The organism is Amycolatopsis sp. NPDC023774, assembly GCF_040639695.1.
Classification (GTDB): domain Bacteria; phylum Actinomycetota; class Actinomycetes; order Mycobacteriales; family Pseudonocardiaceae; genus Amycolatopsis.
Window position 1 is genome coordinate 45,644 of record NZ_JBFAAJ010000016.1, and the last position, 56,237, is coordinate 101,880.

Annotated in this window: 49 protein-coding genes and 2 pseudogenes (1 of these 51 cut by a window edge); 23 read left to right on the forward strand and 28 right to left on the reverse strand. The window is 70.5% G+C overall.

Annotation, left to right across the window (positions count from 1 at the left end):
* Positions 1 to 904: 904 nt before the first annotated feature.
* The 3 genes from AB0F91_RS28275 to AB0F91_RS28285 are packed head-to-tail and all read left to right on the forward strand — an operon-like array spanning position 905 to position 4,638.
* Positions 905 to 1,510: a sigma-70 family RNA polymerase sigma factor gene (locus tag AB0F91_RS28275; protein ID WP_360602182.1), complete on the forward strand. Its 606-nt coding sequence runs from the start codon at positions 905 to 907 to the stop codon at positions 1,508 to 1,510.
* The gene (locus AB0F91_RS28280) at positions 1,507 to 1,989 is read left to right on the forward strand and encodes a carboxypeptidase regulatory-like domain-containing protein (protein ID WP_360602184.1); all 483 of its coding nucleotides are present in this window, start codon (positions 1,507 to 1,509) and stop codon (positions 1,987 to 1,989) included. Before AB0F91_RS28275 ends, AB0F91_RS28280 begins: the two co-directional genes overlap by 4 nt.
* Before the next feature lie 57 nt (positions 1,990 to 2,046).
* A complete protein-coding gene (locus AB0F91_RS28285) occupies positions 2,047 to 4,638 on the forward strand; it encodes a CHAT domain-containing protein (protein WP_360602186.1) in 2,592 nt (863 codons plus the stop codon).
* Positions 4,639 to 4,642: 4 nt separating this feature from the next.
* Here the strand turns inward: AB0F91_RS28285 and AB0F91_RS28290 are convergent, their stop codons facing one another.
* Positions 4,643 to 5,371, reverse strand: coding sequence for a polysaccharide deacetylase family protein (locus AB0F91_RS28290; RefSeq protein WP_360602420.1), 729 nt, complete (start codon positions 5,369 to 5,371; stop codon positions 4,643 to 4,645).
* Between the two features lie 99 nt (positions 5,372 to 5,470).
* Positions 5,471 to 5,923, reverse strand: coding sequence for an SRPBCC family protein (locus tag AB0F91_RS28295; protein WP_360602188.1), 453 nt, complete (start codon positions 5,921 to 5,923; stop codon positions 5,471 to 5,473).
* A 72-nt stretch (positions 5,924 to 5,995) separates the two neighbouring features.
* Between AB0F91_RS28295 and AB0F91_RS28300 the strand changes: the two genes are divergently transcribed.
* On the forward strand, positions 5,996 to 7,957 hold the full coding sequence (locus tag AB0F91_RS28300; protein ID WP_360602190.1) for an FUSC family protein: 1,962 nt from the start codon (positions 5,996 to 5,998) through the stop codon (positions 7,955 to 7,957).
* Positions 7,958 to 7,964: 7 nt separating this feature from the next.
* Here AB0F91_RS28300 and AB0F91_RS28305 read toward each other — a convergent pair whose 3' ends face one another.
* From AB0F91_RS28305 to AB0F91_RS28320, 4 genes are all read right to left on the reverse strand, one after another.
* Positions 7,965 to 8,192 carry an antitoxin gene (locus AB0F91_RS28305; RefSeq protein ID WP_360602192.1) on the reverse strand — a complete coding sequence of 76 codons (228 nt, stop codon included), beginning with the start codon at positions 8,190 to 8,192 and terminating at the stop codon, positions 7,965 to 7,967.
* A gap of 81 nt (positions 8,193 to 8,273) precedes the next feature.
* Complete coding sequence (locus tag AB0F91_RS28310) at positions 8,274 to 9,251, reverse strand: prephenate dehydrogenase (RefSeq protein WP_360602194.1); 978 nt, start codon at positions 9,249 to 9,251, stop codon at positions 8,274 to 8,276.
* Positions 9,252 to 9,273: 22 nt separating this feature from the next.
* On the reverse strand, positions 9,274 to 11,271 hold the full coding sequence (locus AB0F91_RS28315) for an NADPH-dependent 2,4-dienoyl-CoA reductase (RefSeq protein ID WP_360602196.1): 1,998 nt from the start codon (positions 11,269 to 11,271) through the stop codon (positions 9,274 to 9,276).
* Positions 11,268 to 11,831, reverse strand: coding sequence for a PadR family transcriptional regulator (locus tag AB0F91_RS28320; protein WP_360602198.1), 564 nt, complete (start codon positions 11,829 to 11,831; stop codon positions 11,268 to 11,270). Before AB0F91_RS28320 ends, AB0F91_RS28315 begins: the two co-directional genes overlap by 4 nt.
* 103 nt (positions 11,832 to 11,934) lie before the next feature.
* Between AB0F91_RS28320 and AB0F91_RS28325 the strand changes: the two genes are divergently transcribed.
* Positions 11,935 to 12,873, forward strand: coding sequence for a patatin family protein (locus AB0F91_RS28325; protein WP_360602200.1), 939 nt, complete (start codon positions 11,935 to 11,937; stop codon positions 12,871 to 12,873).
* 3 nt (positions 12,874 to 12,876) lie between these two features.
* Here AB0F91_RS28325 and AB0F91_RS28330 read toward each other — a convergent pair whose 3' ends face one another.
* From AB0F91_RS28330 to AB0F91_RS28345, 4 genes are all read right to left on the reverse strand, one after another.
* Positions 12,877 to 13,260, reverse strand: a complete 384-nt coding sequence (locus AB0F91_RS28330) for a hypothetical protein (protein WP_360602202.1) — start codon at positions 13,258 to 13,260, stop codon at positions 12,877 to 12,879.
* A gap of 4 nt (positions 13,261 to 13,264) precedes the next feature.
* On the reverse strand, positions 13,265 to 13,735 hold the full coding sequence (locus AB0F91_RS28335; RefSeq protein WP_360602204.1) for a hypothetical protein: 471 nt from the start codon (positions 13,733 to 13,735) through the stop codon (positions 13,265 to 13,267).
* A gap of 119 nt (positions 13,736 to 13,854) precedes the next feature.
* Positions 13,855 to 14,703: an SAM-dependent methyltransferase gene (locus AB0F91_RS28340; protein ID WP_360602206.1), complete on the reverse strand. Its 849-nt coding sequence runs from the start codon at positions 14,701 to 14,703 to the stop codon at positions 13,855 to 13,857.
* 56 nt (positions 14,704 to 14,759) lie between these two features.
* Positions 14,760 to 15,233 (reverse strand): MarR family transcriptional regulator, encoded by a 474-nt coding sequence (locus tag AB0F91_RS28345; protein ID WP_360602208.1) that lies wholly within the window; start codon positions 15,231 to 15,233, stop codon positions 14,760 to 14,762.
* Between the two features lie 167 nt (positions 15,234 to 15,400).
* Between AB0F91_RS28345 and AB0F91_RS28350 the strand changes: the two genes are divergently transcribed.
* Both AB0F91_RS28350 and AB0F91_RS28355 read left to right on the forward strand, forming a co-directional pair.
* On the forward strand, positions 15,401 to 16,366 hold the full coding sequence (locus AB0F91_RS28350; protein WP_360602210.1) for an alpha/beta hydrolase: 966 nt from the start codon (positions 15,401 to 15,403) through the stop codon (positions 16,364 to 16,366).
* A gap of 155 nt (positions 16,367 to 16,521) precedes the next feature.
* The gene (locus tag AB0F91_RS28355; RefSeq protein WP_360602212.1) at positions 16,522 to 17,796 is read left to right on the forward strand and encodes an alpha/beta hydrolase-fold protein; all 1,275 of its coding nucleotides are present in this window, start codon (positions 16,522 to 16,524) and stop codon (positions 17,794 to 17,796) included.
* Here the strand turns inward: AB0F91_RS28355 and AB0F91_RS28360 are convergent.
* Positions 17,730 to 18,662, reverse strand: coding sequence for a hypothetical protein (locus tag AB0F91_RS28360; protein WP_360602214.1), 933 nt, complete (start codon positions 18,660 to 18,662; stop codon positions 17,730 to 17,732). The two genes, AB0F91_RS28355 and AB0F91_RS28360, sit on opposite strands and share 67 nt — an antisense overlap.
* A gap of 186 nt (positions 18,663 to 18,848) precedes the next feature.
* Between AB0F91_RS28360 and AB0F91_RS28365 the strand changes: the two genes are divergently transcribed.
* Positions 18,849 to 19,436: a DUF4383 domain-containing protein gene (locus AB0F91_RS28365; protein ID WP_360602216.1), complete on the forward strand. Its 588-nt coding sequence runs from the start codon at positions 18,849 to 18,851 to the stop codon at positions 19,434 to 19,436.
* A gap of 135 nt (positions 19,437 to 19,571) precedes the next feature.
* Here the strand turns inward: AB0F91_RS28365 and AB0F91_RS28370 are convergent, their stop codons facing one another.
* The 3 genes from AB0F91_RS28370 to AB0F91_RS28380 form a co-directional block, all read right to left on the reverse strand.
* Positions 19,572 to 20,525, reverse strand: coding sequence for an SCO0930 family lipoprotein (locus tag AB0F91_RS28370; RefSeq protein WP_360602218.1), 954 nt, complete (start codon positions 20,523 to 20,525; stop codon positions 19,572 to 19,574).
* Between the two features lie 127 nt (positions 20,526 to 20,652).
* Entirely contained in the window at positions 20,653 to 22,008 is a 1,356-nt protein-coding gene (pcaB, locus tag AB0F91_RS28375) for a 3-carboxy-cis,cis-muconate cycloisomerase (RefSeq protein WP_360602220.1), read from the reverse strand.
* A 63-nt stretch (positions 22,009 to 22,071) separates the two neighbouring features.
* On the reverse strand, positions 22,072 to 22,608 hold the full coding sequence (locus tag AB0F91_RS28380) for a DinB family protein (protein WP_360602222.1): 537 nt from the start codon (positions 22,606 to 22,608) through the stop codon (positions 22,072 to 22,074).
* 160 nt (positions 22,609 to 22,768) lie between these two features.
* Here AB0F91_RS28380 and AB0F91_RS28385 point away from each other — a divergent pair, with 160 nt between their 5' ends.
* Positions 22,769 to 22,918, forward strand: a complete 150-nt coding sequence (locus AB0F91_RS28385; protein ID WP_360602224.1) for a hypothetical protein — start codon at positions 22,769 to 22,771, stop codon at positions 22,916 to 22,918.
* 293 nt (positions 22,919 to 23,211) lie between these two features.
* Here the strand turns inward: AB0F91_RS28385 and AB0F91_RS28390 are convergent, their stop codons facing one another.
* Together AB0F91_RS28390 and AB0F91_RS28395 are read right to left on the reverse strand one after the other, a co-directional pair.
* Positions 23,212 to 24,771: an AMP-binding protein gene (locus tag AB0F91_RS28390; RefSeq protein ID WP_360602226.1), complete on the reverse strand. Its 1,560-nt coding sequence runs from the start codon at positions 24,769 to 24,771 to the stop codon at positions 23,212 to 23,214.
* Positions 24,772 to 24,796: 25 nt separating this feature from the next.
* Positions 24,797 to 25,996, reverse strand: coding sequence for an acyl-CoA dehydrogenase family protein (locus AB0F91_RS28395; protein WP_360602228.1), 1,200 nt, complete (start codon positions 25,994 to 25,996; stop codon positions 24,797 to 24,799).
* Positions 25,997 to 26,100: 104 nt separating this feature from the next.
* On the opposite strand from AB0F91_RS28395, the gene AB0F91_RS28400 reads away from it, so the two are divergent.
* The 4 genes from AB0F91_RS28400 (at position 26,101) to AB0F91_RS28415 (ending at position 29,613) form a co-directional block, all read left to right on the forward strand.
* Complete coding sequence (locus AB0F91_RS28400) at positions 26,101 to 27,138, forward strand: acyl-CoA dehydrogenase family protein (protein ID WP_360602230.1); 1,038 nt, start codon at positions 26,101 to 26,103, stop codon at positions 27,136 to 27,138.
* A 63-nt stretch (positions 27,139 to 27,201) separates the two neighbouring features.
* On the forward strand, positions 27,202 to 27,918 hold the full coding sequence (locus AB0F91_RS28405; RefSeq protein ID WP_360602232.1) for a hypothetical protein: 717 nt from the start codon (positions 27,202 to 27,204) through the stop codon (positions 27,916 to 27,918).
* 95 nt (positions 27,919 to 28,013) lie between these two features.
* Positions 28,014 to 28,769, forward strand: a complete 756-nt coding sequence (locus AB0F91_RS28410) for an alpha/beta fold hydrolase (protein WP_360602234.1) — start codon at positions 28,014 to 28,016, stop codon at positions 28,767 to 28,769.
* A 91-nt stretch (positions 28,770 to 28,860) separates the two neighbouring features.
* Positions 28,861 to 29,613: a maleylpyruvate isomerase N-terminal domain-containing protein gene (locus AB0F91_RS28415; RefSeq protein ID WP_360602236.1), complete on the forward strand. Its 753-nt coding sequence runs from the start codon at positions 28,861 to 28,863 to the stop codon at positions 29,611 to 29,613.
* Here AB0F91_RS28415 and AB0F91_RS28420 read toward each other — a convergent pair.
* From AB0F91_RS28420 to AB0F91_RS28445, 6 genes are read right to left on the reverse strand one after another with little or no spacing between them, the layout of a single operon-like run.
* A complete protein-coding gene (locus AB0F91_RS28420; RefSeq protein WP_360602238.1) occupies positions 29,592 to 31,055 on the reverse strand; it encodes a UbiD family decarboxylase in 1,464 nt (487 codons plus the stop codon). The two genes, AB0F91_RS28415 and AB0F91_RS28420, sit on opposite strands and share 22 nt — an antisense overlap.
* Positions 31,052 to 31,837, reverse strand: coding sequence for an alpha/beta fold hydrolase (locus AB0F91_RS28425; RefSeq protein ID WP_360602240.1), 786 nt, complete (start codon positions 31,835 to 31,837; stop codon positions 31,052 to 31,054). Before AB0F91_RS28425 ends, AB0F91_RS28420 begins: the two co-directional genes overlap by 4 nt.
* The gene (locus AB0F91_RS28430; RefSeq protein ID WP_360602242.1) at positions 31,834 to 32,313 is read right to left on the reverse strand and encodes a (2Fe-2S)-binding protein; all 480 of its coding nucleotides are present in this window, start codon (positions 32,311 to 32,313) and stop codon (positions 31,834 to 31,836) included. Before AB0F91_RS28430 ends, AB0F91_RS28425 begins: the two co-directional genes overlap by 4 nt.
* A complete protein-coding gene (locus AB0F91_RS28435) occupies positions 32,310 to 34,628 on the reverse strand; it encodes a xanthine dehydrogenase family protein molybdopterin-binding subunit (RefSeq protein WP_360602244.1) in 2,319 nt (772 codons plus the stop codon). The genes AB0F91_RS28430 and AB0F91_RS28435 overlap by 4 nt, the downstream gene beginning before the upstream one ends.
* Complete coding sequence (locus tag AB0F91_RS28440) at positions 34,585 to 35,469, reverse strand: FAD binding domain-containing protein (RefSeq protein ID WP_360602246.1); 885 nt, start codon at positions 35,467 to 35,469, stop codon at positions 34,585 to 34,587. The genes AB0F91_RS28435 and AB0F91_RS28440 overlap by 44 nt, the downstream gene beginning before the upstream one ends.
* Complete coding sequence (locus AB0F91_RS28445; protein ID WP_360602248.1) at positions 35,466 to 36,068, reverse strand: SRPBCC domain-containing protein; 603 nt, start codon at positions 36,066 to 36,068, stop codon at positions 35,466 to 35,468. Before AB0F91_RS28445 ends, AB0F91_RS28440 begins: the two co-directional genes overlap by 4 nt.
* Before the next feature lie 115 nt (positions 36,069 to 36,183).
* On the opposite strand from AB0F91_RS28445, the gene AB0F91_RS28450 reads away from it, so the two are divergent.
* The 3 genes from AB0F91_RS28450 (at position 36,184) to AB0F91_RS28460 (ending at position 39,792) form a co-directional block, all read left to right on the forward strand.
* Positions 36,184 to 36,954, forward strand: a complete 771-nt coding sequence (locus tag AB0F91_RS28450) for an IclR family transcriptional regulator (protein ID WP_360602250.1) — start codon at positions 36,184 to 36,186, stop codon at positions 36,952 to 36,954.
* Between the two features lie 169 nt (positions 36,955 to 37,123).
* Positions 37,124 to 38,449 (forward strand): MFS transporter, encoded by a 1,326-nt coding sequence (locus tag AB0F91_RS28455; protein ID WP_360602252.1) that lies wholly within the window; start codon positions 37,124 to 37,126, stop codon positions 38,447 to 38,449.
* Between the two features lie 32 nt (positions 38,450 to 38,481).
* The gene (locus tag AB0F91_RS28460) at positions 38,482 to 39,792 is read left to right on the forward strand and encodes an MFS transporter (RefSeq protein WP_360602254.1); all 1,311 of its coding nucleotides are present in this window, start codon (positions 38,482 to 38,484) and stop codon (positions 39,790 to 39,792) included.
* An 88-nt stretch (positions 39,793 to 39,880) separates the two neighbouring features.
* Here the strand turns inward: AB0F91_RS28460 and AB0F91_RS28465 are convergent, their stop codons facing one another.
* Positions 39,881 to 40,399 carry a methyltransferase domain-containing protein gene (locus AB0F91_RS28465; RefSeq protein ID WP_360602256.1) on the reverse strand — a complete coding sequence of 173 codons (519 nt, stop codon included), beginning with the start codon at positions 40,397 to 40,399 and terminating at the stop codon, positions 39,881 to 39,883.
* A 144-nt stretch (positions 40,400 to 40,543) separates the two neighbouring features.
* Here AB0F91_RS28465 and AB0F91_RS28470 point away from each other — a divergent pair, with 144 nt between their 5' ends.
* Positions 40,544 to 41,002 carry a hypothetical protein gene (locus AB0F91_RS28470; RefSeq protein WP_360602258.1) on the forward strand — a complete coding sequence of 153 codons (459 nt, stop codon included), beginning with the start codon at positions 40,544 to 40,546 and terminating at the stop codon, positions 41,000 to 41,002.
* Positions 41,003 to 41,348: 346 nt separating this feature from the next.
* Here the strand turns inward: AB0F91_RS28470 and AB0F91_RS28475 are convergent, their stop codons facing one another.
* From AB0F91_RS28475 to lanKC, 4 genes and pseudogenes are all read right to left on the reverse strand, one after another.
* Positions 41,349 to 43,064: an ABC transporter ATP-binding protein gene (locus tag AB0F91_RS28475; protein WP_360602260.1), complete on the reverse strand. Its 1,716-nt coding sequence runs from the start codon at positions 43,062 to 43,064 to the stop codon at positions 41,349 to 41,351.
* Positions 43,065 to 43,375: 311 nt separating this feature from the next.
* Positions 43,376 to 44,890, reverse strand: coding sequence for an ABC transporter ATP-binding protein (locus AB0F91_RS28480; protein ID WP_360602262.1), 1,515 nt, complete (start codon positions 44,888 to 44,890; stop codon positions 43,376 to 43,378).
* A gap of 849 nt (positions 44,891 to 45,739) precedes the next feature.
* On the reverse strand, positions 45,740 to 45,886 hold the full coding sequence (locus AB0F91_RS28485; RefSeq protein WP_360602263.1) for a SapB/AmfS family lanthipeptide: 147 nt from the start codon (positions 45,884 to 45,886) through the stop codon (positions 45,740 to 45,742).
* 33 nt (positions 45,887 to 45,919) lie between these two features.
* A pseudogene (lanKC, locus tag AB0F91_RS28490) lies at positions 45,920 to 48,467 on the reverse strand (class III lanthionine synthetase LanKC).
* Between the two features lie 430 nt (positions 48,468 to 48,897).
* Between lanKC and AB0F91_RS28495 the strand changes: the two are divergent.
* The 4 genes and pseudogenes from AB0F91_RS28495 to AB0F91_RS28510 all read left to right on the forward strand — a co-directional run bounded on the left by AB0F91_RS28495 (position 48,898) and on the right by AB0F91_RS28510 (position 50,855).
* Positions 48,898 to 49,263 (forward strand): hypothetical protein, encoded by a 366-nt coding sequence (locus AB0F91_RS28495; protein WP_360602264.1) that lies wholly within the window; start codon positions 48,898 to 48,900, stop codon positions 49,261 to 49,263.
* Between the two features lie 22 nt (positions 49,264 to 49,285).
* Entirely contained in the window at positions 49,286 to 49,657 is a 372-nt protein-coding gene (locus tag AB0F91_RS28500) for a hypothetical protein (protein WP_360602422.1), read from the forward strand.
* 142 nt (positions 49,658 to 49,799) lie between these two features.
* Positions 49,800 to 50,180 (forward strand): annotated as a pseudogene (locus AB0F91_RS28505) (trypsin-like serine protease); the annotation flags it as partial.
* A 294-nt stretch (positions 50,181 to 50,474) separates the two neighbouring features.
* A complete protein-coding gene (locus tag AB0F91_RS28510; RefSeq protein ID WP_360602266.1) occupies positions 50,475 to 50,855 on the forward strand; it encodes a DUF427 domain-containing protein in 381 nt (126 codons plus the stop codon).
* Positions 50,856 to 50,912: 57 nt separating this feature from the next.
* Here the strand turns inward: AB0F91_RS28510 and AB0F91_RS28515 are convergent, their stop codons facing one another.
* The gene (locus AB0F91_RS28515; protein ID WP_360602268.1) at positions 50,913 to 54,290 is read right to left on the reverse strand and encodes a phosphodiester glycosidase family protein; all 3,378 of its coding nucleotides are present in this window, start codon (positions 54,288 to 54,290) and stop codon (positions 50,913 to 50,915) included.
* A gap of 290 nt (positions 54,291 to 54,580) precedes the next feature.
* Here AB0F91_RS28515 and AB0F91_RS28520 point away from each other — a divergent pair, with 290 nt between their 5' ends.
* Positions 54,581 to 55,327, forward strand: coding sequence for an SDR family oxidoreductase (locus AB0F91_RS28520; RefSeq protein ID WP_360602270.1), 747 nt, complete (start codon positions 54,581 to 54,583; stop codon positions 55,325 to 55,327).
* A 41-nt stretch (positions 55,328 to 55,368) separates the two neighbouring features.
* Positions 55,369 to 56,237, forward strand: partial view of an SDR family oxidoreductase gene (locus tag AB0F91_RS28525; RefSeq protein ID WP_360602272.1) — the 5' portion only. It continues 22 nt past the right edge of the window; the window shows 869 of its 891 coding nt (coding positions 1-869); the start codon lies at positions 55,369 to 55,371; its stop codon lies beyond the right edge, outside the window.

The following is a 56,237-nucleotide window of genomic DNA, read 5'->3' on the forward strand; positions in this document are numbered from 1 at the left end:
GTGGACGGATTCGTCAGGTCGGGTCTGGACCGCGGGGCTGTGGTCGGGCATGCCCGGTGGGCTTGTCGAGAGGGGGCGGTCGTGGACGGATTCGTCAGGTCGGGTCTGGACCGCGGGGCTGTGGTCGGGCATGCCCGGTGGGCTTGTCGAGAGGGGGCGGTCGTGGACGGATTCGTGAGGTCGGGTCTGGACCGCGGGGCTGTGGTCGGGCATGCCCGGTGGGCTTGTCGAGAGGGGGCGACCGTGGATCGATTCGTGAGGTCGGAACTGGACAGCGGGGACGCTCCGGCACGCCGGCTCGGCTTGCCGAGAAGGGGGGCGATCGTGGACGGATTCGTCAAGTCGGGGCTGGAGCGCGGGGCTGTGGTCGGGCATGCCCGGTGGGCTTGTCGAGAGGGGGCGACCGTGGATCGATTCGTGAGGTCGGAACCGGACCGCGAGGACGTGGCCCGGTACGCCGGCTCGGCTTGCCGAGAAGTGACGATGGTGGACGGATTCATCAGGGCGGATCCGGACCGCGGGGATGTGGCTCGGCATGCCAGCCCGGCCCGCCGAGACCGGACGACCGAGGACCGACTCACCAGGTCAGAACTGGACCGCGGGGACGTGGTCCGGCACGCCAGGTTGGCTTGCCGAGAGGGGCGATCGTGGACCGGCTCACCAGGTCGGCCCGCACACGAACGGACCACGGAGAACCCGACCGATCCACCGATCCACCGCACCGCGACACAGCACCGCGACACAGCACCGATCCACAAACGACCCACCACGCCAGCCCACCACCCGAGTAAGTGACCCGATGTATCCCAGCCCTTCCTGCCTGCTCCTTCCCCGAGAAGGACCCCGAGACAGACTCACGACACCGACGCCGAACCCCACGCGCCTCGCGAGTGAGGCAGATACGGTGACCGACGTGCAAACCACCGAGGTAGACCCGCCATGGGAAGGCCTGACCGGCGTCGACCTGCACGCTGCCTGCATGGAGGCGGCGCGGGCCGGTGACCGGCGGGCGATGGCGAAGCTCGTCGACGAGCTGACGCCGCTCGTCTGGCACGTCGCGCGCGCGAACGGGCTGAACCGCCAGGTCGCCGAGGACGTCGTGCAGACCGTGTGGCTCGCTCTGTTCAGCCAGCTGGACAAGCTGCGCGATCCGCGGGCGCTGGCCGCCTGGCTGATCACCACGGCGAGACGGGAAGCAGCCCACCCCTACGGGCGCCGCGTCCAGCCGGTTCCGTTGAGCGACGAGGTCGCCGAGAAGCTCGAAAGCACCCATCCTGCGCCCGAGGACGAAGCCGTGCGCGCCGACAACGACCGGCGGGTCTGGCGCGCCTTCCTCCGGCTGCCCACGCGCTGCCAGGAACTGCTCCGTCTCACCGTTCTCGCCGGCCGCGCCGAATACCAGGCGGTCGCCGAAGCCATGCGGATGCCGCGCGGCAGCATCGGACCCACCAGGGGTCGTTGCCTCGACACGATGCGCGATCTCCTCGCAGGAGAAGGGGGTGGCCGATGAACGACATCGGCGTGCCGGGAAGTGGCAGCGCTCTGCCTGACGACGAGACGCTGCTGGCCGACCTGGGCCGTTTCCTCGACGAACTGGACCCGCCGCCGGAAGATTTGGTGCAGCGGGTCCAGTTCGCGCTCGAACTGGAGAACCTCGACGTCGAGGTCGCGCGGTGGGAGCGTGCCGGCGAGCTCGCCGGCGTCCGCAGCACGGCCACGGGCACGATCACGTTCACGGTCAGCGACCTGACCGTGATGATCAACCTCACTCGAATCGGCAAGCTGCACCGGATCGACGGCTGGCTCGCGCCGGCCGGCGAGTACGAGGTGGAGGTGCGCGTCGCCGACAAAGGCACCTTCTCCACCGTCGCCGACGAGGGCGGCCGGTTCGTGCTCGAGAACGTGCCGTGCGGGACCACGCAGATCCTGGTGCACCTCGGTGAGGGACCGCACCGCCGGACGGTCGTGACTCCCACCGTCGTGCTGTAGATCTAGAACCCGGACGGGCGTTACGGCGGGTCACGTGAATGTGCTCAGATAGAGCGCGTGTCCGCCCCGTCGTCTTTTCCCGATCGAGTGATCGCGGAGGCGTCGGACTTGTACGCGCGGGGCCGAGCCGCCTCGTTCGACCAGCGGCCCGCGCTCGCCGTGCGCTTGTTCCGGCGAGCGCTGAACCGCGTCTCGCGTGGTGACGCTGCGGCCTCGCTGGAGATCCAAGTCCGGGTACTCATCAGCCTGGGCGCGGCGGAAGCCGAGGTGACGTCGACCGAGTCCGGCCTCGCGCGCCTGGCGGAGGCGGAGGCGGCTCGGCAGCGCCTGCCCGTGGGCAAGACCCGTGCCGAGCTCGGGTTGATCGTCAACCTCCAGCGGGCTGTCGTCGTGATGCGCGCGGGCCGGTTCGCGGACGCGCTCGTGCTCTACGACAGCGTGATGCCGCAGCTCGAAGCCGGTGACCGGCTGCTGTTCCTGCGGACGCTCAACAACCGCGCGCTTGTGCACATGGCGTTGAACCACCCGGCCGCGGCGCAGGCGGACCTGGTGCGCGCGCTCGAGTTGTCGCTCGTGCTCGGCCAGCCGCGGCTCGAGGGCAAGATCCGGCAGAACCTCGGCGATCACGCGCAGTTGCTCGGGGACGTCCCGCAGGCGCTGTTCCACTACGAACAGGCCGCCCGGATCTTCGTCGACTTCTTCGAGGAAGAGTCACCCGGTTCGCTGGCAGTGGTGCGGCTCGACCAGGCTCGGGCGCTGCTCACCGCGGGTCTTGGTGAGGAAGCGGCGCGCCACCTCGACGAGGCGCTGCCGCAGCTGCGCGCGAACGGGTCGGGCCAGCACATCGCCGAGGCCGAAGTCGCCCGCGCCGCCGCCGCGCTGCTGGAAGGCGACTTCGCGCTGGCGCGCAAGTTCGCGTCCGATGCGAGGCGCCGGTTCCTGCGCCGCGGCAACACGACGTGGGCTGAGATCGCCGGCCTCGCCCGGTTCCGCGCCGACGCCCACAAGATCCTCAGCACCCGCGACGCCCGGTCGACCCCGCGGCTGCCCGCCGAGCTCGTGGCCCTGGCCGAACGCCTGTCCGCGTTGGGGGTCCGGGACGAGGCGGCTGTGGCGCGGTTGCTCGCCGTGCGGCTCCTGTTGCGGCGCGAGGAGTTCGACGAGGCGGCGAAAGTGCTGGCCGGCGTGCCGAAGCCGCGCGAGACGGCGCCGATCGACCACCGGATGCTGTTCCGGTTGTGCCGCGCGGAGCTGGCCGTGGCCACGGGCCGGCCGCGGTCCGCGCTCGCGCAGGCGCGCGCAGGCCTTCGCGAGCTGGGCATGATCCGCGACCGCATGGGCGGGCTCGACCTGGTGTGCGGCACGGCCGTGCACGGCGAAGAGCTGGGCCGCCTCGCGATGCGGCTCGTGCTGCGCCGCGCCCGCAACAACGCCGCGGGCGCCCGCCGGATGTTCGCGTGGCTGGAGCGCACGCGCGCGCAGGTCTACCGCTACGAGCCGCTGCCGGTGATCGAGGATCCCGTGCTGTCCAAGCACATCACGGAGATGCGGCACCTGCAGCGCACGATCCAGCGCGCCCGGGTCGAGGGCGAGCCCGTGAAGGCGCTGGAGCAGCGCTATTCCGCGCTGCAACAGGAAGCGAGCCGGCTCGGCTGGTACACGAGCCCGTGGGGCCGGCCGCGCCCGGTCGCCACGCCGGACGAGGTCGTGGAGCAGCTCGGCGACCGCGTGCTCGTGAGCCTGGTGCCGTACAACGGGCAGCTGTACTCGGTGGTCGTCGACCGCGGGTCGTTCCGGCTGCTGAAGCTCGGGCCGTACCAGGACATCGTGGAGACGGCGAAGCAGCTGCACGCCGACCTCGACGCGTTGGCGCCCGACCACCTGCCCCCGATGCTCGCCGAGACGGTGGCGGCCTCCGCCGTCCGGCGCGCGGACAAGCTCGACGCGCTGATCTCCGCGTCTCTGGTCAAGACGCTCGACGATCGCGAGCTCGTGATCGTCCCGATCGGGCAGCTGTACGCGATGCCGTGGGGTGCGCTGCCGTCGCTGCGTGGTCACGCGGTGTCCATCGCGCCGTCGGCCACCGCGTGGATCACCGCCAAACGCGCCACCGACGCCGGCGCCGTGCTGCTCGCCGGCGGTCCCGGCGTGCCCGGCGCGGTCGGCGAGGTGAGCAAGCTCCGCTCGGTCTACCCGGACGCCCGCCTCGTCGACGGGTCCGGCGCCACCAGCTCCGCCGTCCTCGCCGCCCTCGACGGCACCCGCCTGGCCCACCTCGTCGCCCACGGCGCCCACGAGCCCGCCAACGCGTTGTTCTCCCGTCTGGAACTCGTCGACGGCCCGCTGTTCGCCCACGAGACTTCGCGCCTGGTGAACCCGCCCGAACGCGTCGTCCTCGCGGCCTGCGAACTGGCCATGAGCCACATCCGTCCCGGCGAAGAAGCCCTCGGCTTCGCCGGCACGCTGCTGGCCAGTGGCTCCCGCACGGTCATCGGCGCCGTCGCCCGCGTGGGCGATCGCGCGGCGGCAGACACGATGGCCGACCTGCACCGGCGGCTGGCCGACGGCGTGTCACCCGCGTTGGCTCTCGCGGAGGCCATCGCCGTGGACCCGCTGCGGCGGCCGTTCGTCTGCCTCGGCGCGGGCTGAAGTACTAGCCCAGGAAGTCGGCCAGTGGCACCGGCGTCAGGCCGTCCTTCTTCGCCTGCGCCAGAAAGGCTTCGTAGTCTTCCTTGAAGGTCTTGCGGAAGTGCATCAGCACGATGTCGCCGGGGCGGAGCTTGTCGCCGACCTGGAACTGGACGTGGCCGTCGTTCACCGCAGCGGACCACAACACGGCAACCCGCATGCCGCACAGCTGGGCGGCGTGCAGGGTGTTCTGGTCGTAGTTGCCGAACGGCGGTCGGAACAGCACGGGGCGCACACCGAGCTCGCGCTGGAAGTCGTCGGCGTCGTCGCAGATCTCCTTTTGCTGGTAGGCCAGCGGTTTGCCCTTGAGGTTCGGGTGGTCGACGGTGTGGTCGCCCAGCGTCGCCCCCGTCGAGTCCAAAATGGACTTGAAGTAGGCCTCGTGACCCTTGACGTAGCGCTGGTTCAGGAACAGCACGGGATGCCCGCCGGACTGCTGGATCAGGCCGGGCGCCGAGGGATCCTTGACGGCGCCGTCGTCCATGGTGATGAACACGTACGGCTTGGTGGTGGTGATCCGGCGGACCACACCGACCTTGCCGTCGGTGATGGCGGGGGCCTTCTGCTGCACCGTGCCGAACGGGTACGGCCCGGACGCAGCCGCCGGGTGCGCAGCGCCGGGCGCGGGGTTCGCCTGGCTGGGGGGCGGCGCGACAACCGGTGCCGGCGCGGAACAAGCCGCCACCACGAACAACCCGGTCACCACAGCACCCAGCTTCGTCACGCGTTTCACACGAGGGGAGACGTCGAGACGGCGGCCGGAGTTGAACCGTTGTGGCCCAACGCACCCGGGTCAGCGCCCGGAGTCGGCCGCTTTCACCAGTTGTGCCGAAAGGATCCGGATCGCACCGCGCAATGCGGCGGCGGCGAAAGCTCCGGTTCCGGGCACGGACTCGGTGAACGAACCCGTCCAGCGCAGGTCCGTGCCGCCCGCGGTGTTCGGGGTGAAGAACACCTCGGCGCGGTAGTCGCGCACCGGCCCGGAGCCGTCGAACGTGTAGACGTGGCGCCGGTCGGGCTCGTACTCCAACGTCTTCTCCCGCAGCAGCACCGGCCACAGTCCCACTTCGCGGACGGCGCCGACGCCGTTGGGATCGTCGTCACCCCGCCGCGCCCAGCGCGCCTGCACGATCAGCGGCCGGCCCCACGTCGACCACAACGGACCCTCGGTTTCCAGGCGGAACAGGACTTCCGGCGGCGCCGTGCTGATGCGGTTGACCTCGAACGAGTACGTGCGGCCCGGCATCGTCGGCCCCTTCCGTCTTGTTGACAGGGTGATAATTAACCCAAGACGCTCAGCGTAGGTCAAGATGGGTGCGTGAGCCGCCCCGACTTCGCCGCGCCGCACTGGCTGGTCCAGCTCCTCCGCTCGAAACCGGTCCCGGTCCCGTGGGACATGGTCGCCCGCGCGGTCGTCGCGCTCGCCACGCCGCTGGCCGTCGCCTACGCGGCCGGCGACATCGGCGTGGGCGCCCTGGTCTCCACCGGCGCGCTGCCCGCCGTGTTGTCCGAGGCCGCCGGGCCGTACCGCTACCGCGCCCGCCGGCTGGGCGGCGCGACGCTCGCGGCCGCCGCCGGCTACCTCGTCGGCCTGCTCACAGGCGGGATGCCGGCGTGGTCGATCCCGGCGATCGTGGTGATCGCGGCCGTCTCCGCGCTGATCAGCGCGGCCGGCAGCAACGCGTCGGTGGCGGCGCTGCAGATGTTCGTCTTCTGCGTGCTCGGCACGGCGCAGCACGCGACGGGCCTGAAGGTCGAAGAGCTGTTCGGGTACTTCTGCCTCGGCGCGGCCTGGAGCCTGTTCGTGGCGTTGGTGACGTGGACGGTCCGCGGCACGAGCCCCGAACGCACCGCCGTCGCGCAGGTCTACATCGAACTCGCCGCGATGCTGTCGGCCACCGACGAGCCGACGTCGCGCGTGGCCCGCAACCAGCTCACCGCGGCCATGAGCACCGCGTACGACCGTCTGCTCACCGCGCGCTCGTGGCTCTCGGGCCGCGACGCCGCGTACCGCCAGTTGCTGAACCTCTTGTCCGCCACCACGCCGGCCGTCGAGGCGTCCGTCGCGATGGTCAACGCGGGGCACCGGCCGCCGCCCGAGGTCATCGACTACCTCACGCGCGTGGCCGCGTCGGTGCTCGCGACCCAGCCGCTGCCCGCGCCGCCGCCGGTCCCCGAGGACGATCTCGACCCGGTGGAGTCCGCGCTCTACGCCGGCCTCGCGCGCATCGAGAAGGGCGACGATCGCCAGCGCCGCAAACCCGCCTCGGCGTGGCAGCGGTTCCACGAATGGCTCGGTTCGCTCGCTTCGGGCCCCTACACCTGGCTGGCCGCGCTGCGGCTCACGGTGTGCGTGGCGGTGGCCGAGGTCGTGGCTCTGCTGGTGCCGTTCGAACGCTCGTACTGGATCACGCTCACGGTCGGCGTGGTCCTGAAACCCGACTTCGGCTCGGTGTTCGGCCGCGCGCTGCTGCGCGGCATGGGCACGATCGCGGGCGTCGCCATCGGTGCGATCGTGCTCGCGATCGGCGCGCGCGGCTGGGTGCTGGTGGTGCTGATCGCCCTGTTCGCGGGCGGCGCCGCGATCGGGAAGGTGCGCAACTACGGCATGCTCGGCACCTTCGTGACGCCGCTGATCATCCTGCAGATGGACCTCGCCCAGACGGGCAGCTGGTCGGTCGTCCTCGCGCGGTTGCTGGACACCGTCACCGGCTGCGTGATCGTGCTGCTGATCGGCTACCTGCTCTGGCCCGGCTCCCGTCGCCCCCGGGTCGGCGGCCGGCTGGCGGACAGCTTCGACACGGTCGCGGCCTACGTCCGAGCGGCCCTCGTCCTCAACTCGACGCCCGAAGCGCGACTGGCCCGTTCACGTTCTCGCCGAGCCGCCTACCGGGCGCTCGCGGACCTGCGCACGGCGTTCCAGCAGGTGATCGTGGAGCCCTCGCCCGCGGGCCGGCACGCGGTGGCGTGGTGGCCGGTGATCGCCGGGCTCGAGCGCGTGGCGGACGCGGTCACCGAGGTCTCCGTGACGCTCGGCCGCGGCGTGCCGGCCCCGTCGCCCGCGGAGATCGGGTTGCTCACCGACGCCTTGGCCGAGCTCGCGGCGGCCGTGCGCGAGCAGCGTGAGCCCGGGTCCGTGCCCCTGCCGGACAGCGCGCAGCTCTCCGGGGTCGTCGACCAGCTCGGCTCGACGTTCGACGCGGTGCGCGGGCCGGACCTCGTGGAAACCACCCCGCTGCGGCTGGTGCGCCGGTTCCTGCCCTACCACCGGCGCACCTGACCACTGCTTACTGTTGCGGCGGGTGCGGCTGCCCCTCCCCGGGCTTGTCGTTGCCGGCGAGCTTGCCGAGGAAGTCCTTGGCCTTCTCGACACCGCCGTCGATCTGCGCGTCGTGGCCACTGGTCTTGGACTTGGCGAACCCGGCCGCCTTGTCGAGGCCCTGCTCGATCTTGTCGCTGTTGTCCCGCAGCGCCTCGGCGGCCTTGTTCTTGAGCTCGTCGAAGTTGATGCCCATGTTCGCTCCCCAATCCCGTCGTTGAGACGTCCCCATCGTCACACAACGGACGCCCCCGGCAACTCCGGCGAAATCCCTGGGTCAGTTGACTTCGCCGCTGGCCACGCCGTCGTCCAGCGCGGTGATCCGGCCGCCTCGTTCGCCGAGGCCGATCAGAGCTTCGCGCGCGTCCGGGGCGGACAAGGTGATGTGGACGCCCGAGCGGGCGGCGTCGTGGGCGGTGGAGTAGGCGAGGGCGCCTTCGTGGCCGGCCTTGATGGTGGCGGCCAGGCCGCCGGTGGAGGCGAGGGAGCCGCGGGCGGCGCCGAGGCGGCCGAGGGCCTCGTCGACGATGGGCAGGAGCGCGTCGCGGTTGCCTTCGGTCATGGCGCGCACCAGCTCGGGGCTGGAGCCGGCCACGCGGGTGCCGTCGCGGTACGAGCCGGCGGCCAGCGACATCGCGAGCGGGCCGCCTTGGGCGCCGATCGTGGCGAGGATCGCGGCGAACAAATGCGGCAGGTGCGAGATCCGCGCGACGGTCTCGTCGTGCGAGTCGGCGGGCAGGGGCACCGCGAACGCGCCGACGTCCAGGACCAGGCGCGTCACCTCGGCCCACGCTTCGAGGTCGGTGTCCTCCTCGACGCCGACGACCCACGTCGCGCCCTCGAACAGCGAAGCGTTGCCCGCGAGCCAGCCCGACTCCGCCGTGCCCGCCATCGGGTGCCCGCCCACGTAACGCGTGTACGGCGCGCGCCGGCGTACGGCGTCGAGCATCGGGCCCTTGACGCTCACCACGTCGGTGAGCACGCAGTGCGGCGCGTGCTGCGCGACCAGCCGCAGCAGGTTTTCGACGGCAGGCAGCGGCACGGCGAGCACGATCAGCGCCTCGGCCGCCTCGGCCCGATGCAGCGCGGCCTCCACGTCGGTGGTCACGTCGTAGCCGGCGCGGCTGGCGGCGTCGGCGTCCACTTCGGACACTGCGGCGCCCCACGTGGTCCTGCCGCCGGCCGCGCTCGCGCGCAGCAGCGACCCGCCGATGAGCCCGAGCCCGATCACGCACACATCTCGCACGGGCCTCATCCTGCCAGTGGCCGCAACCCGGCTACAGCGTGGCCGCCAGGCGCGTGCCCTGGTCGATGGCGCGTTTCGCGTCCAGCTCGGCCGCCACGTCGGCGCCGCCGATGAGGTGCACCGGTATCGCACCCAGCGCGTCCGCCAGGTCCCGCACGGGCTCCTGACCGGCGCAGACCACCACCGTGTCCACCTCCAGCAGCCGCGGTTCCCCGTCGACGGTGATGTGCAGCCCGGCGTCGTCGACGCGCTCGTAGGTGACGCCGGAGATCCGCTCCACGCCCTTCGCCTTCAGTGCCGCCCGGTGCACCCAGCCCGACGTCTTGCCCAGCGCCGCCCCGATCGGTGTCTTCTTGCGTTGCAGCAGGTAGACGCGCCGCGGCGACGGTTCGGGGCGCGCGACACCGAGGCCGCCGGCAGCGAGCGCGGGATCCGTGACGCCCCACTCCGCCAGCCACTCGTCGCGGGTCCGGGTCGACGACGTGAGGAACTCGCTCACGTCGACCCCGATCCCGCCGGCCCCGATCACCGCGACTCGGGGCCCCACCGAAGCACCGCCCCGCACGACGTCCACGTAGGACACCACCTTCGGATGGTCGATCCCCTCGAGCGCCGGCACCCGCGGCACGACGCCCGTGGCCAGCACGACCTCGTCGAAGCCAGTCAGCTCCTCGGCCGAAGCCCGCCGTCCGAGGTGCACCTTCACCCCCGTGACCTCCAGCCGCCGTGCGTAGTAGCGGATGGTCTCGGCGAACTCCTCCTTGCCCGGGATTCGCCGCGCGATGCCGAACTGGCCGCCGATCTCGTCGGCCGCCTCGAACAGCTCGACGCGGTGGCCGCGCTCGCCCAGCGCCGTCGCCGCCGCGAGCCCGGCCGGCCCGGCGCCGACCACGGCCACGTGCTTCGCGCGTCGAGCCGGCGACAGCACCAGCGTCGTCTCGTGGCCGGCGCGGGGGTTGACCAGGCAGGACACGGGTTTGCGGCTGAACGCGTGGTCGAGACAGGCCTGGTTGCACGCGATGCAGGTGTTGATCTCGTCCTCGCGACCTTCCTCCGCCTTGCGCACCCATGCCGGGTCGGCGAGGAACGGCCGCGCCAGCGACACGAGGTCCGCGTCGCCGCGCGCCAGCACCTCTTCGGCGACTTGCGGCATGTTGATGCGGTTCGAGGTGACCACCGGGATCGACACGTGCGGTTTGAGCTTCCCGGTCACCCACGTGAACGTGGCGCGCGGCACGGACGTCACGATCGTCGGCACGCGCGCCTCGTGCCAGCCGATGCCGGTGTTGATGATGGTGGCGCCGGCGGCTTCCACTTCCTTCGCGAGGGCCACGACGTCGTCCCAGCTCTGCCCGCCTTCGACGAGGTCGAGCATCGAGAGCCGGTAGATGATGATGAAGTCCGGCCCCACCTGTTCGCGCGTGCGCCGAACGATCTCCACGGCGAAGCGGCGGCGCTTCCGGGCCGAGCCGCCCCAGCCGTCGGTGCGCTTGTTGGTGCGCTCGGCCAGGAACTGGTTGATCAGATACCCCTCCGAGCCCATGATCTCGACGCCGTCGTATCCCGCCTCGCGGGCGAGCGCGGCGCAGTCGGCGAACGCGCGGATCGTCCGCTGGATGCCGTAGCCGGTGAGCGCACGCGGGCGGAACGGGTTGATCGGCGCCTTGAGGCTCGACGCCGAGACGCTCAGCGGGTGGTAGGAGTAGCGGCCCGCGTGCAGGACCTGCAGCGCGATCTTGCCGCCGGCCTCGTGCACGGGCGCGGTGAGCCTGCGGTGCTCTTTCGCTTCCGCCGTGGTCGAAAGCTTCGAGGCGAACGGCAGCAGCCAGCCCGTGCGGTTCGGCGCGAACCCGCCCGTGACGATCAGGCCGACGCCACCGCGGGCGCGCTCGGCGTAGTACTCCGCGAGCTGCGGGAAGTGGGCCGCCCGGTCTTCGAGGCCGGTGTGCATCGAGCCCATGAGCACGCGGTTGCGCAGGGTCGTGAACCCGAGGTCGAGGGGCTCGAGGAGGTGGGGATAGGGCGTCATCGGGCGTCCTTCTCGGTGGGCGGCGCCGGGTCGGTTCGCAGTGCGGTGAGGACCTCGTCGAACCACTCGACCTGGCCTTCTTCGGCCCGGATGCCGCCGCGCAGCACGAGGTACTGGTGCAGCGCGCGGCCGTGGAGCCCGGCGGCGGAGGGGAAGTCGCGTTTCTCGATCTGACGGTAGGCGTCGAGACGTTCGGCGTGGGCTTTGCGATGCCGGGACAGCTCCTCGGCGACGGCTTGCTCGTTCCCGAACGACGCTCCGCGCAGCTTCACCGCCAGCTCCTGCGGCCCGGCTGAAGGGTGGGGCTCCGCGAGCCACCGCCGCAGCTCGGCCCGTCCGTTTTCGCTGACGGTGTGCACCTTCTTGTGCGGCCGCCCGTCCTGCGCGACGGTCTCGACGGCCACCCAGCCGGCCTCTTCCATCCGCTTGAGCACGCGGTAGATCTGCTGGTGGGTGGCGCTCCAGAACAGGCCGATGGACTTTTCGAAGCGGCGCGCGAGCTCGTAGCCCGAACCCGCGCGTTCGGACAGCGAGACGAGGATCGCGTGCTCCAGTGGCATGCGCTCAGGTTTCTATGCAACTAGGTGCAGTGCAACCCGGTGCAACGCACGTCACCCGGCAGGGTGGGCAAATCGGGTCGACGAATGGTGTGAACCGGCCAGGATGGACACCGTGCACCCGGTTCTGGAACTGATCAACGAGCGGCTGGCGTCGGGCAGCGTGCCGGGCGAGCGGAGTGACGACCGCCGCCTCGTGCTCGCGATCGAAGGGGGCAGCAGCCGCGGCACGTACTCGAGCGGCATGGTCCTCGCCCTGGACGAGATGGGCGCGACGCCTGCGTTCGACGCCGTCTACGGCTCGTCGGCCGGAGCCTTGAACGCCGCGTGGCTGCTCTGCGGACGCTCGCAGACGGGCGTGCGCACCTGGTGGAACCCCACGGTGATGCGCCGGATCATCAACCCGCTCCAAGCCCTGCGCGGCAAGTCCGTGATCGACCTGGACTACCTGGTGCACCAGGTTTATTCGGTGCTGGAGCCCATGGATTTTCCCGCGATCCTGGCCAACCCCGTCACGTTCCACCCCCTGGCGACCGACGCGGACACCGGCGAGTCCACCGACCTGCACCCGTTCATCTCCGAGGTCTCCGACATCAAAACCGCCCTGGCGGCCTCGTCGTGCATGCCCGTCCTCGCCGGCCCGCCGATCGCGATGGGCGGCCGTCGCTTTGTCGACGCCGGCGTGGCGGAGCCGCTGCCCTTTCGGACCGCGCTGGCCCAGGGGGCGACAGACGTGCTGGTCCTGCGTACCCGTCGGTCGGACGAGCTGCCGGCCCCGCCGCCACGCGTGCAGGACGTCGTCGTACCCCGGTTCCTGCGCCGCCACGCCCCGGGCACGATCAACGCTTGGCGCGAGCAGTACGCCCACGATCTCGACGACGAACGCCTGCTGCGCGAGGATCCGCGCTTGGCGAGCGTCCGGCCGCCCGCCGGCTCCCCGGCCGTGGGAGCGCTGGAACGCGACCCGGCGGTCCTGCGGCGGGCGGTGGAGCTGGGCCGGGAAGCGGTGTACAGCGCGTTGGAACAGTTGAGGGAAGCTTCCTGAAGCTCAGCTCCGCCGCGACCGCCGCCGCACGCGCTCGATGCGCTCCTCGGCGGCTTCGGGCGTGGTCATTCCCTTCCGCGCCCGGCGCGTGAGGCGATAAACGACGTCGGCGGCCAGTGGCGCGTCGTGGAACTTCCGCCAGATCTTGGTGAACCACTGCGACTTCTTGACGCCGAGCCGCTCGTCCGCCTGCTCGGCGGCTTCGAGGTCGACGGGACCGGTCGCCGAGTGCGTCACCAGGCGGTCGTGACGCCGGTCGGCGCTGTTGGGCCCGCGCTTGTTGCGGCGGATGTTCTTGCGTGAGCTCTTGTCGTTCTCGCCGTAGTTGTTGCGCCGGTCCTTCTCGTAGCTCAGGGCCTTCTTCCCCTGCGGGCTCTCGCGTGCCATCCCGTCAGGCCGCCACGACGTGGTTCGCCCTCGACTGGACCACCAGCCGCTGCGCACCCAGCGACACCGCGAGGTACAGCAGGATCGAAGCACTGCCCAGACCCTTGGCCGGGCTGTTCGCGTCGATCACGAAGTCCAGTCCGATGTGGATGGCAATGGCGACCACCCACAGGACCACGGTGAGCCACGTGCCCTGGCGCCAGAGCTGGCCGTCGGCGCGCCACAGCCGCACGGTGTAGGCGCGGACGAGACCGAAGAGCGCCGCGACGACCAGGCTGCTGATGAGCAGGAGCACCGCGGGCGTGCCCGGAGCGCCGCCCTTGAAGAAGGACGCGAGGGACACCACGCCGAGCACGGCGAGGATCAGCAGGACGGTTGGTTTGCGGTCTTCGCGCACGAGGCGTTTCTGCGTCTGTCGCCAACACAGCCACGCCAGCACGACGAGTCCGATGAGGATGTTGACGGTGTTGCTCACGGTGGTCCCCTCCAGGCAGCACTCAAGGTGAGCACCAGCTTGGCGGGCGGTGAGCCGGGAAGCGTCAAGCCCAGGGTTGATCCCGGGCCGGTTTCACGTCGCCGGGGCGGCGAAAACGGTCACAGCGACGGTTTCCGCGCCACCCCGCCGATCACGCGCGACTCCGAAGGCGCCTTCGCGAACACGGTGTTGCGGTCCGGGTGCCACGCCGGCGCGTAGACCAGGCCGGGCTCCAGCAGGGGCCACCCGCCGAAGAACCGGGAAAACTCCGCCATAGTCCGCAAAACGCCGGGGTTGGTCGTGGACTCGTAGTACTCCAGCAGGTCGGCCAGTGCCTGGCGTTCGTCGTCGTCGACGGGGTTCTCGTTGGTCATCTGGGAGAGCACCAGCAGTGAACCGGGCGCGACGCGTTCGCGGTAGTAGGACAGGATCCCGTCGGGGTCCTGGTCATCCTTGATGAAGTGCAGCACCGCGTTCACGATCAGCGCGACGGGCTCGCGCACGTCGATCACGTCCGAGTCCATCACGCGCTCCCACAGCTCTTCGGGCTGCAGCAGGTCCGCGGCGATGGCCTGGTGACGGTCTTCGTCGGCGGTGTCGGCGAGCAGGATCTGCGAGTGGGCGAGCGCGACGGGCTCGTTGTCGATGTAGAGCACGTGCACGTCGTTGTCCGGGCGCTCGGCGTCGGCGACCTCGTGGACGTTGCCGGCCGTCGGCAGGCCCGAGCCGATGTCCACGAACTGCCGGATCCCGGCGCGCGCACACTCGCGCACGGCGCGGCCCAGGAACTGCCGGCTGGTCATGCAATAGTCGCCCATGAGCGGCAGTCGCGCGCGCACCTTCTCGGCGAACTCGCGGTCGATGGCCCAGTTGGTCGTGCCGCCGATGAAGTAGTCGTAGATCCGGGCCGCGGACGGCCGGTCCAGGCTGCCTTCGACAGCGCGCAGGGCTTCGTCTCGTTCGATCATCGCCGTCCTCACCGCTCGGGTCGCGCCCATGCTAACCACGGTGGCCGGCAAGCGGATCAAGTCGTGGTGATGGCCTCCCGATAGGCGTTCACGGATTCCGTCAACTGGTCCATCGAGGTGCGCAGCCGGACGATCGTGTCGAGGTCGAAGCCCAGCGCGCGGGCGATGTGCGGCGGGATCCGCTCGGCCTGCTCGCGCAGCGCCTGGCCTTGGTCGGTGAGCGTGATCCGCACGGAACGCTCGTCGTCGGCCTGGCGCTCGCGCGTGACGAGGCCGGCCTTTTCCAGGCGCTTCAACAGCGGCGACAACGTGCCCGAGTCGAGGTTCAGCGCGGCGCCGAGCTCCTTGACCTGCTGCGCGTCGTGCTCCCACAGCGCCAGCATCACGAGGTACTGCGGGTACGTGAGGTCGAGCGGTTCGAGCAGCGTCCGGTAGAGCGACGTGACCGCGCGCGACGCCGAGTAGAGCCCGAAGCAGAGCTGGTCGTCGAGCAGGAGCGAGCCCGTCTCGCCGAGGTCGTGGCTTGTCATCGGTACCTCCTCGACAGCGTCTAACGCTCGATGATCCCCGAGATGTGCCCGATTGAGCAACTCAAGTGCCGTAGATCTCATTGGCCTCAGTTTAGTTGTGCGCAACTGAGTTGCGTACTAACTTCGTGGGAGTCGACAACGGACGCCGCCCCTGGAGGAGACCCGAGATGACCACCCCGAACCCGCAGAACCTCGCCCTCGAACCCGCCGCGCAGGCGTTCTCCGAGGCCACGGCCGCGCACCCGTTCCTGTTCGAGCTCCCGCCGGCGGAAGGCCGCAAGGCCGTGGACGGCGTGCAGGACGGCCCTGTCGAGATGCCGCCCGCCGACATCGAGGTGGTCCAGGTGCCGGGCGGCCCGAACGGCGACGTCGAGGTCCGCATCGTCAAGCCCCAGGGCGCGACCGGTCCGCTGCCGATCCTCGTGTACGTCCACGGCGCCGGCTGGGTCTTCGGCGGCTTCCACACCCACGAGCGGCTGGTCCGCGAGCTCGCCGCCGGCACCGGCGCGGCCGTGGTGTTCCCCGAGTACAGCCTTTCGCCCGAGGCGCGCTACCCCGTCGCGATCGAGGAGAACTACGCGGTCGCGAAGTGGGCCGCCGAGCACGGCGCCGAGAAGGGGCTCGACACCTCGCGCGTCGCCATCGCCGGTGACTCCGTGGGCGGGAACATGACCGCCGCCCTCACGATCATGGCCAAGCAGCGCGGCGACGTGCGCTTCCTGCAGCAGGTGCTCTTCTACCCGGTCACCGACGCGAACTTCGACACCGAGTCCTACCGCCTGTTCGCCACGGGCTACTTTCTGCAGAGCGACGCCATGAAGTGGTTCTGGGACCAGTACACGACCGACGAGGCCCAGCGTGCGGAGATCACCGCGTCGCCGCTGCGCGCGTCGCTCGACGACCTCGCGGGCCTGCCGCCGGCGCTCGTGATCACCGGCGAGGCCGACGTGCTTCGTGACGAGGGCGAGGCGTATGCGGCGAAGCTGCGTCAGGCTGGCGTCGCTGTGACGGCCGCACGCTACGGCGGCGCCATCCACGACTTCGTGATGGTCAACGCGCTGCGCGAGACCGGGGCCGCCGACGCCGCGATCAAGCAAGCGATCAGCGTCCTCCGTGCCGCGTTCGGGGCCTGAAACCGCAGCTGAGACGCCCGGCGGGCTACTCTCTTGATCTTGTGACGGCGCTCACCTGATCACAACGGGGGTGGCCCGCCGAACGTTTCTTGTTCAGGGGTTTGTACAGCGGGTTCGATCTTCCGGACACGCGTCCTGGAGGAGGGGGAGTTCCCGTGCACCTGAGCAGGATCCGGCTGGACTCACCGGTCGAAGTGATCGTGATCGGCGTGCTGGCCGTGCTCGCGGTCGTGGCCGTCCCGTGGTTCTGGGACCGGTGGCGCAAGCGCACGCAGCTCGGGCGCAGCGCCACCGTGCTCACGGCCGTGGCGCTGGTCGTGGTGAGCGTTTCGCTGGTGGGCAACCTCATCGGCGGCTTCTTCCCCACGCTCGGCTCGCTGCTCGGCACCGGCGTGTACGCGGCCGAAAGCGTCGACGCCGAGGCCGGCGACAACGGCGCGGACCTCGACCGGATGCGCGACCTCGGTGTGGTGCACGCGCGCGAGGGCAAGGGGACCTCGCTGCACATGAAGGTCACGGGCCGGCGCACCGGGCTGGTGCGCGACGTCGCCGTGTACCTGCCGCCGCAGTACTTCCAGTCGGCTTATCACTCGCTGAAGTTCCTGGCGATCGAGTGGATCCCGAACTACCCGTCGGGCCCCGAGGTCGCCACGAGCGGCTACCACCTGCCCGAACAGCTCGACGCGGCGATCGCGAAGCACGTGCTGCCGCCCACCGTCGTCGTGATCCCCGACCCGACGGGCGTGCCGAAGGTCGGCCACGACACCGAGTGCGTCGACGAGGTCGGCGGCACCCCCAACGACACCTACCTCGCTGCCGACGTCCGCGAGTGGGCCATCCAGCGCCTGGGCCTCAACCCGGCGCGCGGCGCGTGGACCATCGCGGGCTGGTCCTCGGGCGGCTACTGCGCCATGAACCTCGTGACGCGCCACCCGCAGTGGTTCGCGCAGGCCGTCAGTGTCAGCGGCTACGACCGCGCTCAGGTGGACTCCGAGACCGAAGACCTCTTCCACGGCCGCCACGACATCGACGACGCCAACAACGTCCGCGTGAACGTGCGCCTGCACCCGTCCCCAGTGGACATCCTCGCCATCTCCGGCGACAAGGAGAGCTACGAGAGCTTCGCCATCGACCAGATCCGCGCCGCCGCCCAGGCCCCGGTCCGCTTCTCCTCGTGGCGGATTCCGGACGCGGGCCACAACATGAACACCTTCAAGTCGCAGCTGCCGGACGTCCTGGCGTGGATCGGCGCGCGCACCCCCGCGCCCTCCGCGGCGGGCCGGCAGGCCGACGTCAGCGGGGGCGTGCGGCCGTGGCCGCTGCCGGCGTCGGGGGCGCGTTGTCGGCGACGGACGAGTGACGGTCACTGTTTCAGCAGTGGCAAGAGGTTCTTCACCACGGACGTGATCTGCGCCGATGCGGTGTTGTAGCCGACGGACTGCGGCTGTTCGGTGAGAACCGTGACGATGAAGCGGCCGCCGGTGCCGACGACGCCGGAGGTGTGGAGCATGCGGGTCGGGCGGCAGCAGGACCAGCCTTGCTTCACGCCGAATTTGCCGGGGCCCAGGGCGTCGGGGAGGCCGAAGTACTGGCGGAAACCGTCGGCGCCGAACTCGGTGGCGCCGTGCAGGGCGGCGAGGATGATCGTGCGTTCGCCGGTGGGGGCCTTGGTGAACAGGTATTGGTAGATCTTCGTGATGTCGTTGGCCGTGATCTCCGTGTCGCCCCAGCGGCCGGGGCTGGCGGGCGGGCGCGTTTCGGTGAGGCCCATGCGCTGGACCGCGCTTTCGACGATCTCCGTCTCCCCGTTGGCGACCCAGAGGGTGCTGGCCGTCGTGTCGTCGCTGCGAGCCAGCATTTCCTTCACGACGCCGGCCGGTGTGCCGTTCTCCAGGGCGGACACGGCGATCATCAGCTTCACCAGCGAGGCTGAGGTGTAGGCACGGTCCGCGTTCACCGACAGCACGGTGGTCCCCTTCGTGCGGTCGTAGATCACGGCGCTCACGTGCCCGCGCGGGACGAGTGCCGCCAGAGCCTGCGCCTGGGTTCCCGTCTTGCCGGCCTTGGCGGCGCCGGGCGTCGACGAGCTGCGTCCCGGCGTGGTTTTGCCGGACGACGTGGGCGACGGGGTGTCCGACGGCACGGAATCGGTCGGGCTCTCCGCGCCGGCCGCGGCGATCGGCGTCGGACCGAGCGCGGTGACGACGTGCCGCGCCGGCTCCGCCACCTCGAGCACCAGCGCGACGAGTGCCCCCAGGCACAACCCCACGAGGAAGAGGATGTTCGCTTTGCGCATGACCGGACTTGTCCGGTCACCCGTTCGGTGTTGCCGAATCAGGGGCCTTGTGTGGCATTGATCTCGAAGGAGGCCGAATCCGGTGACGCTCCGGGGGCCTGCGGGCAAGCACCGGCGTTTCACTCCGGGTGAGGACGGGGTACTTCCTCCGCGTGAGTCAGCTCACCACGGGAAGGAACTGAAGTCATGGTTCATGCGCACGGAGCCCGGATCCGGGTGGAGGGTCTGCAGCCCGCGCAGGTCTTGGCCGCCCTGGTGGGCATCGCGTTCCTGGTCTACGGCGTCATCGGCTTCGCGAGAACCGGCGTCGGGGACTTCGCCGGGCACCACGAGGCCGGCTTCTGGCGGTTCTCGGGCAATCCGATGAACAACCTGGTGCACGTGGTGACCGGCGTGATCGGCCTGCTGCTCGCGTTCGGCTCGGGGCGCGCGCGCACGTTCGGCTGGCTGCTCTTCCTCGGCTACGGCGTGCTGTTCGTGTGGGGCCTGATGATCACCGGGATGGTCGCGGCCAACCCGGTCGCCGGTGCCGGTAACCCGCTGGACCTCACGGCGCCGGACAACTGGCTGCACCTCGGCATCGCCGTGCTGGGTCTGGTGATCGCGATGGCGCCCGCACGCCGCAAGGTCCGGCTGCCGGAGGAGGACGTGGAGCCCGTCACGGCGGATGGGGCTCAGACGAGCGTGATCGAGCGGGTCGAGGACGACGACCACGCCGGGTCCACCCGGGAGATCCAGCCCCGCGAGAACCACGGTCCCGGTCTGGCGCACTAGTGCCCTGAACACACCGAAGGCCCGGCACCCCGCGGTTGCCGGGCCTTCGGTGTGTTCGGGGACTGCCGCTCCTTCCGCCGCCCGTGGCCGGTTGTCCTGACGACGCGCTGTCGGGGCGCGGCGCCGGGTCTGGGGTCAGTAGCTGTACGGGTCGCTCGAAGCGCTGGTGACCGGGGCACTCGTGGTCGGCTTGGCCGGCGCGGTACGAGTGCTGGTGGTGGTGCCGGACTTGCAGCCGTTGGGCTCGATCACGAACCAGGTGCCCTTCACACCCATGCCCTTGGCCTGGCCGGGCGCGGTGTCCTTCGAATACCGGTACAGCGGCCAGCCGCCGAGCGTGGCCTGCGTGGTGCCGTCGGCGCGCTTGACGCTGCCGAGCAGCTTGGCGGCGATGCCGTCGAGCGCGACGTCGCCCTTGGTCAGCACCGGCGGCCACAGCTTGGCGCAGTCACCGTCGCAAGTGGACTTCGAGGGTTTCTTGCTGTCCTTGGTGAACAGGTAGAGCGTGAAGCCGTCCTGGTCGACCACGGCCGCGCCGACGCCGTCGACCTCGTCGGCGCTGAGCTTCACACTGTCCGAGGTGGACTTGCCGGCCTTGCTGCCCTGCGGCGTGGCCGCGAACCAGGTGCCGTTCACACCCTGGCCGGTGGCGTCGCCGGGCGTGGTGTCCTTGGCGTAGGTGTAGAGCGGCCAGCCGTTCACGGTCACCTGCTCGGTGCCGTCGTCGCGCGTCACGCTGCCGACGAGGCTCTTGTCCACGCCGTCGAGTTGCACGTCGCCCTTCGACAGCAGCGGCGGCCAGGCCTTGGCGCAGTCGTCCACGCACGCGGACTTCGGCGGTTTGGCGGTGTCCTTGTCGAAGCGGTAGAGGGTGTGGCCGTCGCCGTCAGTGAGGACCTTGCCCAGCTCACCGACGTTGGTCGCCGCGAGTTTGACGGCGGTCGCGGCCGCGGCAAGCTCGCCCTGACCCCCGGTCCCGCCGCTGGGCACCGGCGCGAGTCGAGCGGTCGTGCCCGAGCAGGCGCTGAGCAGCGTGAGCCCTGCGGCCGCCGAGACGACGATGACGCCCGTGCGGAACCTGCGAAGCATGGTACTTCTCCTTGGGTACGTGGTCGCCGCGCCAGGCGCAGCTGCCGGTACCCCCCGCGTTCCGCGAGGAACGCTTCCCACCCTCCTACACGGGGGGCGGAGCGATGCGGTTCAGCAGAAGTCGCGACTACTTTCCGTCACCCTCGAGGGCGCGATCGACCAGCCGCCCGGCCGCGCCCGTGTACTGAGCGGGGTCGAGGAGGTCGTCGAGCTTCGCGGGGTTCAGGACGTCGGTGACCTGGGGAAGCTCGGCGAGGACGGCCCTGAGCGGCCGGTTCTCGCCGACCGCCCGCTTCGACGCTTCGCCGAGCACCTCCTTCGCCCGCGCCTTGCCGAGCAACGGCGCCAGCGCGGCCGATAGCCGTTCCGACACGATCAGGCCGTGCGTGAGGCCGACGTCCTCCCGCATCCGCTCCGCGTCCACGACCAGCCCGCGGGCCAGCTCGACGGCCGTGTGCGCCGCCCCGCCCGTGAGGCGCAGGCACTCGCGCAGCAGCTGCCACTCGGCCTGCCACACGCCGGCGGACCGCTCGTCCTCGGCCAGCCCGGACTGCGTCACGCTCGCCGCGAGCACCGGCACCTGCAGCGCCGCCGAGCGGATCAGGGCCGACAGCACGGGGTTGCGCTTGTGCGGCATCGCCGACGAGCCGCCGCCCGTGGGCTCGGCGACCTCGCTGATCTCGGTGCGCGTGAGCACCTGGACGTCGACCGCGAACTTGCCCAGCGCCGTGGCGGTTTGCGCCAGCGCGGCCACGAGATCCGCGACGGGCGTGCGGTTCGCGTGCCAGGGCAACGTGGTGGTGGCCAGGCCGGTTTCCTCGGCGAACGCCTCGACGAGCCGTTCGGCGTAGTCCTCGGTGCCGTCGCCGTACTCGACGTACGCGGCCAGCGTCCCGGCCGCACCACCCAGCGACACGGGCAGCTCGAGGCGGCGCACCCGCTCGGCCGCGTCGAGCACGTACCGCCGCCAGCCCGCGGCCTTGAGCCCGAACGTCGTGGGCACGGCGTGGGCCGTGAGTGTCCGCCCGGGCATCACGGTGTCGCGGTGCGCACGAGCCAGGTCCGCGAGCGCCGCCGCGGTGGTCGCCAGGTCGTCTCGCAGCAGCTCCAGCGCGCTCCTCGCGACAATCATCAACGCGGTGTCGACGATGTCCTGGCTCGTCGACCCGCGGTGCACGTAGTCGGCGCTCTCGGCGCCCACCGCTGCCGTCAGCTCCTTGACCAACCCGACGACGGGATTGGCCGTCGCGCGCGCCGTCTTCGCCAACGTCGCCACGTCGATCTCCCGCGCCACCTCGGCGGCCTTCGCGGTGATCGCCTCCGCCGCCCCCTCCGGCACGGTCCCCAGCCGCGCCTGCGCCCTCGCCAGCGCCGCCTCGGCCGCCAGCATCGCCCCCACCACGGCGTTGTCCCCGGTCACCGCTTCGACCGGTGTCCCGGCCCGCACGGGGGACAACAACCCGGAATCAGGATCGACGCTCATGCCGCCCAGCATCGCACGCAGGGCCCGCGGCGACCGCGCTCCTGTGCGAAGCCTCGCACCGGATCAGTGGCCCACCGTGCCGTCGAGGGATTCGCGCAGCAGGTCGGCGTGGCCGTTGTGCCGGGCGTACTCCGCGATGTGGTTCACCAGCAACCACCGCAACGTGAACGGCTCGCCGGTCACCAGCGACGTCCCCCGGTCCTCCAGCGACGAAGCCGCCGCGACGATCTCCCGCGAGCGCGCGCACTCCGTGCGCCACAAGGCCATCGCCTCGTTGACGTCCCCGTCGAGGGAGTCGAAGTCCTGGTTGGGGTCGTCGTCTGAGTAGTGGAGGAGGGGGACGTCGGCGCCGGCGAATTGTTGCTGGAACCACCAGCGTTCGACGCCCGCGAGGTGGCGCAGGATGCCGTGCAGGGAGAGGCCCGACGAGGACACGGCCTTGGTCGACAGGGCGTCCTGCTCGAGGCCCGCGCACTTCACCGCGAACGTCTCGCGGTGCCAGTCGAGGAACGCGACCAGCGTGTCGCGCTCACCGGCCAGCCGGGGGATGGCCTCTCGCGTGCCTTCGGCCACGGGTGAGAAGTGCTGAGGAATCTCCATCGGCCCACGTTCTCACCCGGCACCGACAATTCCGGAGGAGCCTCCGTTATGCGCTGGGAAGCTGAGCTGCTCAGTGGACGCCCATGACTGAGGTTCCGGCCCGCGACGCCGCCGCCACCCGCCGCATCCTCGACCTCCTGGCGGCGCAGGCTTCGGGGAGGTGTCGTCAGCGTTGCCGGCTCCGGCGCTGCTCGATCTGGTCCTCGCGTTGACGTACGGCAACATCGCGCAAGCCGGGAACGCCGCCTTGTGGCCGGATTCGCAGTGGACGGCCCTGGCCACGGCGGTTTCGCGCCTGGTTGCCCGCTGAGCCGCGATGTCTCCGGCCATGCCGGAGAACCGGCGCGCTGCTCGTGCCACGCCTCGGTGGACTCGGCCCGGGCCCGGCGCGCGTCGTGGAGCAGTTCCGTGAATCCCTGGTCGAGGTGCTTAGGGCTGCCGGACGCTGAAGACCAGCGTGATCATCGCGACGGTCGCGAGGGTCCCCAGTGACGATCTGCCAGCGGTTCCGACACAGCGGAGGTCTTGTTCAAGCGCGAGGCTGCCCCGCGTCGTCGTCCGTCGTCGTCGGAGAGGTGTCGAGTTCGGCGACCGCCTGCGGGCTCAGCGGTGAGCGACCTGCCGCTGCCGCAGTACCTTCCGCAGGATCTTGCCCGCGGCGGACTTCGGGATGGCGTCCACGAACTCCACCTGCCGCACCTTCTTGTACGGCGCCACCCGCTCGGCCACGAATGCCTGCACCGCGGCCTCGTCCAGCTCCGGTGACCGCCGAACGACAAACGCCTTGGGCACCTCGCCCGCCTCGTCGTCGGGCACGCCGATCACGGCCGCGTCGGCGATGCCCGGGTGCGTCAGCAGCAGCGCCTCCAGCTCGGCCGGCGGCACCTGGAAACCCTTGTACTTGATCAGTTCCTTGAGCCGGTCGACCACGTGGAACACGCCGCCGTCGTCGACGGTCACGATGTCGCCGGTGTGCAGGTAGCCGTCGGAGTCGATGGTCGCGGCGGTGGCGGCGGCGTTGTTGAGGTAGCCGCGCATCACGTTCGGGCCGCGCACCCACAGCTCGCCGCGCTCGGCGTCCTTGCCGGTCACGGGGTCGACCACGCGCGCCTCGACGCTCGGCATCAGCAGCCCGATCGAGCCGCGGTCGACATCGGGCCGGTCGGCGGGGATGCCGTGGGTGCAGGGGCTGGTCTCGGTGAGGCCGTAGCCCTGCACGACCGTGACGTTCAGTCGCGCGGCCAGCTCCTCGGCGATGCCGGCGTCGAGCGGCGCGGCGGCGCTCATCACCAGCTCGACGCAGCCGAGGTCGTAGTCGGTGACGAACGGGACCTTCGCCAGCGCGAGCGCGATCGGCGGCGCGATGAACACGTGGTCCACGCGGTGCTCGGCCACGGCGGCGAGGAAGCCCTTGAGGTCGAACCTCGGCATGGTCACCACGGTCGCCCGGTTGAGCAGGCTGATGTTCATGATCCCGTTCATGCCGTAGATGTGGAACAGCGGCAGCACCGCGATCGCCCGCTTGCCCGGGCGCAGCTGGATCAGCGCCTGCATCTGGTTGAGGTTGGCGACGACGTTCCGGTGCGTCAGCAGCACGCCCTTCGGCAAGCCGGTGGTGCCCGACGAGTACGGCAGCACGGCGAGGTCGTCGGCCTTCGGTTCCGGCGGCACGGCGGCGGTGCCGGCGAGCAGGTCGTCGAGCGACGGCACGCCGTCGGCCGCGTCGAGCACCACGATCTCTTCGACACGTACGCCTTCTTCTTTCACGGCGGCGCGCGCGTTGCCGAGCCCGGTGGAGGTGGTGAACAGGATCCGCGCGCCCGCGTCACGTAACTGGTGCGCCAGCTCGGCGGGGGTGTTGAGCGGGTTGGCGGGCGACACCGCGGCGCCGGAGTGCAGCACGCCGTGGAACACCACGGGGTACTCGGCGCAGTTGGGCGCGGCGAGCACGGCGACGTCGCCCAGGCCGATGCCGCGCGCGGCCAGCGCGGCGGCCAGACGCTCGACGGCCGCGGCGAGCTCGCCGTAGGTCAGGCGCTTGCCCGAACCGGCGTCGATGACCGCGGGGTGCGCGGCCTCCTCGGGCGTGAGCGAGCCCAGCAGCAGGCCGGGCAGGGATCCGTCTGGGACGACGACGTCGGGGTACGTGCTGCGAATGGCCATCGCTCCTCCTGGGCAGGCCGCTGGTTCAGCGCGCGGGCTTCGGTTCCTTGGGCAGCCCGAGCAGCAGATCGCCGACGATGCCGCGCTGGATCTGCGATGAGCCGGCGTAGATCGTGCCGGCGCGAGAGTTGAGGTAGACGCTGGTCCACGACGCGGTCGAGTTCGGCGCGCCGGGATCGTCGGTGTGGTACCAGTTCGGCGACGGCCGCCCCGACGGCGTGAGCGCGTCGAGTCCGAGCACGTCGAGCGCGAGCTCCGTGACCACGCTATGGTACTCGCTCCACAGCAGCTTGAAGGCCGCAGCACGCGGCCCCGGCTCTTCGCCGTCGATCAGGTGCGCGGCCGTGCGGAGGCCGTGGCAGCGCAGCTGTTCCACCTGCACGTGGCACCACGCGACGCGCCGGCGGACGTCCGGATCGGTGTCCAGGCCGCGCTCCCGGACCAGGTCGACCAGCCGGTCGAGCTCGGCGCGGAAGCGGATCGGGGCGTGCAGCGCGGTTTCACCGCGCTCGAAGCCGAGCAAGGTCATCGCGACGGCCCAGCCGCGGTCGACGTCGCCGACCACGAGCTCTCGGTCGGTGGTGGCGTCGGTGAAAAACACCTCGTTGAAGTCGGTGCCGCCGGTGATGCTGCGGATCGGCCGGATTTCCACGCCGGGCTGGTCGAGCGGGACCAGCAGCATGCTGATCCCTTTGTGCGGCGCGGCTTCGGCGTCGGTGCGGGCGAGCACGAACATCCAGTTGGCCAGGTGTGCGCCCGAGGACCACAGCTTCTGGCCGTTGAGCCGCCACCGGTCGCCGTCGGGCTCGGCGCGCAGGGCGAGCGACGCGAGGTCGGACCCGGCGCCGGGCTCGGAGAAGCCCTGGGCGAACACGTACTCGCCGGAGACGATGCGCGGCAGGAACTGCTGGAGCAGCTCGGGTTTCGCCCAGCGGAGCATGGTGTTGCCGAGCATGCCGATGCCGAACGCGTCGTTGTCGGAGCCGAACGGGATCCCGGCTGTGGACAGCTCTTCCACCAGCACCACGAGTTCTGCGGGACTGAGGCCGGCGCCGCCGTATTCGATGGGCCACGCGGGCGCGACCCAGCCGCGCTCCGCCAGCCCCGCGCGGGCCCGGGCGCGGAACTCGGCGTAGGCGTCGCCCTCGAGGCCGCCGATGCCGCGCCAGCCGGGCGGCACGAGGGCGGCGACGAACTCGCGGACCTGCTCGCGAAAGCTTCCCACGCGGCCTCCTACCTGGGTGACAACTCCGTCCTGACCTCAACAGTTGCGTAGATAGACTCGATAGTCAATGCTTCGATGCGGGCCCGGTTCTTCGAGGAGGCGTGATGGGTTACGCGACGACGGACGAACAGCGCGAGCTCGCCGCGGCGGTGCGGCGGATGTTGGCCGACGCCGCGCGCACGGCGCCGCTGCCGCCGGCGTGGGAAGCGGTGGACGCGGGCCTCGACGGAGCCCTGTGGAAGACCTTCGCCGACGCCGGGCTGCTCGGGTTGGGCGTGCCCGAGGAGCGCGGCGGGTCCGGCGGTGGTTTGCGGGAACTGTGTGTGGTGGCCGGGGAAGTCGGGACCGCGTTGCCGCGGCTCCCGTTCGCCGCGGCGGTTTCCGCGGTGGCCGCGCTGAGTTCTGTGCACAGTGTGGACAACTTTGTGGATGGTTCGGCCGTGGCGGTGGCGGCGTGGGAGACGTTCCCCGTGTTTCCCGGGCATCGTTCGCCGTTGCGGCTGAGCGGGTCCACTGTGGACGGCGTGCTGCGGGCGGTGCCGTTCGGGCTCGACGCGGATGTGCTCGTGGCGGCGGTCGAGGGTCGGTTCGTGCGGATCGATCTGGAGGCGGCCGGCGTGCGGCGGGAGTCGGTGGGCGCGTTCGACGTGATCGAGCCGGCTGCGGTGGTGGCGCTTTCCGGGGTGCCGGTTGTCGAGCTGCCTTCGGCCGAGGTGTCGGCCCGGGTGCTCACCGTGCTCGCGGCCGAGTTGGTCGGTACGGGGCAGCGGGCGCTCGAGGGGGCGGTGGAGTACGCGAAGCAACGCCGTCAGTTCGGGCGGACGATCGGGTCGTTCCAGGCGCTCAAGCACCTGCTCGCCGACCGGTTCGTGCAGCTCGACGCAGCCCGGTTGCTGGTTGAGTGGGCCGCGTCCACCGTGGACGCCGGTGTCGAGGCCCTGCCCGCGGCGCGCACCGCCGTGGTCGCCGCGAGCGATGCCGCCGACGCCGCCACGCGCGACTCCCTCCAGGCCCACGGCGGTATCGGCTTCACCTGGGAACACCCGGCGCACGTCCACCTCAAGCACACCCGCGCGCGCCGCCAGCTCCTCGGCTCGGCGGCACGCCAGCTCGACGCGGTGGCGGAGCACGTGTTCGCCTGAAACGTGGGTGCCTTCTTGATTCGGTTCGGGTAGTTTTCCGACCCGGAAAGAGGGGGAAAATTCATGCGGATTGTCGTGATCGGTGCTGTGCTGCTCGTGGTGTTGGCGGCGTGCAGCTCCGGGCCGCAGGCGAGCGCACCCGGGCCCGAGGTGCTGGGGCCCGATGGCTTGCGCGGCCTCGCGCCGGGCGTCACCAAGGCGGCCACGGGCACCACGCTCGCGGCCGAGCCGATGTCGGGCTTCGACGGCTGCAGGTCGTACTCGTTCGCGGGCTGGCCGGCGCCCGAGCCGGGCGCGCTCGAAGCCGAGCGGCGGGCCGTTGCCAAGGCCGACGACCTGAACCGGAAGGCCCAGGACGCCGACGCGCACGTGCTGGATCCGGGGATGCACGGTTCGGCGGCTGACTACGCGAAGTCAGCCGCTCAGTCGGCCGCGGCGGCCAAGCTGAGCGCGCAAGCCGCGGCGGCCACCGTCGTCGTCACCGAGCTGCGCGAGGAGCGCGCGGCCGACCTCGCGGCGAGCGGCGGCGCCGTCTTCTCCGGTGAGAAGCTGCGGTCGGTTGTCGCTCCGCCGCAGGTCAAGACACCGGAGGGGGCCGGTGCGGGCACGGCGCTCGCCGATCTGCACCGGCTGTATGACGTGAAGGGCCTGAAGCCGACGCCCGAGGGGCATTTCGGGGTGGTCGTGCCGGGGCACCCGACGTGGACGTACGACTTCACGGCCGAAGGCGCGAAGGTCACGTACGTCGCGTTGCTGGACGCCTCCGTGAAGTGCGGCTGATGGACAGTTTTCGCTGTACTTCGGGACACGGCTGGTCGACTCGGTGGTGGCCTGCGTGATCTGATCGACTCCGGGTGAGTTCTGGAGGAGAGCACGTGACGAGGTTCGAGTTCGCCGGGTCGCATGGCACGCAGCTGGCGGCTCGACTGGAGTTGCCGGAGGGGAAGCCGAAGGCGTACGCGCTGTTCGCGCACTGCTTCACGTGCAACAAGGACGTGCTCGCGGCGACGCGGGTCGCGCGGGGGCTCACAGCGTTCGGGGTGGCTGTGCTGCGGTTCGACTTCACCGGGCTCGGCGAGTCGGAGGGCGAGTTCGCCAACACGGACTTCAGCTCGAACGTCGGCGACCTCGTCGCGGCCGCGAACCACCTGCGCGAAGAGTACGAGGCACCGCAGCTGCTGGTCGGGCACTCGCTCGGCGGGGCGGCCGTGCTGGCGGCGAGGCATGCGGTGCCCGAGGTGCGGGCCGTGGCGACGATCGCCGCGCCGGCGGATCCGCAGCACGTGGCGAAGCTGCTTGGTGACCGTCGCGAGGAGATCGAGCGGCAGGGTGAGGCCGAGGTCGTGCTGGCCGGGCGGAAGTTCCGCATCAAGAAGCAATTCCTGGAGGATATCGCGGCGCAGCCGCAGGCCGAGCGGATCCGCGGGCTGAAGGCGGCGTTGCTGGTGCTGCACTCGCCGGTCGACGCCGAGGTGAGCGTGGAGAACGCCCGCGTCATCTTCGACACCGCGCGGCACCCGAAGTCGTTCGTCGCGCTCGACGGTGCCGATCACTTGCTCACGGGCCGCGCGGACGCCGCGTTCGCCGCGGACATCCTCGCCACCTGGGCCAAGCGCTACCTCATGGTGTGAGGTTCGGACCCAAGTCCGGCTTATGACCACTCTCAGCGACGCGTGGGGTGCGGTGGGACCATCGGCGGCCCGGTGGCGGTTGGCTACGGGTATGACCAACAGCTGGCTTGCCGCCCTCGATTCGACGTCCGTGGGGCTGCGGAAGATCGTTCAGGAACTGCCTGAGGAGAAGCTCGCGCTGCCCGCGTTCGGGAGGCCCGACGGGTGGAGCGTCGCGCAGGTGCTGTCGCACCTGGGGAGTGCGGCGGAGATCTGCACGACGCTCGTGCGCCGAGGTGCGGACGGGGATCAGACGCCGCCGACCGGGGACGACGCGAAGCCGGTGTGGGCGAAGTGGGACGCGATGGCGGGGCCTGAGCAGCGGGAAGCGTGGTTCGAAGCCGATCAGACCCACCGCGACGTGCTGGCCACGGTCGGCGAGACCATCACCGTCCCGTACTTCGCCGGTCCGCTGAGCCTGAGCGAGTATGCGGGATACCGGTTGTCGGAGCAGGCGCTTCACGGCTGGGACATCGAGGTGGTCCTGGACCGAGCGGCGGCGGTGCGCGAGAGCGAGCTTTTGTGGCAGCGGATCGACCTCATCGTCAGCCGGTTCCACGACGCCGACACCCGAAAGCGGCTCGCACCGCGCACGGTCACCGTGCCGGGCGGCAGCCTGGAGATCACCGAGAGCGAACTGCACCTCACTGGAAGCAAAGCCGAAAACCCCAGCGAAGCGCAGCTCACCGGCGGCCGAGAGGCCGTCCTCCGGCTCTTCTACGGACGCAACCGCCCGGAGGACGGCCTCCAGACCACCGGCAACACCACCCTCGATGGCCTCCGTCAGCTGTTCCCTGGCTTCTGATCCAGCACGTCGCTCCATTTCGTGGCCAGCGAGCTCAAGAACGCGGGATCACTCGAAGCCACCTTCGGGAACGAAGCGAGCCGTTCGAAGGGGCGGCAGGCGTCGATGATGGCCCGGCTGTTGTAGGCGGGAGAACCGTCCACGTACAGCGGGTCGAGCTTGCTGCCCCACGTCTGCTTCATGATCTCGATGTCGCGCGAGGGGTCGCTGCGGGTGGACATGGCCCAGATGACCTCGTCCGGGTCGGCGGGGTCGACGTCGTCGTCCACGACGACCACGTAGCGGTTCATGTACGCCGCGGCGGGGCACTGGGCGGCGAGGTACGCGACCTGCCGCGCGTGTCCGGGGTAGCGCTGCTGCAGCGAAACGGCGATGAACAGCCGCCCGCCGCCCGATTCGTGCGCCCACGCCTTCACCACACCAGGCACGCCGGTGGCGGCGAGCTCGTCGTGGATCATCGCGGACTTCATCACGGTGCGCATGTACGAGTAGTCGTGCGGCGGTTTCCCGGGCGGGGCGCCGAGCAGGATCGGGTTGTCGCGGTAGTACATGCGCGTGATGTCGATGGCCAGGTTCGGCCGGCGCTTGCCGGAGTAGTACCCGGTCCACTCGCCGAACGGGCCTTCGTCCCGCTGGTGGTCCGGCCGCAGCCAGCCCTCGATGGCGATCTCGCTGCCCGCGGGGATGGGGAGGCCGGTGTCAGGGCCGAGCACGACCGGCACGCGGGAGCCGAGGACGGCGCCCGCGTACTCCAGCTCCGAAACCCCGCCCGGCACCTCCGTGCCGCCGAGCACGAGCAGCAGCGGGTCGTGTCCGAACGACACCGTGACCGGCGCCCGGCCTTCCTTTTCGAACCACGCTCGCACGTTCTGGTCGCCGTGTTTGCCCGGGACCATGGCGACGGTGACGCCGCGGCCGTCGTCCTGGACCTCCATGCGGTAGCAGCCGCCGTTGTGGACGCCGGTTTCCGGGTTGGACGTCACCACGAAGCAGCCGGTGCCGATGAAGCGGCCGCCGTCGTCCGCGTGCCAGCGGGGGACGGGGAAGTCGAGGAGGTTGACCTCGGAGCCGGGCACGGAGTTGGCCAGCAGCGGCGCGTCCGTCACCGGCAGCACGGGGAAGTCCCGCGCCGTGGCCGACCACTGGGAAGGCTTGCCGCGCAGCGCGTCCACCACGCCGACGGAGTCGAGGTCCTCGCCGAGCCGCAGGGTGCGGCCCAGCCGGCGTGGCGAACCCGTGCTGCCCGTCAACACGCGCAGGCCGCTCCCGTAACCCTTGATGTCGTCGAACAGCAACGCGGGCGGTGGGTCCATCCGGTAGCTCAGCTCGGCGATGCCGCCCAGCTCGAGGTCCCAGTCGGCGCCCTTCACGTCGCGCAGCTCCCCGTAGCCCGCGATGGCGTCGAGATGGGTGCGGAGGCTGAGGAGGGGTTCGTCCGTCACTGCGTGCCGCCGAAGAACGAGGCCAGCGAGGGCCACAGGTCCGGTCGCTCCAGGAGGCTGAGGTGCCGGGTCTTCTCCAGGACGCGCAGCTCGGCGTTGGCGATGCCCGCGGCCAGTGCCTCGGACATCGCGGGCGGAGTCGCGTAGTCCTCCTCACCGACGACCACGAGCGTCGGAGCCGTCACGTCACCGAGGCGGGTGCGTGCGTCCAGGCCGCCGAGTGCGCGGCAGGCCGCGCCGTGGGCGGCCGAGTCGGTCTTGAGGAAGATCTCGCAGACGCGCTCGACCTCGTCCGGGTGGCCGGTGCGGAACGGCTCGGCGAACCACCGGTCACGCTGGAAGTCGAGCTGCTTGTCCCGGGGCACCGTCGTCGCCCGCTCGGCTCGCTCCGCCCAGACGGGCACCGCGTCGTCGCCGTAGTAAGCCGTGCCGTCGGCGAGGACCAGCCGGTGCACCAGCTCCGGCCGGGTCGCCGCGAGGGCCAGCGCGGTGCTGGCGCCCATGGACAGGCCCACGACGTCGGCGGGGCCGGCGTCCGCGGCAGCGAGCACCGCCGCCGCGTCCGCCGCCATGTCGTCCACGGTGAAGTCGGCACCATCCCAAGTGGACTCACCGTGGCCCCGTGCGTCCAGCGCCAGGACCTGAGCCTTGTCCTCGAAGAACCGCGCCACCGGGTCCCAGACCGCTCCGGACAGCGCGAGCGGGTGCAGGAGCAGCAGCGGCCGGCCGGCCGAGCCCGTCCGGTGGACGTGCAGCATGCCCTGCGGGGTTTCGACGTTCACGCGGTGGCCCTCTCGTTCCTGGCGGCCCGGCGCGCGGCCGCGGCCTTGATCGCGGCGTGGATCTCGGAGTACGTGCCGCAGCGGCAGATGTTGCCCTCCAAGTGCTCCACGACCTCTTCGTCGGTCGGTTGCGGGTTCTCGCCCAGCAGCTCGTGGGCCATCATCACGAACCCGGGAATGCAGTAGCCGCACTGCATCGCTCGGTTGGCGACGAACTCGTCCACCACCTCGTCGTCGGCCGGCAGGCCGTCGGCGGTGGTGATCTCCGCACCGTCGAAGCGCGCGGCCCGCGAGAGACACGTCGACACGCTCTTGCCGCCGACCAGTGCCGTGCAGGCGCCGCACGCGCCGACGCCGCAGCCTTCGCGCACGCTCGTGGCGCCGAACTCGCGGCGCAGCACGTCGAGCAGCAGCTCGTCGTCGGCCACGCCCAGCTTGCGGCGCAGGCCGTTGACCTTCAGCTCGATCTCCCTCACGACTGTTCCTCCAGCGCGGTCAGAATGCGTTCCGGCGTCAGCGGCAGCTGCGTGATGCGCACGCCGGTCGCGTCGCGCACGGCGTTGGCGATGGCCGGCGCGAGCGGGATGATGGTGGTCTCGCCGACGCCCTTGGCGCCGAACGGGCCCGTCCGATGTGGACTCTCGATGATGATCGGCGTGAGCTTGTCCGGCATGTCCTTGATGGACGGCAGCTGGTAGTCCAGCAGCGTGCCGTTCAAGATCTGGCCCTCGTCGAACACCATCTGGTCGAACAGCGCGTGCCCGATGCCCATGATCGCCGCGCCGGAAAGCTGCTGCTCCACCATCGCGGGGTTGATCGCGTGGCCCACGTCGCCGGCCACGGCCAGGTGTTCGATGTGCACGCGCCCGGTAGCCGTGTCCACGGTGAGCTGCACCGCGGCCGCACCGGCGAACCAGTGCTCGGTGACCTGCGGCGACAGGCCGTTCTCGTGGTCGTACGGCTGCCACGACGTGGTGAAGTTCGCCTCCGCCGTCAGCGTCGTGCCGCGCGCCCCGAAGTGCCCGTGCAGCAGCTCCGACACGGAGACGGTCTCCTGTGTCTGCGCGCTGACGAGACCGTCGGACGTGAGCTTGATGTCCGTCGCCGCCACGCCGAAGCGCTCCGCCGCGAGCTCCACGAGCTTGTCGCGCATGTTCTCCGCGGCCAGGCGCACGGCGTTGCCGGTGTGGTAGGTCGAGCGGCTGCCGGCGGTGATCGTGTCGTAGGGCGTCACGTCGGTGTCGGCCTGGACCACGCGCACGTCGCCCTCGCCGAGGCACAGCACCTCGGCCGCGATCTGCGCCATGATCGTGTCGCTGCCCTGGCCCATGTCGATGGTGCTGATCAGCAGCGACGCCGAACCGTCCTGGTTGAGCTGCACCACGGCGTTGGAGATCGTGGGCGTGAGCACGGCCTTCACGCCGACCGCGACGCCGCGGCCGCGCACCAGCGTGCCCTCCTGCTTCACGAACGGCGTGCCCCACCCGATCGCCTCGGTCACGGCGTCGAGGCTGCCGAGGAAGTCGGCGCTGTGCATCGGTGTGCCGACCGGTGCGACGTCGCCTTCGCGCAGCATGTTGCGGCGGCGGAACTCCACCGGGTCCTCGCCGAGCTGCCGCGCGAGCTCGTCGGCCAGCGACTCGTGCGCCCACGTCACCTGCGGCACGCCGAACCCGCGGAACGGCCCGGCCGACGGCTTGTTCGTGTACACACACCGGGAGCGCACGCGCACGTTTTCGATCTTGTACGGACCCGGCGCGACGAGGCCCGACTTCGCGGTGATGCGCGGGCCGACGTCGGCGTACGCGCCGGTGTCGTAGCGGACGTCCGAAGTGGACGCCACGATCATGCCGTTCTCGTCCGCCGTCATGCTGCCCGCCACCGCGCAACCGTGGCGGGTGGTGAGGAGGAACGCCTCTTCGCGGGTCGCCGTGATCTTCACGGCCATCTTCTGCGTCCACGCCAGCGCCGCCACCAGCGGTTCCAGCCGGTCGTACATCTTCGCGCCGAAGCTCCCGCCCAGGGGCGCGGTGCGCACGCGGACGCGGTTCAGCGGCAGGTCCAGCAGGTCGGCCAGCGACTGCCGCACGTACGACGGCGTCTGTGTGGTGGCCAGCAGCTCCAGCCGCTCGCCCTCGCACCACGCGGCCGCGTACGGCAGCTCGATCGGCACGTGGTGCGTCGGCGGGCACCAGAAGTCGTACGACACGGTGGTGCCGCTGACGCTCGACGGGTCGCCCTTGCGCAGGTTGTACTCGTAGTTCACGTTCGTGTCGCGCTTGCCGCGCAGGTGCTTCAGGTCGCCGAAGACGATCGACGGCCGCAGCTCGTCGTGGACGAACGGCGCTCCCTGCACGGCCTTGTCGACGTCATGCACCGGCTCGAGCTCGTCGTAGGAGACCTCGATCAGCTCGGCCGCCTCCCGCGCCTGCTTGGCGCCGTGGGCGATCACCGCGACGATCGGTTCGCCGACGTAGCGCACCTTGCCGTAGGCGAGGCACGGCTGGTCGGAGAACGCCGGGCCGGTCATGAGCCGGTCACCGAACTCCGCGTACAGGTCCGCGCCGGTCACCACGGCGACCACGCCCTCGGCCGCGAGCGCGCGGCTCGTGTCGATGGCGGTGATCTTCGCGTGCGGGCGGGTGCTGCGGTGCAGGGCGACGTCGAGGCACGGCCGCACCGGCTGGTCGGCCGCATAGCGCAGCTCGCCGCGGACCTTGGCCCGGCCGTCGACGCGCGCCCAGCGCTCACCGACGGCGGCGACCGAAGATCGAGACTCGACGGTGGTCATCGCTGCCCCCCTTCCAGGAGTTGCGGACGGCTTCTTCGACGGCCACGAGGCCGAGGCGCCGCTTGTAGTCGGAACTCCCGCGCACGTCGGGAATCGGGTCGAGCAGGGGTGTCGCGGCTTCCTTCGCGGCGCCGACGACGTCGTCCACGGAGGTATCGGCCGACGCTTCGAACTGCAGGAACACCGGCACGTGGCTCAACGCGCCGAGGCCGAGCCGGACGTCGCGCTTGCCACGAGAGCGCTCCACCACGAGCGCCGCCGCCGAAGCCGCGGGCCAGTCGTTGGCCGCGAGGCTGGAGAGCTTCGCGAAGTGCGCGCCCGCGGACTCGGGCTGGCTGGGGATCTCGATCGCCGACACGAGCTCGCCGTGCTCCAGCGCGGTCTGCTGGAAGTCGACGAAGAACTCGCGCGCCGGCACCTTGCGCGAACCGCGGCGCGAGGTGAGCTCCACGGTCGCGTCGAGCACCATCAACGCCGTCGGCGGGTCGAGCCGGTAGTCGCCGTGGGCGATGTTGCCGCCGACGCTCGCGGTGTTGCGCACACGCGGGTTGGCCACGCGGCTGTAGACCTCGGCCGCGAGCGGGGCGACCCGGCGGACGATCGGACTGGTTTCCATGCGCCGCAACGTGACCAGTGGGCCGACCCGCAGCCCCTTCGACGTCTCGGTGATCTCGTCCAGGCCCGGCACGCCGCCGATGTCGACCAGGTCCGTGGCGAACAGCACACCCTGCTTGAGCAGGATCTGCACGGCCGTGCCGCCGCCGTAGACCATCGTGTCCTCACCGTCGTCGAGGAGCGCGCAGGTCTCGTCGAGCGTGGTGGGGTAGTGGTAGGCGGTCATTTCTTGCCGCCGAACAGCTTCGCGAGCAGGCGGCGCCACCACGATTCCTTCGCGGGCGCGGCGGCACCGGCCGGCGTCTCGGAGACCCGCTTCTTGGGGCCTTCCCGCTTGGCGATCACGCTCGCAAGCCCGGGGTTGTCCGGTCCGGGCGGGCCCGCGGCGCAGATCTCGGCGAACGCGGCCACGAACTCCCGCTCCACCTCCTGCGAGCGACGCCGGACGATCGACTCGCCCATGCGCCCGATCTTGCCCCAGATCGCGACGTCGAGGCTGTACTCCACTTTGGACGAAGACTCGCCGTCGGGCTGCACGCCCAGCCGGGCGTCGATCTTGATCGAGCTGCCGAGCTTGTGGTCCTCGCCCTTCAGGAGGGCCTTGACCTCCTCGGGCTCGGTCAGCTCCGTGATCTCGGCGGAGAACCCGGCGCTGAACTTCACGTGCGCGATCTCGTTGACCAGCTTGCCGCGGTAATGCGTGCTGTCCGAACGGACGAGCTCCGCGGCGCCGGGGATGGCGACCCGCATCGTGTCCGGGTCGAGGAAATGGGCGAAAACGCGTTTGTGGTCCGCGGGGACGACAAAGGAGGATCCTAGCTTCATATGACCACCATAGAGGACTTAGTGTCTGCTCTACAGGACGTTAACACGGTCCTGGCGAGTCCGGAAAGGGCTCGGCTACCGTGCGCTGAAGCAGAATGGCGAGGGGTGACGGATCATGAGCGACGTTCCGGCGGTGCTGAACGCGGTGCGGCTCCTGGAGCGGATTGCCCGCGATTGGCCGGAGCCGGTGTCCTCCGGGGCGCTGATCGAGGAGCTCGGGCTCAACCGCAGTACGGCGTACAACATCCTCGGCACGCTGCAGCGGGCCGGCTGGACCGCAACGCGCGGCGACCGCGGCGGCTGGTCACTGGGGCCGCGGCTGCTGTCGATGGCCCGCGTGTCCGAGGACTGGATGACCGACATCGTGCAGCAGGAGCTCGATGCGCTGAGCCAGCGCACGGGCTTCATCGTCTTCGCGGTGCAGCGCCACGGTGCCGCCGAGTACTCCGTGCTGGCCAAGGGTGACCGGGGCAAGGGGGTGCGGATCACCGTCGGCATCGGCGACACGTTCCCCTTCTCCGCGCCCGCGATCATGCGCGCGTTCTACGCGTGGGAGGACCCGGCGAACGTCGAGCGGCTCGCGGACCGTTACGGGCTGGAGAGCTTCACGACTGAAACCATCACCACGCGGGCCGCGCTGCGTGAGGAGATGGCCGCCACGCGTGAGCGCGGCTACAGCGTCAGCATCAGGGAGTTCGACCTCGGTCAGTCCGGGTTGGCGGCGCCGGTGTTCGACGCTCAGCGCCGCGTGTCGATGGTCGTCTGCACGCTCGCGTTCTCTTCGGAGCTGAACGAGTCCACTGTGGATCAACATGGCCCGCTGATCCGCGAATGCGGGCTCAGGATCACAGATCGTACCGGCGGCGCGGTCAAAACCGGCGAATAGTTCCGCATCTGCGGAAGTGTCCCGATCTTCCCTGATTGCGCGTTTCTTGACCGCTGTCGACCGGCTCGCTTAATGTGCCGCATGCGGGACTCAATGTCCTCAATAGAGGACAACCTGTCCCGTATTTGAATCTCGGTCCGGCCCATGGCGGCCCGGAAAGGAGATGGCCGTGAGCGACGTCGCCGTCAAGTCCACCTCGTGGACCAAAACCCTGACCCGCACCCAGTGGCGGTCACTGATCGCAGCCAACCTCGGCTGGCTGTTCGACGGCTTCGAGACCTACGCCCTGATCCTCACGGCGGCGGTGGTGCTCAAGCGGCTCGACCCCGGCGCGCCCGCGAGCCAGGTCGCCTTCCTGACCGGCGCCACGATCGCCGTGACGCTCCTGGGCTGGGGCTTCGGCGGCATCCTCGGCGGTGTCTTCGCCGACTACTTCGGCCGGCGCCGGGCGCTGCTGACGTCGATGGTCCTGTACGCGACGTTCACCGGCCTCACCGCGGCCTCGTGGTCTTGGGCGTCGTTCCTCGTGCTGCGCTTCATCACCGGCTTCGCGCTCGGTTCGGAATGGGGCACGGGCACGTCGCTGGTCGCCGAGACCTGGCCGGCCAACGCGCGGGCCAAGGCCGCGGGTCTCATGCAGTGTGGCCTCGGGCTGGGCTTCTTCATCGCGTCGGCATGCTGGCTGTTCATCGCACCGCTGGGCGCGGACTCGTGGCGCTACATGTTCCTGATCGGCGTGCTGCCGGCGCTGTTCGCGCTGTGGCTGCGCAAGTCCGTGCCGGAGTCCGAGAACTGGAAGAGTGCGCACAAGCGGCGCAAGGAGCTCAAGGAACGCAAGGACCAGCAGCTCACCGAGCACGAGCAGTCGTTCACGCGGCTCACGTTGCGCCAGATCATGATCGACCCCAAGCTGCGCAAGCTGACCATCCTCGGGTCGCTCATGTCCCTGGTCACCACGCTCGGCTGGTGGGGCATCTCCACCTGGGTGCCCGCGTACGTCGCTTCAGTCGCGGCCAGCAACGGTGCTTCGGGCCAGTCGTGGGCCAGTGCGGCCGGGATGATCTACAACGCGGGCGCCATCGCCGGGTACATCTCGTTCGGCTTCATCGCCGACCGTTACGGCCGAAAACCCGCGGTGCTGCTGTTCTTCGGTGCGTCGCTGGTCCTCACACCCGTGCTGTTCCTGTGGACGCACAGCCTCGGCCTGATCGTGATCGTGCTGGTGATCAACGGCTTCTTCACCCTCGGCCAATACACCTGGATGCCGGTGTGGCTGCCCGAGTTCTACCCGACGCACCTGCGCGCGACCGGTGCCGCGTTCGTCTTCAACGCCGCGCGCTTCGTCGCGTTCCTCGGTCCGCTCACCGCGGGCGCGATCATCTCGCAGCTCGGCGGATACGGCGTGGCTGCCACCGTCGTCGGGCTCATCTACATCCTCGGCCTCGTCGTCGCCCCGTTCTGCCCCGAAACCCGCGGTCAGCAGCTTCCCGACTGACCGCCTGATCCCTTCCCCGTGAAAGGCCCCGAATGTCGACCGTTCGCATCAACGCGCCGACCGGCGGTGGCACCGGCTTGCGCCCGGCCACCGCACGCATCCTGATCTTCGCCTTCCTGGGCACCCTGTTCGACGGCGCGGAGCTGAACCTCGTCGGCTATCCGCTCGCGTACCTGTCGGAAAGCCTCCACGTGAGCACCATCCAGATCGTGCAGGTGGCGACGCTGCAGGGCTTCGCCTCGATCGCCGGCGGCATTCTCGTCGGCTGGCTCGGCGACCTCTACGGCCGCCGCTGGACCTACACCGGTTCGGTGGTCGTGTTCGGCATCGCCGCGCTGCTCGGCGGGCTCGCGCCCAACTACGCACTGTTCCTGCTCACGCGGCTGCTCGCCGGGGTCGGCATGGGCGGGCTCTTCGGCCTGTCGTACTCGATGTTCGCCGAGGCGTGGAAGACGAGCAAGCGCGGCCTGATGGGCGGCTCGATCCAGTCGATGTACATCGTCGGGCAGATCGTGACCGAAGGCGTCATCTACTTCTGCATCGTCCAGTTCGGCACCGCGTCGGGCTGGCGCGCGGGCTACATCATCATCGGCGCCGCGACGCTGCTCATCGGTGTGCTGTCGGCGATCATGCTGCCGGAGTCGGAGCAGTGGCGGACTTACCAGCGCGAGCTGCGCGAGGGTCGCGTGCCCGAGGACATGCGGCGCACCAAGGTGCCGATCGTCGACCTGTTCCGCAAGGGCTACGCCGGCGGCACCATCCTGTTCATGGGCATCGCGACGGCTCTGTTCCTGACCACGAACTCGATGATCTCGTATCTGTCGACGTTCCTGATCAAGGTGGAGAAGGTGCCGCTCGGCACGGCCAGCCTGATCGTGCTGCTGAACCTCATCGTCACGGCCGTCACCTACCCCATGGCCGGCATGCTGTCCGACGTGATCAAGCGCAAGTGGGCGATGTTCGCAGCCGGTGCGTTTGGCGTGATCGGCTTCGCCTGGTTCCTCATCCTCGTGGTGGGCCACAACGCGAAGATCGGCTCGAACTTCTGGGGCGCGCCCACGTTCTGGGCGCTGATGCTGTGCGCCGCGGGCGCCAGCGGCTTCGGTGTGCTCGGCGTGTGGATGGCCGAGTTCTTCCCCACGCGCGTGCGCTCTACCGGCTCGAACCTCAGCTACTACGCCGGTCGCGGGTTGGGCGCGGGCCTGTTCCCGCTCATCGCGTTGTCGATCGCGGGCACCGTTCCGCTCGCCCTGGCGTTCGGCATCGTCGGCCCGGTCGCGGCTGCGGTGCTCTCCCTGGCCGCGCCCGACTCGACCGGACGGCGGATCGAAGCGGTCGAATAGGCGTCCAGCGGTAGGGCTTTGTCCGGCACGTGGTCGCTCCGCACCGAGCGCGAGACCGGGCAAAGCCCTACCACCCAAGGGGCAGACGCTAGGCCGGCTTGGTCGCGACCAGCTTGGCCACGGAGAACACGCCGGCGGCCCGGGCCGCGTCGAGCGCGATCTTCGAGTCGTGGAAGAGATCGTTGCGCTCACCTTCGTAGGTGAGCCACTTGTCCCGCTCCTCCTCGGGCGTCGAGCCCCAGCAAAGGCCGGACGGGAAGAGGTCCACCGCTTCGCGCACGTCGAACCCGGTGGAGACCAGCATGTCCCGGTACTGCTCGACGGTGGCGTGGTGCGGGATGCAGAAGCCGCGGTTGACCTCGGCCATCACCGCCTCGATCTGCTCGGGGCTGCGGTGTTCGCCCCACGGGCGCTGGATCCAGTCCACGGCGGCCAGGGTGCCGCCCGGGCGCAGCACCCGGAACGCGGCGTTGAAGAAGGCTTGTTTGTCCGGTAGGTGGACCACCGACTCCTGGTAGGTGATGGCCGCGAACGCGGCGTCCGGCCACGCCCCGAGCGTCCGGTACTCGGTGTCCCCGACCGAGTGGAAGAAAGCCTTGTCCGCCAAGCCAAAGCGCCGCGGCCAGCCGCTGCGCTTTCGCCGTCAGCGCGTCGTTGTTCGAGATGCCGACGAACCAGGTCGAGCGCCCGATCAGTGGCACCATGATGGCCCGGTTCATGGTAAAAAACGGACCCGAAAAGCTGTGCCTGAGTGTGCTTGCGAGAGCAAAGAGTTCACCTGAACAACGCATCGACACGAAGCCGTGCTGCGAGTACGCGGGCGCGCACACTCGAGCCGGCGCCCGGCGCGCAGCCCGGTTGGCGGCTGGACGCGTTACGGGGCCGATGCCATCATCATGCGCGCCATCAGGCGGGTCCGAAGGGCCTGCTGGGCAGCCAGGGAGAAAAGAGCCTGACGACACCGCCTGAATTCCCCCCGAACGTTGCGGACGACACAACTCCTGTCGAATTCTCGCTCGCCTTCGACACCACGGGTGAATACGTGGTGCGGGTCCTCGGCGAGACCGTCGGGTCGAGGAGTCCTCGCGAGTTCCTCGATCAGGTGGCCGGCGAATACGGCCTGGTCACCGACCGGCTCGACGCCGTCGCCGACCTGTTCCGTGTCCGGATCGCCCCGTCAGACGTAGCGGCGCGGTATACCTCCGTCTAATCTATCGACGGCTCGCTTGTCTGTCCGCCAACTGGAGGCGGGAGGCATTGAGCCGATGCGCGAAGCACGAACGCGCAACAAGTCCAGGTGACGGTCGTCCGCACCGTCGAAACCGACTACTTGCCGATGAGTGGCCCACCGTGACCCATCACGTGGCGTGAGGAGTCGATTACCGGAGTTTCCGGTGGTAATGACCCCAGCGGGCGACCTCTTGGACGTGTGCTGAGCTGAACGGGTGAATAACACATCCGGGGGAGGGTGGTGAATCCCACTGGCCGGATAGTCGCCGAATTGATTTGTCGACAGGGCGAGTGGCTGTGTTCGAATGTTCCGCGCGCAGGGCCGGTCAGGGTCCTGTCCGGATTGGTTCGGCGGGCAGCCACGCCTGCATCAGTGCCGCGTATCGCCTTGAGCGGACCAGCAGTTCGGCGTGGTTGCCGAGCAGGGTGTCGTGCCCGTCAAGCACGAGCACGTGGCGCGCCCGCACGGCGGACGACAGGCGGTGCGCGATCACGACCAGCGTGCCGCCGCGGTCGGTGAAGGCGCGCTCGGCGCGGGCCTCGGCGGCGGGATCCAAAGTGGAGTTGGCTTCGTCGAGGACGACGATGCGCGCCGCGCTCGCGTGGACGCGGGCGAGGGCGATGAGCTGGGCTTCGCCGCCAGAGAGGCCTTCGGCTTCGTGGCCGAGCACGGCGTCGAGGCCGCCGAGGCGGGTGAGCAGCTCTTCGGCGCCGACGGCTTGGGCCGCGTTGCGGAGGTGCTCGTCCGACGCGGTGGGAGCGAAGAGGCCGAGGTTGTCGCGCAGTGTGCCCGCGAAGACGTAGGCCTGCTGCGGGATGAGGGCGATGAGCTCGTGCCGGTTGGCGGCTTCGCCGACGGGTACGCCGCCGAGCAGCACCTGCCCGGCCTGGGGCGTGAGCAGTCCTGTGAGCAGCCCGGCGAGGGTCGACTTGCCGATCCCGCTCGGGCCGACGACGGCGAGGTGGTCGCCGGGCCGCAGGTCGAGGTCCAGTCCACGCACGACGGGTTCGGGTGCGGCGCCCCAGCGGAAGGTGAGGCCGCGAACGTTCAGGTCTGTGCTGTGGGCTACTTCGGTTTCGGGTTTCTGCGGGGGAACCTCGGCGGTCTCGGCCAGCCGCTTGAGCGCCACGATCAGCCTGAGTACGACGGTGCCCGCTGCGGCGGCCAGGCCCCGCAGGGCTGGTTGCATCGTCGTCGCCAGACAGACCAATGCCCCGAGCGCCGCGCCTGCCGTCAGCTCGCCCCTGGCAACCAGCCCGGGTGCGACCGCCAAGCTCGCGATCAACGGCACGAATGCCCCGAACGAGATCACCAGCGACCTCGCCGCCCCGGAATGTGCGACCTCGACGGCGGCCTCGGCCTGCTTCTCGACGGCGTCGTACACCGCCAACGCCGCTCTCGGCTCTGCCCCACACGCCACGACATCCCGCAACCCGCCGAGCACGGCGCCGGTGGTCTCGGCGGTCCGCTCGTCGGCGAGCACCAGCGCCCGCTGCCTGCGTGCCAGCGACGGCAGCAGCGCCGCGAACGCCGCGATCGCGACCGCCACGGGCACCGCCACCGGGACTACGAGCCGCCCCGCGACGGTCACCAGCCCCGCGATCGCAGCCGCCGTGGTCACGACCATCGCACGTGCCTGCACGAGCAGCCCCGCCGTGGCGTCCCGCACCACCTCCACGTGCTGCGTGATCCTCGCGACGCCACTCGCGTCGGCCGCGTTCCGCGGCGGGTCGGGGTCGTGGAGCACGCCGCGCACCACGGCCGTCACCAGCGCGTCCCGCAGCGGCTCCACCACCAGCCCCATCTGCCGCCACACCAACCGCGACCCGAACGCCCCCGCCAGCGCCGCCACCCCGAACAACGCGAGATAGCCGACACCGGCCTTCGGCGCCCCCACCGCGAACCCCCGGTCGACCGCCAGTTCGACCAACCGCCCGGAGAAGAACGCCGGTGCCCCTTCCAGCACGGAGCACGCCAGGAGGACGAGCCCGCCGCGCCATTGCCGCAGGAGGGTCGCCCGGTAGAGGTGACCGACGCTCATTCCGACCTCCTCCGTGACCTGCTCAAGCGCGCTTTCGCGTCGCCAGCGGGCTGGGTTCGTGCGGTTGGGGTGCGTGCTCGGCGCTGCGGGTTTTGCCGTGCGGGATGGGTTGGTGCGGAGTCGGCGAGGGGGTGGCGTGCGGCGGAGGTCCTTGCCGGTACTCCCGCCGCCTTCGCGAGGTGTTCGGACGTGCCTTCGCGCCGCCGGTCGGCCGGATTCGTGCGGCTGCGCCGGCGCCGCGGGTGCTGCCGCCGGCGGTGAGGTGGTGCGGACTTGTCGAGTGGACGTCGTGCGGTGGAATTCGTTGCCGGTCATCCCGCCTCCTCCGTGAACACGGCGCGGTACCGCGGGTTCCGCCACAGGACGTCGTGCGGGGCGATGGCTCTGACGTGGCCGTCCTCGAGCCAGGCAACGGTGTCGGCGCGGGAGGCGAGGGCGGCGCGGTGCGTGACGACCACCAGGGTTGTTCCGCCGACGTCGGCGAGGACGGACTGTTCGGTGACGGTGTCGAGGCTTGCGGTGGCGTCGTCGAGGAGGAGGACGCGCGGGTTGTGCACGATGGCCCGCGCGAGGCCCACGCGCGCGGCTTCCCCGCCCGACAGCGGGGTTTCGGCGAGCGGCGTGTGGTAGCCATGGGGGAGGCGGGTGATGACGTCGTGGATGCGGGCGGTGCGGCAGGCCGCGCGGACGGCGGTGTCACCGGCCCAGCTGCCGTAGCCCACGGCGTCGGCGACGGTGGTGCCGAGCAGGTGCGGCCGGGCGAAGCCGTAGCCGACCATGGCGCGGAGTTCCTCGGGGCGCAGGGTGGTGAGGTCCCGGCCGTCGAGGTGGGCCTGGCCGGCGTCGGGTGTGGTGAGGCCCCCCAGGATACTGACCACAGTGGACTTACCGGAGCCGGATTTCCCCACTATGGCGGTGAACGTGCCGCCGGGGATGGTGAGCGTGGTGGGGCGCAGGGCGCCTTGGACGGTGGCGTTGTGGAGGGTGAGCGTCCCATTGCCGGGCAGGAGGCCGAGCTTGCCGCGCTCGGGGGTGGCGACGTCGAGCACCTCGGCGACGCGCTGGGCGCAGCTTCGGGCCCGCGAAACGGTGGTGAGCAACGGGATTTGCGTCACGAGCCCCATGCCGAGGGCGACGTAGCCGAGGGCGGCGAGCACGTCGCCGACCGTCAGCCGGTGTCCGAGCACCCCGAACCCCGCCGCGGTGAGCGCCGCCAGCTCCACGGCCGGCAACAGCAACGCGGCGCGCCACACCATCTTCGCCTGCGTCCGCCACATCCCGCGCCCGGCAAGACTGAGGCGCGGCAACGGTTTCAGCACGCGCTCGGCTTCCTGGTCCGCGGTCCCGGACGCGGCGATCGTGGCCAATCCGGCGTTGGCGTCGAGCAGCCGCGCCGCGAGCTCGCCGGAGACGCGCTGGTAGGTGAGGACGTCGTCGGCGGTGTTCTTCAGGTGCGACCTGGCGAGGAGCAGCGCCACGGGGATGCTGCCGAGGAACGCGAGCGCGAGCCGCCAGTCGAGGGCCGCGAGCAGCACGACGGCCCCGACGGAGATCACCGCGGAGGACACCAGCTGCACTACGACCGGCACGATGCTGCCCGCCCCCACGGCGTCCCCGGCCATCCGGCTCACCGCATCCCCTTCGGCGAACGGGGTTTTCGTCTTCTGCGCCAACAGCCGGTCGATCATCCTGCGCCGCAGCCAGGCGCCGGCGCCACTGGTGACCCTCACGACGACCACCCCGCCGACCACATCGGCCACGATCTCGGCCCCACCGACGACGACCAGCCAGGCGACTTGCCGTACCGCGCCTCTGCCGCCGATCACGGCATCGGTGGCACTCGCCAACGCCCCGGGCAACAACTAACTCGCCCCCACCGCGACGAGCCCGACCACGACGAGCACCCCGACCCGCCACGGGTCCCGCTTGGCGACTTCCGCCAAGAGCCGATCCCCGGGCGCCGCCGGTTTCGCCGCCTTCCTCGCCGTGCGCCCGCAGCGTGCCACCGGCTGTGGCCAGCCCGCAGGCGGTTCGGCACCTTGCCGCACGGCTCCGCCGGGTGCCGGCCATCGCCGTGCCGCCCGGCCGTGGCGTGGCGTTGGCTGTGGCAAGTCGGGTGACGGTTCGGCACCTTGCCGCTCGACCTCGCGGCGTGCCGGTCGTGCGGCACGGTTTCGTCGTGCCGCCCGCTGTGGCAAGTCAGCGCGAGGATGGGCAACTTGCCGTTCGGAGGTGGTGCTTGCCGGTGGCTGAGAGGTCCGGCAGCGGCGGCGTGCCGTTGGGTGCGGCAAGGGCGAGCGGCCTGTGGCAACTTGCCAGGCCACAGGTGAACTTGCCGAAGCCGGAGGGCTCGCGCTGACAGGGGCGGTGGTAGGCGCCGTGTCGACGGGATCGTCGGACGGCGCTCCGTACCCGGGCATCTCACTCCTCGTCCAACGAGTCCAACCAGTCCAACCAGTCCAACGAGCCGACCAGCCCAACGACGCCAACTGGCCCAACCTGCCGCCGACCGCCCGGCAGAACCCGGCGAACCCGGTGACCAACCCACGGCACCACGGCAGAATGGTGCGGCGGGAGCGGCACACTTGGCCTGCGCCGCTCCCGCACCCGGGTCCGTGACACCCGACGACCGTCAGAAGGTCGACAAGGGTCGAAGGGTCAGTAGGTCAGCTGACTCAGTGGCAGGTCAGCAGGCTGAGCGTGCTGTGCGCGCACGACGCCAGCAGGCTCAGGTTGCTCGGCGCCCCGTGGCCGTGGCCGCCGCGGTGGGCTTCGAGGGCTTCGGGGGCTTCCAGGGCCTGCAGGTCGAGAACCAGTTCCATGGTGATCCCTTCTCGTGTTCTACCGCCCGGCCATCAGCGGCCGGAGGTGTGGGGGGACGGCGTGGCGCCCAGGAAAGGCAGCACCTCTGTGCCGTCCAGCAGGGCCGACAGTGCGAGCAGCACGCCCGCGCTCCCGGTGTTGACGTCGGTCGACAGGCGCAGCAACTGGTTGCCCGGGAAGGCCAGGCCGCCGCGAAACGGGACGGCGTGCCAGGCCAGGCGCGCCAGGTGCAGGTCGATGGCCGCACGAACCCGAGCAGAAGGCGAAGCATCGAACGACAGCGCCGCCATCAACCCCGCACGCCCGTGCAGCAGACCGGGCTGGATCACGAACTCGCCGCGGCACGCCTCGCGCAGCGCGGGTAGGTTCGAACACGCCACAGCGGAAGGCGAAACCCGCGCGAGCTGCTCCGGCACCAGCAAGATCCCGGCGCTGCCGATTCCCGCGTAAGGCAGCGTTCGACGCTCGCCGTCGCGGACTTGCAGGGAACCGTCGTCGGCGGTGGCGCATTCTTCGAGGTCGCGGCGCAGCGCCTGGTCCGCGAACGACAGCCACGCGGGTTCACCGGTCCGCTCGTACAGCCGGATGAACAGCAACGCCGGCCCCGACCAGCCGCTCAACAGCCCCGCCCGCGCGAACTTCCCGGGCGGCGCGGCCGTCTCCAGCGTCTCGGCGAGCTGCACCGCGGTGGCCAACGCCTGCCGCCCGTACTCGTTGTCGCCGCGCGAAGTCGCGAAGTGCAGCTGCGTCAAGGCGATCCCAGCGAGCCCGCCCTCGAACGCGTGGTCAGTGGTCTGGTCCACCAGGGCCCGGGACCCGGCCAGCAACGCCGAAGCCGCGTCGCGGTGGCCGAGGTGCTCGAGCACGTACGCGATCCCGTGGCTGCCGTCGAGGAACCCCGGCCGCGCGGGCGGTTCACGGCGCACGGCGTCGAGCAGCCACTGCTCGTGCTCCGGGAACCGGCCGGCCCCGGCCACGTCCAGCGCCCACAACACGCCGGCCGCGCCGAAGCCGAAGCACGCGCCGCCCACCCGGAACTGCTCGATGTCGCCCGGGAACAACCGGTCAAGGCGCGACGGGGTGGCCGACGCCAGCACGCCCTCCACGATCTGCTTGCGCACCAGCGTCCAGTCGGGCCGCTCCTCGTCGAGCTCGGTGTGTGTCACGAGGGAGCCGGGCGCGCCCAGCACCCGCACCAGCTCGTCCGCGTACCCGTCGGACAGCCCGAACCGGCGCTGCGCGAACTCCGCCGCACCCCGCAGCTTCGCCGGCGCCAGCTCCAGCAGCGTCGCCAACGGCAGGAAGAGCCACAGCCGCAGCATCGCCAGCGCGTACCGGTCGATGTCGAACCCGTGCCGGTCGGCCGGCGCGCGGAACCCCGGCGCGCCCAGCGCCGGCCGCGAATCCGACGCGACGTCGAACGCCATCTCGAAGTCGATCAGCGACACCGTGTCGTCGTCGGCCACCAGCACGTTCAGCGCGTGCAGGTCGCCGAACACCACCCCGCGTTCGTGCAGGTCGGCGACGATCCGCTCCACCTGCGCGAGCAGCCCCAGTGCCCGGTCGCGGTACGCCAGCAGGTCCTCCTCGGTGCTGTCGCGGCGCGTGAGCGGGTAGTGCAGTGCGAGCCAGCTGCCCAGCGACGTCCCCGGCATCCGCTGCATCGCCAGGTAGTGGTGCTCCCACACGGTGAAGCGCTCGTACGCGTCCGGAACGCCCGGAACGTCCGCCAGCCGCTGCAGCACCTCGTGTTCACGCCGCAACCGGTCGACGGCGTCGACCAGCTCCCGTTCCAGGCCGGCGTGGGGCCGGGCCTCCTTGAGCACGACCGGCCGGCGGTGCTCTTTGTGCTCCGCGAGGTACACGCCGCCGCCGTTGGAGAAGTGCAGCGAGCTGGTCACGCGGTACGGGAACTGCTCCGGATCGCCGCTTTTGCGCGCCGCGAGGCTCGCGTCCAAGCAGGCCGGAATCTTCACCCAATCGGGTACCGAGAAAACGGGCTCACGCCGGTCGGGGACGGGTGTACCGTCGGGTTTGCGGATCGCGAGCACTCGTGTGCCGTCGTTTTCCAACCATTGTTCGGCGAATCCGCCATACCGCACGTATAGCGGCCCTGATTCGTACCGAAGGTCGCTGAGGACATAAGCGCCGTGCTCGCCGCTCAGCCGCTCGGAAAGATCTTGAAGAATTCGCGCCAGTTCGCACTCGTCGAGCGGGTAAAGCGTGATCAACTTGCCGCTCCCGTCGCGAGGTGCGTATTTCGAATTCCGCGCCAGGAGGATGGTCCGGGATCGCAGGTGCTTGAACGCCACGCGACGGTCCAGGCAGTATTCGTGCACCGCCGCCAGCACGCGGTCCGCATTGTCCATCCCGGCCGAAACGTGGACCTTCCAGCCCTGTTTCGGCCAGCTCAACGCCCTGTGGCTGCAGTGCGCGCCAGATGCCGCGGGTACCCACCGTCCACATCGGTCCCGGCGCCGGCAGCCCGGCGGCGAATTCGTCGGCGGCCGCTCCGGTTTCGCGTTGTTCGTCGAAGAACAGCGGATCCGCGAAGCAGAACGCTTCATACCGCATGTCCATGAAGCCGCACCCTCCGCGTACTTCCGCACTCCCTGACGAGGAATATTCCCGCACGCCGGAGGTGCACAGGCCAATCCGCCAACCCGGGGGTTCGGCTGGGCTGATCAGGGTAGACAGAAGTGTCGCCGGAGTCCGAAACCGGGGACCCTGTGTGATTTCACGGATTAGTCGACCACTCGGTCGTGGTGTAACATCCGGCGCCGCGCATCGTTGATGCAGGTCGGGCGAAGTGCGGCATAACTGTACCGTCAAATTGGCAGAACGCCATCAACGGATTCCGGCGTCCGATTTCGACAGCCGCGCCGGCCTGGGGAGGCTCGGTCCACAGAAGACCGACGGTCGTGGCGCCGGCCACGTCGGCAGCCCTCGGCGAACAGCCCCGGAAACGCCAGCGGGTACGTTGTGGCCAGCGCGGCAGAAGGAGGAACGGGTGATTCTCGGTTTCGCGGTGGCGGTGGCGGTGTGTGCACTGCTGGTCGCGCTGTGGAGCTTCGTGCAGGCCGCGCGCAAGCGCCTGCCGGACACCCCGCTGCTCGTCGCGCTCGGTGTGGTGGAGGTGCTGCTCCTCACCCAGCTCGTGGTCGGCATCGTGCTGCTCGCGAGCGGTGAGAAGCCCGGCAGCCTCGCCACGTTCCTGGCCTACCTGATCGGTTGCCTGGTCGTGCTGCCGGTCGGCGCGGTGTGGGCGCTGGCCGAGCGGAGCCGGTCGAGCACGGTCGTGCTCGGCATCGCCTGCCTGGCCATCCCGGTGATGGTGCTGCGACTGAACGAGGTGTGGAGTGGAGCAAGCGCGTAAGACGGCCACGGGCCCGGGCCGGGTGCTGGTCGCGGTGTACGCGATCTTCGCGCTGGCCGCGACCTCACGCGCCGGCGTCCAGATCGGCACGAAGTTCCACGAAGCGCCGCTGGCCTACGTGCTCTCGGCCTTCGCCGCCGTTGTCTACCTCCTCGCCACCTTCGCCCTCGCGAAAGGCGGTGAACGCTGGTGGCGCGTGGCGCTCGTGGCGTGCAGCGTCGAATTCCTCGGGGTGCTGACGGTCGGCACGCTCAGCATCTTCGACCGCCAGGCCTTCCCCGACGCGACGGTGTGGTCGGTCTACGGCCAGGGCTACGTCTTCATCCCGCTCGTGCTGCCGCTGGTCGGCCTGTACTGGCTGTGGCGGACCGCGCCCAAGCGCGTCGCGGCCTGACCGGCCTCGGAAACACTACGCAGAACTGCGCGTAGCCGCAGAAACGAGCGAACATGCGTCTGCGCACGTGTTTGATGCTGCTCGCGTCGGCCAACGATGGCCGTCGTCAGCGCCTCTCCGGCCCTCGCCTGGCGGCGGCACTGCCTCGAGCGCCCCGTGGGCCGCGCGGCTCTTCGTGAACGGCCGGCAGAACTGCACCGCCATCATCATCGCGCCGCGCTACATCCTCACCGCGAAGCACGGCGTCGCCGACCTGGCCATCGCGCACCTGTCCACCTCGGTCAGCGCCCCATACTCGCCGCTTGGCCGCACCGGTGACGTCGCCGTCCGCCAGACCGTCCAGGTCTACGGCCGGGCCGCCACCAGCCAGTGCGGCTCGGAGATCAACTGCCACTCCCGCCTGCTCAAGATCGCCGACGTCCGCGTCAACTCCATCACCTGTCGCGACTACACGGGCGGCATCGCCGTTTGCGCCAACATCACGCAGTACCGCCCCTGGATCTCGCAGGTCGCGGGCGGTTGACGAGGTCAGGCCGGAGGCCGCCCATCACCGGCGGCCTCCGTGACGTCGCCCGCCGGTGCGACGGGTCTTCAGCTCGTGGAGTATTTCCCGCCGCCCCTCACACACCGGGTACCGGCTGGAGTTGTCGGCGAACCAGTCGTGCAACATGGCGTCCTTGGCGCAGGATCGAACCGTCTGCCCAGCTCAGCGGGGCAGGACGCGGCCGGCGAAGTGAAGCTCGAGCAGGCGACGGGAAGGGTCCGCGCCGCTTCGTGGTTGTCATTCGAGAGAAACCACTGCGGAACGAGGAGACCCATGTCCCAGGCAACGCAGCAGAAGATCCCCGGCCCCGACCACCCGATCACCGTCGAGGTCAACCCGGCCCGTGTGCTGGTGAAGCTGGGCGACACGGTCATCGCCGACACGACCCGCGCGCAGGTCTTGCGCGAGTCCACCTACCCGGCGGTGCAGTACATCCCGCGCGAGGATGTCGACTTCGCCGCGCTCGCGCGCACCGAGCACCACACGTACTGCCCGTACAAGGGCAACGCGTCCTACTACTCCCTCACTCCGGCCGGCTCCGCGGGTGACAACGCCGTCTGGACGTACGAGAAGCCCTACGACGCGGTGTCCCCGATCAAGGACCACCTCGCGTTCTACGCGGACCGCGTCTCGATCGAGGAACTGCCCGCCTGACCCACGAAAAAGCCGGGCGCGCCCCAAAAAAGGAGCGCGCCCGGCCGATCGGCAAGCTCAGCGGGTCACAGTCAGCTCCGCCGACCCCGTCACGCCACCGCTGGACACCGAGATCGTCACGGTGCCCGCCCGGCGAGCGGTGATCTTGCCCGTTTTCGCGTCCACCGAAGCAACGCGAGAGTCGCTCGACGACCACACGTGCGAGGCCGGATCGGCGATGGGCATCGTGGCCGCGGGGAGGTTGTCCCCGCCGACCTCGGCGCCGGTGGCGGAAGCACTGGCCGAAGCACCCGTCCGCAGCGAAGACGAAGGCACCGTCACCGCGATCGACGACAGCACCGGCTCCACCGAGAACTGCACGTCACCACGAGCGGTGTGCAGCAGCACGAAGTGGTAGATGCCGCCCTCGTCCGAAGGCGCGTACGCCGGCATGCCGAGGTCCGCAATCGTCAGCTGCGGGATGCCCCCGGCGGCCGGCGACGTCGGGTTGCCCAGCGGGTCGATGACCTGGTCGGCGAACCCGCGCGCGTGGCCGTACAGCATCACCACGTGCTTGTCCGGGTGCGTCTGCTGGTAGCGCTGCACCAGCCGCACGTACATGCGCGCCTCCCACCGGTCGCTGAACTGGCTGTTGGCCACCGGGTGGGGGTCGTACGCCGGCATGTGCGTGGTCACCAGCACGGTCTGCGACGAAGCGTCCGTGAGCTGCTTGACCAGCCACGGGTACTGCGCCTCGGCGGGCGACTGGAAGGCGTCCGACGACTGCAGGCTGCCGTGCGCGTTGTCGGTGACGATCACCTGCGCGTCGCCGGCCTTGTACTGGTAGTGCGTGGCCCCGAAGACCTGGGCGAAGTTGCCGTTCTCCGGCAGCACGCCCTGGCTGATCTCGTGGTTGCCCACCACGTCGTGGTACGGCACGCCCAGCGCGGCGATCTTCTGCTGCGCGTACTGCAGGTCGGGCACCGCGCCGTCGTCCGACATGTCACCCAGCGCCTGCACCGAAGACGGCCGTGCCTGCGCAGGCAACGTCGGCAACCGGCCCTTGATGGTGTCCATGACGTTCGACGAGGCCGAACCCGGGTCGCTCGCCACCATGTGCGCGTCGTCGCCCAGCAGCATCGTCGAGCCAGAACGCGAGAAGTCCGCGGCGTTCTCCGAGAACTTCAGCCACGAGGGGTTCTGCGGGATCGCCTGGTACGGCGGCGTGACCAGCGGACGCGGTGAGTACAGCGCCTGCAGGCCGCTCACGTTCAGCGTGCCCGACGTCGTCTGGCTCGGGTTGATCGTGAGGAAGTCGACGAAACTGATCCGCAGCGGGAAGTTCAGCCCCGGCGGCAGCGTCGCGATGGCCAGGCGCCAGTCCTGCCACGTCACCGTGGTCGGGTACAGCGTGGTGGTGGCGCCGTCGATGCCGAGGTACGACTCGGCAAGCTGGATGCCGGTGCCGTCGCCCTTCACCCACACGCCGATGCCGGTCGGGTTCTGCCCGCCGGCGTTGGCGCCGGCCGTGATGGTGGTCTTCGGCGACAGCACGAGCTGCTTCACGCCGGAGCCCGCGGGCATCGTGTACGTCAGCTGCGTCGAGGCCGAAGCCGTCGAACCGGGCGGAACCACGCCCGGCGCGGCGACCATCGTGGCCGGCTGGCCCGTGGTGTTGCGCAGACTCCACGCGGCCGGGTCGCTGAAGTCGTTGAGCTCCTGCGACACGCTGCCGATGGCCACGGTCGCGGTCGCCGTGGCGCCGCCGACCTTCGCCGTCACCTTCTCCAGGCCCGAGTTCACCGCGTCCGCCGTGAAGACACCGGACTTGTCGACGCTGCCCAGCGCCGCGTCGCTCACCGCCCACGAAGCCGCGGCGGCGGGGATGGCGACCGCGGTGCCCGTGGACGTCGAGCCGGACAGGGTGAACGTCTGCGTGCCACCGTTGTTGAGGTCCGGGTCGGTCGGGGAGATCTGCAGCGACCCGAGCCGGTCGACGACCCGCAGTGGCTGCACGGAGACCGCGGTGCCCGCGTGGGCGATCAGCACGCCGGTGCCCGCGTGGTCCGCGGTGAACTGGCCGTCCTGCCACGAACCGAGTGTCGACGGCACGACCTGCACAGAAGCCTTCTCACGCGCGGGGTTGCCGAGCGAGTCGAGGCCGAACGCGGGGACCGGCACGGTCGCGCCGGGCACGGTGTCCACGCCCTTGCCGCCGTTGACGATCACCGTGCGCGCGAAGCCGGGGGCCTGCTCGGTCGAGTACAGGAACAGGCCGTTGGCGACCGGCCGCTCGTGGCCGTCCGACGGGCTGTTCATCACCGAGACGGCGGGGTCACCCGGCTTGCGGGCCACCATCTCGGTGGAGCCGCCGCCGTCGAAGAGCACGGCGTTGTACGCGCCGTGGGCGACCATGTAGCCCGCGACCTGTGCCGGCGTCACGCCCAGCGCCGCGCTCGCGCCGAGGCGCCCGTCGAGGGTGGCGATGATCGTGTGCCTGCCGTCCTTGCTCACGCCGATCACGGTCTCGGGGTTGACGCCGCCCGGCGGGTTGCCGGTGGGGTCGTCGTAGACCGCGCCGTCCTTGACCAGCATGGTCGAGCCGGACAGCAGCTGCTCGAGGCCGCCGGTGTCGGCCGTGACCGAGACCGAGTCTCCACTGTGGACGGTGGTCGACAGCCATGTGCCGCCGGCGCCGCCGCCGAGGAGGCCGAGCCGGCCCTTCGGCAGGGCCGGCGCCGCGGTGACGCCCGTCTGCACGGAGTCGACGACGAACGTGCCCGCCTTCGTCTCGCGCCCGAGCACGAGCGTGCTCGCCGGAAGCGCCGTCGCGCCGCCGAGGTCGGGGGTGATCTCGGTGATGCCGCCGGACGCGACGTCGTTGACAACGTTGACAGAAGTCAGGGGAGTGCTGGCGGCGCCGTCCTTGACCGAGCCGGAGAAGGTCTGCGGGCCGAGCACCATCGTGCCGTCGGCGCGCACACCGAGCTGCGCGTTGAAGTTCGGGCGTGGGCTCTTGAGCAGCTTGCCGTTCGTGATCACGCCGCCGAGCGGGCGGCCGCTGGCGTTGATCTCGAAGAAGTCGCCGTTGACGCCGGCCACCGCGTGGGTGCGAGCGGCCATCGACGCGACCGTCTCGTCGGCCGGGTTGGTGACCACGTCGCCGGCTTCGACCACGCCGAGGCGTACGTTCGGGTCACCGAGGTTCACGTCGAGCACCTGGGTGTGCTGGCGGCCGCCGACGGTGTCGTAGGTCTCGGAGTACTGGGTCACGCCGCGCGTGACGGTCACCGGCGTCGTCTTCGTCTGGTCGACGACGAGGCTCCAGTTCGCGGGAGTGGCCGGCAGCCACGGCTTGGGTACCGAGGCCTCCGCCGTTCCGGTGGCCCCGAAGGTGACCACGCTTCCCGCGAGCAGAGCGGCCACCACCGCGCTGCTTCTTCGACTGCGTTTCAAGACAGCTCCTCGTTCCGGTGCACGGGGATGTGCGCACGTCACCCCAGCACCGCCCCGTGAAAACAAGATGTCCGGCTGTCGGCGACGAGGGGTGCGGCAGGGAACGGGCGGTTCCAAACCGGGCGAAACGCCGCGTGCGTTGTGCCACACCAGTGCGGATAGCGCAAGTAGCGCGGCTACGTACCGATGTTACGCAGGTCATAACGTCGATACGGGAAGGTTCTAGCGCAGATACGAGTTAAGCTGTAACGTTGGTACTACTAGAGCGGAACACTGATACGGAGGCTGAGATGACCAGCACGGAGAACACCAAGCAGCGCGTCGCGATCGTCACCGGTGGTTCGGGTGGGATCGGGCGGGTTGTGGCCGAGCGCCTGGCCAAGGACGGGATGCAGGTGCTGGTGCACTACTCGGGCAACCCGCAGCGGGCCGAGGAGGTCGTGGCCGCGATCACCGCCGCGGGCGGGGTGGCCAGCTCCGCGCAAGCCGACGTGGCCGACGAGGACCAGGTGGCCGCGCTGTTCGACACTGCGGAGCAGCGTTACGGCGGGGTCGACGTGGTCGTGCACACCGCCGGGATCATGCTGCTGGCCCCGCTGACCGAGCTCAAGCTCGACGATCTGGACCGCATGCACCGCACCAACATCCGCGGCACCTTCGTGGTCGACCAGCAGGCCGCGCGCCGTCTGCGCGCCGGCGGCGCCCTGATCAACTTCTCGTCGTCGGTCACCAAGCTGGCGCTCAACAACTACACCGCCTACGCCGCCTCCAAGGGCGCGGTCGACGCGATCACCCTGATCCTGGCCCGCGAGCTGCGCGGACGTGACGTCACGGTCAACGCCGTGGCCCCTGGCCCCACCGCCACCGCCCTGTTTCTCGAAGGCAAGCCGCAGGAGGTCATCGACCGCCTCGCCAAGGTCCCGCCGCTCGAGCGCCTCGCCGTGCCCGAAGACGTCGCCGAAGCCGTCGCCTTCCTCGCCGGCCCGGCCCGCTGGGTCAACGGCCAGGTGATCTACGCCAACGGCGGAGCCATCTGAGCTCGCCGCTCACCCGCCTGCTGCTTCGAAGGAGGACTTCCATGTCCCAGACCATCGTCATCACCGGTGCTTCCAGCGGCTTCGGCGCGCTCACCGCTCGCGCGCTGGCCGACCAGGGCCACACCGTCTACGCCGGCATGCGTGAGACGACCGGCCGCAACGCCCCGCAGGTCCAGGCCGCCGCCGACTACTCGAAGGAACACGGCGTCGACCTGCGTGCCATCGAACTCGACGTGAACTCGCAGGACTCCATCGACGCGGCGGTCGCGCGAATCGAGGCGGACAGAGGCACCATCGACGTGCTGATCCACAACGCCGGCCACATGGTCACCGGTCCGGCCGAGGCCTTCACTCCGGAGCAGCTCGCCGAGCTCTACGACGTGAACGTGCTCAGCACCCAGCGCGTGAACCGCGCCGTGCTGCCCGGCATGCGCCGCCGTGGCGAGGGCCTGGTGGTGTGGGTCTCCAGCTCCAGCGTCAAGGGCGGCACTCCGCCGTACCTCGCGCCGTACTTCGCCGCGAAGGCCGGGATGGACGCACTCGCGGTCAGCTACTCCACCGAGCTGACCCGATGGGGCATCGAGACGTCGATCGTGGTCCCCGGCGCGTTCACCTCGGGCACCAACCACTTCGCCCACTCGGGCCGCCCGGCTGACGATGCCGTGGTCGCCGACTACGAGACGAAGTACGCCGGCCTGATGGAGCAGGTTTCGGGCAAGCTCGCCGCCCTCGAGCCGGCCGACGCAGACGTCTCCTCGGTCGCCGCCGAGATCGCCCGCATCGTCGCCCTGCCCCGCGGCGAACGTCCCTACCGCGTGATCATCGACCCGTCCGACGACGGTTCGGCCGAGGTCTCGGCGGTCGCCGACCGCATCCACCGCGAGTTCTACGAGCGCATCGACCTGGCGGA

What these genes read in the sequence shown, in the direction of transcription:
- AB0F91_RS28280 (WP_360602184.1), top strand. Translation starts at nt 1,507, where the DNA reads ATGAACGACATCGGCGTGCCGGGAAGTGGCAGCGCTCTGCCTGACGAC.
- AB0F91_RS28295 (WP_360602188.1), bottom strand. Translation starts at nt 5,923, where the DNA reads ATGCCGGGCCGCACGTACTCGTTCGAGGTCAACCGCATCAGCACGGCG.
- AB0F91_RS28305 (WP_360602192.1), bottom strand. Translation starts at nt 8,192, where the DNA reads ATGGGCATCAACTTCGACGAGCTCAAGAACAAGGCCGCCGAGGCGCTG.
- AB0F91_RS28310 (WP_360602194.1), bottom strand. Translation starts at nt 9,251, where the DNA reads ATGAGGCCCGTGCGAGATGTGTGCGTGATCGGGCTCGGGCTCATCGGC.
- AB0F91_RS28315 (WP_360602196.1), bottom strand. Translation starts at nt 11,271, where the DNA reads ATGACGCCCTATCCCCACCTCCTCGAGCCCCTCGACCTCGGGTTCACG.
- AB0F91_RS28320 (WP_360602198.1), bottom strand. Translation starts at nt 11,831, where the DNA reads ATGCCACTGGAGCACGCGATCCTCGTCTCGCTGTCCGAACGCGCGGGT.
- AB0F91_RS28325 (WP_360602200.1), top strand. Translation starts at nt 11,935, where the DNA reads ATGGACACCGTGCACCCGGTTCTGGAACTGATCAACGAGCGGCTGGCG.
- AB0F91_RS28330 (WP_360602202.1), bottom strand. Translation starts at nt 13,260, where the DNA reads ATGGCACGCGAGAGCCCGCAGGGGAAGAAGGCCCTGAGCTACGAGAAG.
- AB0F91_RS28340 (WP_360602206.1), bottom strand. Translation starts at nt 14,703, where the DNA reads ATGATCGAACGAGACGAAGCCCTGCGCGCTGTCGAAGGCAGCCTGGAC.
- AB0F91_RS28345 (WP_360602208.1), bottom strand. Translation starts at nt 15,233, where the DNA reads ATGACAAGCCACGACCTCGGCGAGACGGGCTCGCTCCTGCTCGACGAC.
- AB0F91_RS28350 (WP_360602210.1), top strand. Translation starts at nt 15,401, where the DNA reads ATGACCACCCCGAACCCGCAGAACCTCGCCCTCGAACCCGCCGCGCAG.
- AB0F91_RS28360 (WP_360602214.1), bottom strand. Translation starts at nt 18,662, where the DNA reads ATGCGCAAAGCGAACATCCTCTTCCTCGTGGGGTTGTGCCTGGGGGCA.
- AB0F91_RS28365 (WP_360602216.1), top strand. Translation starts at nt 18,849, where the DNA reads ATGGTTCATGCGCACGGAGCCCGGATCCGGGTGGAGGGTCTGCAGCCC.
- AB0F91_RS28370 (WP_360602218.1), bottom strand. Translation starts at nt 20,525, where the DNA reads ATGCTTCGCAGGTTCCGCACGGGCGTCATCGTCGTCTCGGCGGCCGCA.
- pcaB (WP_360602220.1), bottom strand. Translation starts at nt 22,008, where the DNA reads ATGAGCGTCGATCCTGATTCCGGGTTGTTGTCCCCCGTGCGGGCCGGG.
- AB0F91_RS28380 (WP_360602222.1), bottom strand. Translation starts at nt 22,608, where the DNA reads ATGGAGATTCCTCAGCACTTCTCACCCGTGGCCGAAGGCACGCGAGAG.
- AB0F91_RS28390 (WP_360602226.1), bottom strand. Translation starts at nt 24,771, where the DNA reads ATGGCCATTCGCAGCACGTACCCCGACGTCGTCGTCCCAGACGGATCC.
- AB0F91_RS28400 (WP_360602230.1), top strand. Translation starts at nt 26,101, where the DNA reads ATGGGTTACGCGACGACGGACGAACAGCGCGAGCTCGCCGCGGCGGTG.
- AB0F91_RS28405 (WP_360602232.1), top strand. Translation starts at nt 27,202, where the DNA reads ATGCGGATTGTCGTGATCGGTGCTGTGCTGCTCGTGGTGTTGGCGGCG.
- AB0F91_RS28415 (WP_360602236.1), top strand. Translation starts at nt 28,861, where the DNA reads ATGACCAACAGCTGGCTTGCCGCCCTCGATTCGACGTCCGTGGGGCTG.
- AB0F91_RS28435 (WP_360602244.1), bottom strand. Translation starts at nt 34,628, where the DNA reads ATGACCACCGTCGAGTCTCGATCTTCGGTCGCCGCCGTCGGTGAGCGC.
- AB0F91_RS28440 (WP_360602246.1), bottom strand. Translation starts at nt 35,469, where the DNA reads ATGACCGCCTACCACTACCCCACCACGCTCGACGAGACCTGCGCGCTC.
- AB0F91_RS28445 (WP_360602248.1), bottom strand. Translation starts at nt 36,068, where the DNA reads ATGAAGCTAGGATCCTCCTTTGTCGTCCCCGCGGACCACAAACGCGTT.
- AB0F91_RS28450 (WP_360602250.1), top strand. Translation starts at nt 36,184, where the DNA reads ATGAGCGACGTTCCGGCGGTGCTGAACGCGGTGCGGCTCCTGGAGCGG.
- AB0F91_RS28460 (WP_360602254.1), top strand. Translation starts at nt 38,482, where the DNA reads ATGTCGACCGTTCGCATCAACGCGCCGACCGGCGGTGGCACCGGCTTG.
- AB0F91_RS28475 (WP_360602260.1), bottom strand. Translation starts at nt 43,064, where the DNA reads ATGAGCGTCGGTCACCTCTACCGGGCGACCCTCCTGCGGCAATGGCGC.
- AB0F91_RS28485 (WP_360602263.1), bottom strand. Translation starts at nt 45,886, where the DNA reads ATGGAACTGGTTCTCGACCTGCAGGCCCTGGAAGCCCCCGAAGCCCTC.
- AB0F91_RS28510 (WP_360602266.1), top strand. Translation starts at nt 50,475, where the DNA reads ATGTCCCAGGCAACGCAGCAGAAGATCCCCGGCCCCGACCACCCGATC.
- AB0F91_RS28520 (WP_360602270.1), top strand. Translation starts at nt 54,581, where the DNA reads ATGACCAGCACGGAGAACACCAAGCAGCGCGTCGCGATCGTCACCGGT.